Genomic DNA, 54958 nt, shown 5'->3' on the forward strand with positions numbered 1-54958 from the left:
CGGATCGCAATGATGCGCGCGGCATCGCACAGATGATGCGCGTCAACCTGTTCCGCCCGGTGCATGTCAAGACGCTGACGAGCCAAAAGCGCCGCGCGCTGCTGACGGCGCGCAAGAGCTGTCACTGGTGGCGTCTGCACACACGTGCGGCAAAGTCCGCCTCAACGTAAGCATCAAATCCAAAGGCGGGCACGGGCAAGCCGACGCTCGGCAAAACCAGCAGGAGCCGTGAGCAATCCCGCCCCTGTGCTTTCGATCAGCTCAGAAGATCGAGTTTGTGATCGATTTTATCGGGCCGAGCAGGATCGATCCTTCCGGCACGCCGGCGTCGATCGGAATGGCTTTGCGGTTTGCTGTCGCCACCATCGGCTGACCGATGTCGGCCGTCACCACGACCGGGGTCTTGTTCGGCACTCGGTCGTAGAGATCGATAATGTCCTGGTTCATCAGGCGCACACAGCCCGACGACACCGACTTGCCGATCGACCGCCATTCCGGCGAACCGTGCAAGCGGTAGAGCGTGTCCTGGTTGCCCTGGAAGAGATAAAGCGCCCGCGCGCCAAGCGGGTTCTTGAGCCCGCCGGGCATGCCGCCATTGTCGGCGCTGTACGGTCTTAGTTCGGGCTGGCGGGTGATCATTTCGTCCGGCGGCGTCCATTTCGGCCATTTCTGCTTCCATTGGACCACGGCATCGCCCGACCATTCGAAGCCGGCGCGGCCGAGGCCGACGCCGTAGCGGATCGCCTGGCCCCCCGGGCGCACCAGATAGAGGAAGTGATTGGTGGTGTCGACGACGATGGTGCCCGGCTGCTGCCCGGTCGGATCGTCCACGATCTGCCGCAGGAACTGCGGGTCGATCTTGTCGACCGGTATGGCCGGCAGCTCGAAGCCGCCATCCGACATCGGCCCATACATCGTCACATAGTCGCCGAGCGCCGGCTCGACATAGGTCGGCGGCGGTGGCTCGACCGGTTGTTGCGACAGCGTGGTGCAACTGGAGACCGCGACCGAGGCGGCGCCAAGCGCTGCTGCGTTGAGAAAACCGCGACGGCTCAGGCGCAGAGAGGACGATGGGGGTGTGAACATGATTGCCTTTTTTAAGTCTCAAATCGCAACAAAGCATGAATACGCCCGGTTGCGCGCGGTTGCCCGAGCAATGCCCGGCGCGATAGGCGGTTCCAATTCTGGCCGCAGGGTGGACAAACAAAGGCAAAGCTGTGACTGGATCGTCACTGTTGCGCCGAGGCAACATGTCCGGCCGTCAAACCCCGGCGACCAGACCTTCAAGGGACGGCAGGATCAGGGCCGGTGGAAAATCCCGGTATTCCTCTGGCTGATTGGCGCGGTTGATCCACACCGTCCTGAAGCCGAATTTGGTGGCGCCGGCGACGTCCCAGCGGTTGGATGACTGGAAAGAGACAGCGCCCGGATAGAGGCGCCAGCCCGTGGTGACCATGTCGTAGACCGACGGATCGGTCTTGAAGCGCCTGACGCTGTCGACGGAAAAGACGTCGTCCAGGACCTGGTCGAGCGCGGCGGATTTGACGGCCGCTTCCAGCATCTCAGGCGAACCGTTGGACAGGATCGCCAGCCTTGCTCCCGATGCCTTGAGCGCCTTGAGCACGGCCGGCACCTCCGGATAGCAGTCCAGCCGCCAATAAGCCTCGAGCAGCTTCGCCCTCAGCCCGGCATCCGCGGATGGAACCTTGCGCAGGGCGAAGTCGAGCGCCTGCTCGGTGAGCTGCCAGAAATCGGCGTAGGCCCCCATCAGCGTCCTGACCCAGGAATATTCCAGCTGCTTGGCGCGCCAGATATCGGACAGCAACTGGCCGTCCGGCCCGATCTGGTCGGCGTGACGGCGCACGGCCGCATGCACGTCGAACAGCGTGCCATAGGCGTCGAAAACGTAAGCCGCGAACTGCATTCGACAGTTTTGAGGCCGCGTAAGGCAAGGCGCAAGCGCTGATTGCAGTCCGCCAGCCCGCTGGCCTCAACAAATCTCAGCCAAGCCGGTTGACGGCGGCCGCCAAAGCATCTTCCAATGCGCCGCAACAAGCATCGAACGGAACCTGGCAATGACACTGGCGACTGCGGCGCAATCCGCGACATGGACCTTCGTCGACGGCGACTGGTACGAGGGCAATGTTGCCATTCTAGGGCCGCGCAGCCACGCCATGTGGCTCGGCACCAGCGTGTTCGACGGCGCCCGCTGGTTCGAGGGCGTCGCTCCCGATCTCGATCGCCATGCAGCGCGGGTAAATGCCTCGGCGATCGCGCTCGGCCTGAAGCCGACGATGAGCACCGACAGGATCGTCGGGCTGACCTGGGACGGGCTGAAGAAGTTCGACGGCAAGACGGCGGTCTACATCAGGCCGATGTATTGGGCCGAGCATGGCGGCTATATGGGCGTGCCGGCCGACCCGGCCTCGACGCGTTTTTGCCTTTGCCTCTATGAATCGCCGATGATCTCGCCGGCGGGTTTTTCGGTGACGGTGTCGCCGTTCCGGCGCCCGACCATCGAAACCATGCCGACCAATGCCAAGGCCGGCTGCCTTTATCCCAACAACGGCCGGGCCATCCTCGAAGCCAAGTTGCGCGGCTTCGACAATGCGCTCGTGCTCGACATGCTGGGCAATGTCGCCGAGACCGGCACGTCGAATATTTTTCTGGTCAAGGACGGCCATGTCCTGACGCCGGCGCCGAACGGCACCTTCCTTTCCGGCATCACCCGCGCGCGCACCATGGCCCTGCTTGGCGAATACGGGTTCACGACGACGGAAAAGACGCTGTCGATCCGCGATTTCCTCGAGGCGGACGAAATCTTCTCGACCGGAAACCACTCGAAAGTCGTGCCGGTCACCCGTATCGAGGATCGCAATCTACAGCCGGGACCGGTGGCCAAGAAGGCGCGCGAACTCTATTGGGAATGGGCGCATTCGACTTCGCCCGGCTGACCCGCTAAAAAGCGGCCGGCGCTTCGTTTCCGGAGTTGTTCCAGACCAATCCAGTCCTATGTTAGTCCGGTATCGACACCGGATTTTTCCACGAGGGAGTACGACCGATGGCTTTTGAATTGCCCGCCTTGCCCTATGATTACGAGGCTTTGCAGCCTTATATGTCCAAGGAAACGCTGGAATATCATCACGACAAGCACCACAAGGCCTATGTCGACAACGGCAACAAGCTGGCCGCCGAGGCGGGCATGGGCGATTTGTCGGTCGAAGAGGCCGTCAAACAGTCCTTCGGCAAGAATGCGGGCCTCTTCAACAATGCCGCCCAGCACTACAATCACATCCATTTCTGGAAATGGATGAAGAAGGGCGGCGGTGGCAACAAGCTGCCGGGCGCATTGCAAAAGGCGGTCGACAGCGATCTTGGTGGCTATGACAAGTTCAAGGCCGACTTCATCGCCGCCGGCACCACCCAGTTCGGTTCGGGCTGGGCCTGGGTCTCGGTCAAGGACGGCAAGCTGGCGATCTCGAAGACGCCGAATGGCGAGAACCCGCTCGTCCATGGCGCGACGCCGATCCTCGGCGTCGATGTCTGGGAACATTCCTATTACATCGATTATCGCAACGCCCGGCCGAAATATCTCGAAGCCTTCGTCGACAGTCTCATCAACTGGGACTATGTGCTCGAGCTCTACGAAAAGGCCTGATCCGTTCCAGAAAAGCCCCGGCAGAACCGGGGCTTTTCTTTTTCAGCATCAGAACGACAGCTGCAAAAATTTCACGCAAGCGTGAGGCGAAGCGTCGGAATTTTTAAGCCATCCTTGCCGTTTGTCATCGGGGTGGGACCGCATCCTGAACTGCCTTCAACATGGAGCCAAGTGAATGAGAAAGCTTATCCTCGCCATCTCGATGCTCGCCTTCGCTGGTTCGGCGGCATTTGCCGACCCGGTAGCCGACCGGCAGGCCCTGATGAAGGAACGTGGCAAGATCGCCGCCGGCTTGTCGAAAGTGGTCAAGGGCGAGACGCCCTACGACGCAGCTTCGGTGCTGACGGCGTTGCAGGCACTGCAGGTCAATGCCGAGAAATTCCATGCCGGCGTCGACACGCTTTTCCCGGCCGGCAGCGACACCGGCGACACCACGGCGTCCCCAAAAATCTGGCAGGACATGGCCGGCTTCAAGACGGCTGAAGGCAAGTACCTCGCCGACGTCAAGGCGGCGGTCGCCGCAGCACCTGCGGATGCCGACGCGTTGAAGGCGCAGTTCAACACCATTGGCGGCGGCTGCGGCAACTGCCATCAAAACTACCGGGTAAAAAAAGGCTGATAGCGGGCAATGCGCTTGCTGAAGAAATTTGTCGGCGCCGCCCTCGTTCTGGGCGGCGCGGCCGCGATTGCCGGCTGGTTGCTGTCGGCTCCGGTCAGGCTCGATGCCGCAACGCTGGCTGAGCTTGGTCCCGGCGACGCCGCCAGGGGCAAGCGCATCTTCTACGCCGGCGGCTGCACATCCTGTCATGCCAAGCCCGGCTCGCAAGGCGACGCCCGCCTTCGGCTGGTCGGCGGCCTTGAGCTCAAGACGCCGTTCGGCAGCTTCGTGCCGCCGAACATATCGCAGGATACCAGGGACGGCATCGGCGCCTGGTCGGTCGAGGATCTTGCCAACGCCATGCTGAAGGGCGTGTCGCCGTCGGGCGAGCATCTCTATCCGGCATTTCCCTATGCTTCCTACGCGCGCATGAAGCCGGCCGACATTGCCGATCTCTATGCATTCCTGAAGACGTTACCCGCGGTCGCCGGCAAGGCGCCCGCCAATTCGCTGGCATTTCCCTTCAACGTCCGACGCGGTCTTGGCTTGTGGAAGCTGCTCTATTTGAGTGACCAGCCGGTCGTTTCCTTTCCCGACGGCACACCGGATCCGGTGTTGACAGGCCGCTATCTGGTCGAAGGCCCCGGCCATTGCGGCGAATGCCACACGCCGCGGGATCTTGCCGGCGGCACCAGCAAGAGCCAATGGCTGGCAGGTGCGGCCGCCGCCGAAGGCAGCGGCATCGTGCCGAACATCACGTCGGGCGAGGGCGGCATCGCCGACTGGTCCGAAGCCGACATCGCCAACTATCTCGAAACCGGCTTTACGCCGGATTTCGATACGGTCGGCGGCGCTATGGTCGACGTGCAGCGGAACATGGCCGTGCTGACCCCGGAGGACCGCTCGGCGATCGCCGCCTACCTGAAAGCCGTGCCGCCGCATCCCAACGGCTATCCGGCGCGCAAGAAGCCGGCGAGCTGACAGCTGTTGCGTCAGCGGTCGCCGAGAAAGTCGAAGCCGGTTTCGAAGAAGTGATTGTAGTCGCAGGTCATTTCCTCGCCGGGCGCAATGTCGCGCAAGGCATAGGTCTCCTCCGGTTGGGAGACGTCGCAATTCGGGTCGTCGGCATGGTTCATGTAGCGCGCATCGTCGGCCTCGAAGACGATGTAGTTCGGGTCGCGCCGGTCCGGATAGGCGTAGCGGTCGAGATAGGCTTTGACCGGCCCGGTTTCCCGCTCATAGGTCTCCACCTCGATGCGCCGGTCGTATTTAGGGTCGAGCTTCCAGACCAGCGTGCCGCGGGCAATGTGGTTCTTGGCAAAGACGCCGATGCCCTGGATGGGCGATTTGTCGAGATAGACATCGACGAGCAACATGGCAGATCCCTGCGTGATTGAGTGTTGGCGGCGACCGTGAAAAGGCCGCGCACTGGGTAGCGCGCGGCCTTTGCAATTGCGAGCGGAAAATCAACTGTGCCTGCCTAGTATCCGAAGCCTCATACGGCGTCGCTTGTCGAGACCCTAGCGCTGTTGCAGCGCCAGCCGGATGCCCAAGGCGCAATAGATGCCGCCGACAGCCTTGCCTTGCCATCTCAGCACCGTCGGGTTTCGGCGCAGGAATGCACCGAGGCCGCCCGCACGCACGGCGAAAACCACCGTGCTGGCGAGGCCCAACAGAACAAAGATGACGCCCAATATCGCCAGTTGAAGCATCACCGATCCGTTTTCAGGCCGCACGAACTGCGGAAGAAATGCGAGGAAGAAAAGCGCGGTCTTGGGATTGAGAACCTCGGTCAAAACAGCCTGCCGAAATGCTTTGGCAGCGGGGATCGCGAGTGCGCCGGCGGCCGGATAGGCCGGCGTTTTCTCGATGATCGCGCGAATGCCGAGATAAATGAGGTAGGCTGCGCCGATGTACTTCACGATGCTGAAAAGCGCCGCCGACGTGGCAATGATCGCCGAAATGCCGACGATCGCCATGAAGGTGTGAACCACGTCGCCGGCCGCGATCCCCGCGCCGGTCGCGATGCCAACCCTGGTTCCGGAACTAGTAGCCCGCGCCACGGTCAGAAGGGTGGCCGGACCCGGGATGAAGACAAAGCCAAGCACAACCGCGACATAAGCTATCAACGTGGCGAGATCGATCATTGGTGGGCTCCGCAACTCTCACCGCCAATGAAGCCACGTCGCGGAACGGAAGGCAATAACCGCTCATCCGCCGATGTTCACGCCGCAAGCTCGGCCTTGCCTGTCACCTTGAGCGCGAAGGCGTAGGTGAAGGCGATTTCCTCCAGTCTTGAAAACCGGCCGGAGGCGCCGGCATGGCCTGAATCCAGGTTGATCTTGAACAGCACCGGATTTTCACCCGTCTTGCGGTCGCGCAGCCGCGCCACCCATTTGGCCGGCTCCCAATAGGTTACGCGCGGGTCGGTCAGGCCGGCCAGTGCCAGGATCGGCGGATAGTCGAGTGCGGCGACATTGTCGTAGGGCGAGTAGGCGGCGATCGTCCGGTAATCCTCCGCCGACGCGATCGGATTGCCCCATTCCGGCCATTCCGGCGGCGTCAGCGGCAAGCTGGCGTCGAGCATGGTGGAGAGCACGTCGACGAAGGGAACCTCGGCGACGATTCCGCCGAAGCATTGCGGCGCCATGTTGGCGACCGCGCCCATCAGCATGCCGCCGGCCGAACCGCCTTGCGCAACGATGCGGTCATGCTGCGTATAGCGTTCGGCGACGAGGTGGTGGGCGGCAGCGACAAAATCGGTGAACGTGTTCATCTTGTTCACCCGCTTGCCGTCGTCGTACCAGCCATAGCCCTTGTCCTTGCCGCCGCGAACATGGGCTATCGCGTAGACAAAGCCGCGGTCGACCAGCGAAAACAGATTGGTGTTGAACGCGGCCGGCACGGTGATGCCATACGAGCCGTAGCCGTAAAGCAGGCAAGGGGCGGACCCGTCGAGCGGTGTGTCGCGGTGATGGAGGAGCGAGATCGGCACCAGTTCGCCGTCGGCGGCAGGCGCCATCAGCCGGCGCGTGACGTAGTGCTCCGGGTCGTGGCCGGACGGCACTTCCTGGGTCTTGAGCAGCACCCGCTCGCGGGTGCGCATGTTGTAATCGAAGACCTGCGCCGGGGTCGTCATCGACGAATAGGAAAAGCGCATGATCTCGGTGTCGTATTCGTAGGAGCCGGACAGGCCGAGCGAGAAGGCTTCCTCGTCGAAGGAGATCAGGTGCTCCTCGCCGCTCTTGCGGTCGCGTACGACGATGCGCGGCAGGCCTTCCTTGCGCTCGAGCCGGACCATGTGGTCCTTGAAGCCGATCACCGAAAGGATCAGCCGGCCCGCTTCGTGCGGCACCAGTTCCTGCCAGTTGGCGCGCACCGGATCGTGGGCCGGCGCCGTCATGATCTTGAAGTCCTTGGCGCCGTCGGCATTGGTGAGGATGAAGAAGATGTCGCCGCCTTCCTCGAGTTCGTACTGCAGGCCGGTCTGGCGCGCCGCAACCAGCTTCGGCTCTGCGAACGGATCGTTGGCGCTCATGATGCGGTATTCCGAGGTCTCATGATCGTTGATGCCGATCATGATCCACTCGTTGGAGCGCGTGCCGCCGACATCCATGAAAAAGCCGGGATCGGTCTCCTCGTAGATCAGCCGGTCGTTTTCAGGACCGTCGCCAAGCGCATGGAACAGCACTTTGGAAGGACGGTGGTTGGGGTCGAGGCGGGTGTAGAAAAAACCGTCATTGCCGGCATCCCACACACCGCCACCGCCGGTGTCCGGGACCCTGTCCGCCAGATCGTTGCCGCCGGCCAGATCGCGGACGCGCAGCGTGTAGAATTCGGAACCCTTGTCGTCGAAGGCCCAGAGCAGCTTGCTGTGGTCGTGCGAATGATCGACGCCGCCCAGGCGGAAATAGGGCTTGCCCTCGGCCTCGGCATCGCCGTCGAGCAATATCTGCTTGTCGCCGCCGTCACGCGCCGTGCGGAAATAACGCGGCTGCTGGCCGCCAAGCTTGAAGGAGGAGCCGTAGGCGTAAGGTCCGTCCTTCATCGGCACGGAAGAATCGTCTTCCTTGATGCGTCCCTTCATTTCCGCGAAAAGCTGCTTCTGCAGTTGGACGGTATCGGCCATCAGCGCCGTCTGGTAAGCATTCTCGGCTTCGAGGTGGGCGCGGATTTGGCCGTCGAGCAGGGACGGATCCCTGAACATCTCTTGCCAATTGGCGGCCCTCAGCCAGGCATAATCGTCCGTCCGCGTTATGCCGTGATGCGTGTCGAAGATCGGCCGCTTCTCCGGCTGCGGCGGCGTGGCGGTCGGAAACACTGGGGTTCTGGTCATTGCGTCTCGCTGTGGAAGCTACTTGAATGGCGAATGAACACGCCGAGCGCGGGTTCAAGGGCTATGATCTATCGTCGTGGTGGCTCGAGAGGACGGCTGGAGGAGCGGATAACGAATATTTCTTCTCGGACTGCCGCGGTTCTCGCCGTCGCTGCGATGACCCTGCCAGTGCCGGTCAATCTCATGCAACTGCCTTCGCGGCTTGGCAAGTGGCCGATATGGCTGGGTCTACGGAAATACATTACCCCATTTCAATGACACAGCGCACCGCTCCGGCGACGGCTCGCGAGCAACAGTAACGCTTCGCAACCTATGATTTTACTGAATCCGCCGATCACCCTGGCTGTAATGCCGCCGGCAGGGTCAAGCATCGAACTCTATTTACGTGCTGCCGTTTGTGTAATGGCTGCTTGCCGCCGCGTCAGTCGATACTGGTCTGACCAGAAAAAACGGCAAAGTTACACTTTGCACGAAAGAGTGAAGCTGAATGAGGAATATTTGACTTGTATCGCTGAATAGACCGCAAGAAGCGAATTGACTTACTTGACGCCCAGGCTCATTAAGATGCCGCGACGCGAATCGCGGAGGCTTTTTCCTGCACAAGTTCGCGCGATGCCCTGCCTGCCAAAAATAGGGCGTAGACAGAAACAATTCTCGTTGGGACCTGAACGCCATGGATATTACCGAAACACCTTCCAGAAACAGTGACGCGCTGATCGAGCTCACCGCCGATGTGGTGGCTGCCTATGTCAGCAACAATCCCGTACCGGTCGGCGAACTGCCGAACCTTATCGCCGATGTTCATGCCGCTCTCGGGCGTGTCGGCGGGGCCGCCGAGCAGCCGCCTGCCGACAAGCAGAAGCCGGCGGTAAATCCGAAGCGGTCGGTGCATGACGACTACATCATCTGTCTCGAAGACGGCAAGAAGTTCAAGTCGCTCAAGCGTCACTTGATGACCCACTATGATCTGACGCCCGACCAGTATCGTGAAAAGTGGAACCTGGACCCAAGCTATCCGATGGTTGCGCCCAATTACGCGGCCGCCCGTTCGCAGCTCGCCAAGAAGATGGGTCTCGGCCGCAAGCGCAAGGGACGCTGACAAGCGGCTCTTCCGGTTTGATACTCAAACGGCGCCTACAGGCGCCGTTTTGTATTATGGGGTCAAGGTCGAACCCGCCATGCTGCCGGCAACTGCCGTGCGGTCAGGCGGTCTGCTTCAACGCTGCCTCGGCGTCACGCTTGATGCGCTTGACCATCGAGCGAAGACCATTGGCGCGCTGCGGCGACAGGTGCTCGTCAAGTCCGAGCGCCTTCAATGTGGCCTCTGCGTCGGTCCTCTGGATTTCGCTGGCCGGCCGTCCCGAAAATAGCGCCAGCATGATGGCGACCAGGCCGCGCACGATATGGGCGTCGGAATCGCCCTTGAAGGTGATAACGGGGTCGACACCCCCGCCTTGCTCGGTGGTCAGCCAGACCTGGCTGACGCAGCCGGGCACCTTGTTGGCTTGTATGCGTTGCTCGTCGGGAAACGGCGGCAGCGCTTCACCCAGTTCAATCACATAGCGATAGCGGTCTTCCCACTCGTCGAGCAGGGAAAAGTCGTCGCGGATGGTCTGGATCGTCGTCGTCATGCCCCTGGATATAATCATCCGGCGCTGCCACGTCACGGAAAAAGAGGAGAAACGCCGCAGGCGCCGGGCATGGGGAGCCTTGCGGTCTGGCGATGAATTCGGCCGAAACAGTCTCAGTTCTTCGCCGGCAAGTGCAGTTTCGCCGGCAGATCGACTTTCGCCGGCAAGACGATTTCCCCCGGCACGCTGCCGGTAGTCGTCACTGTATCGGGTTCGGCGGCCTTGTCGTCCAGCATGGCAGCCGCGATCTTGGCGGTCTCCCGGGCCCGGGCGGTGATGGTGTGCATTGCCGATTTGCCGGTCTCGCACACGTCCGGCTTGCGCTCGCAGATGCCGGCGATATCGCCGACGGCTTCGCGCGCCGCAAACAGCGCCTGGAGCGGTCCGACGCTTTCGCGGCCCGCATCATCGGCGCCGACACCCAGCGGTAGCGCCAGAAGCACCAGCGAAAACCAGAAAGCAGCTCTTATCAGAAAGCCCATCTGTCTGTCCTTTATGACGGTCATGCCTCCGAACCGCACGACCTGTACCGCGATACTGACACAGACGCGCAAAGGACGGCTTGTCCCGAAAGCAACAGTTTTCCTCAAATTTTAGGCAGATTCGAAACGAAGCGTTTTGAAGTTCATTTGCCTCGAATGGTTCAGATTTCATTCAGCAAATGATAACCATCCAACCGATTGTTTTTCATGATCATTTTCTTTAATCGGCGACAGTTTGATGCCATCGGCCGCAACGTCAGGCGCGGGCGTGCGGATAACGCTCCGTTTACTATGGCGGCAATTGCCCCGGTTTTTCCCCGCCGGTATCCCGATATTTGCAGCCTGCCGGGGGACGATCAGCCCAGCCTTATCCATTCCTTAAACGCTGGATGCGAGTTTCGGATCGACAAAAGCCGCCTGCAAAGCAGGGCCGTTCACGACCGGGTGCGTTGAGTTGAGTGCGATCAAGGCCAGATACGCCGAGTTGCCGGGCGCGATAGCCGCCGGTTGCGAACGGATGGTTCATCCGTCCGTGCTCGGCCAGAGCGATCGTCGCCGCCACAGCCGGTTCATTGGCGTCATGCTGGCGGCGCCTTTCTTCAGCGCGGGTGCAGCGGTGACGCTGGTGACGTCGGGAATGGGCGCGGCCGTGACTGTGGCTGCGATCTTTGCGGCGTTCGGCCTTTGCTGGTTCGCCGCCCTGCTGGTGGCTGCATCGGGCAAGATGGCCCTGGCCGGCCGACTCGCCTTGGTCGTCGGCAGCGTTGCCCTCGGTGCCCTTATCGCTGCCGCTGGCGGTGTGGCCTCGCCGGTTGCCTTGCTCGCGGTGGCGCTGCCGTTTGAAGCGTGGTGGATCGGCCAGTCGCGCCGTGCCGTGATCTGGGGCGCCATATCGGCCTTTGTCGCAGTCTTGCTGCAGCCTTTAGCCGGTTCCGTCTTGCCGCTCGACCACCAGACCGAAATCGCCGCATGGCACTGGCTGGTACCACTGGCCTGGGCACTCACGCTCATTCCGCGTATCGCTCCGCTTCGCGGCGCCGCCAACGCACAGCTCGATCCGGCCGGCAGCCACCGGCTCGAAGACCTCATCGACGCCGTCGTGCTGCGAATCGCGGCGCATGGCGAGGTTCTGGACGTCTCGGCTAAGGCACGCACTATGCTGCGGCTGCCGCCGGAGCTGCTTTTCGGCACCGGACTTTTCGATCGCATCCATCTGTCCGACCGCGTCCCGTATCTCAGTGCGCTGGCCGATATGCGCGATGGCGACCTGTCGACCCGGCTCGACCTTCGCGTAAGGTTGCCGCAGAGCAGCGGCGTGACGGCCGACAATTACCGGCCGTTCTCGCTCGAGATGATGCGCGCGCCGGGGCAGGAGACTGTCTTCACGCTTCTTCTGCGCGAGAACGACGAACTGGCCGGACTGCGCCAGGAGCTTGCCGCTGCCAATGAGGCGGCTGCCTCCGCCGAGGTGGCGAAAGGACGCTTCCTTGCCGTCGTCAGCCATGAGTTGCGCACCCCGCTCAATGCCATCATCGGCTTTTCCGACATGTTGCTGCACGAGATGTTCGGCAGCTTCAAGGATCCGCGCCAGAAGGAATATGTCGGGCTGGTCAGGGATTCTGGCCAGCACCTGCTTGCCGTCGTCACCTCGATACTCGACGTATCACGGATCGAATCGGGCGCTTACGCGACCGAACCGGAACCGTTCCGCTTCCGCGAAGCGGTCGAGATGTGCCAATCGATGATGCGGCTGCAAGCCGAGGCAAAGGCCATCGATCTGCAGGCCCAGATCGCGCCGGACGCAGGCGAAATAAATGCCGACCGTCGCGCCGTGCAGCAGATCCTGATCAATCTCGTCTCTAACGCGATCAAGTTCACGCCCGAAGGCGGCAATGTCGTCATCGGCGCCAAGCGCATCGGCTCGCGGCTGCATTTCTGGGTGCGGGACACCGGCATCGGCATCGCCGAGGAAGACTTCGTCAATCTCGGCAAGCCGTTCATGCAGATCCAGAACGACTATACCCGCCGTTTCGAAGGTACAGGCCTCGGGCTTTCGCTGGTGAAGGGGCTGGTGGCGCTGCACGAGGGCACAATGTCGATCGAAAGCATGCCGGGCGAGGGCACCACGGTGACGATCAGCCTTCCCGTGAGTGGGCCGACAGGGCGTTCGACGGAGAAAACCGGCGTGGTGCCGATGTCCGCAGCCAAAGCCAGAGCGGACGGTGGCAAAGGGGAGAGCAATGGGTCGCTCCGCAAAACAGCCTAAGGCGGTCAAACGCCGCGGCAATGCCTTCGAGCACGGAGCGATGGCGCTGGGCAGCCTGATCTCGCGCAATCCTATTGTGGTCGGCGGCTCGACCGCGTTCCTGGTGACGCTGTTCTACGTCTCGGCGAACGCGCTTTGGTACCAGCCCTTTCCGCATGCCGGCGCGTTTTTCGCCACCAGGAGCATCGAGCGCTTTCCCCGGGCGGACAGCGACGAGCCCGAAACCACCATCAATATCGTGCGTCCGGCCGCTGCGCCGATCAAGAGCGACCCGGTCGTCGAGCAGGTCCAGGGCATATTGAAGGATCTCGATTTCTATTCCGGCACTGTCGACGGCATTCCCGGACCGAATACGCGCAAGGCCATCCAGGCCTATCAGCAGAAGGTCGGATTGAATGCCTCCGGCGAGATCGACAGCGTCCTGCTGGATCAACTGGGCGCCACGCCAAAGACCGCGGCCGTGGTGCCGCATCCGGTGCCGCGGCCGGTCGAAACGGCCGCTGCTCCGGCCGCCATTCCGGTGTCCGCACCGGCAAATGCGACGGCGCCGGATCCCCGCATCGTCAAGATCCAGGCCGGACTGAAAGCGTTCGGCAATGACGACATGCAATTGGATGGCGTCGTAGGCGCGCGCACCAAGGCCGCGATCAAGGAATTCCAAGCGCTGTTCGGCTTGCCGGAGACCGGCGAGCCCGACGAGATCGTCTACGTCAAGATGCGCGAGATCGGCCTGACCAACTGAGGGTCGTGACGGCCGCTCGCCGGTCGCTCGGCAAAGACCGGTTACGGTTTTCCGGCCAATGCTGTAAGGACCGCCGCATGTCCAGGAATACTCCATGCGGGTAACCACCGATCTGTGGGTGTCGGCGCTGTTGCGCCGGGTTTTCAGCGCCGGCGGCTTTGCCGCCGTGGTCAAGCGCGGCGCGACGGAAGCCGGCGCGGTTTTCGTGCTGGCGCGGGGCAGGCAAGGGGAGATGGCGCTGTTCGGGCCGGCGCCGCAGACGAGTTACGATTCAGCCAGGCCGGACGACCGTTTTTTCAGCCTGCTTGGCGAAGGCGACGATGCCGCCATCTTCGACGCGCGGCTGGAGCGCGAGAAGAGATTCGATCCGGATATCTGGGTGGTCGAGATCGAGGCGGGCGCCATTCCCGTCGAGCAGCTTATCTCGGTCAAGGCGTCTTAACGGCAAGCCCTTCAGACGCGACGCGCCTTTGGGGTGGCGGTCATATCGGCGCTGTTCGGCTTGCGCAGGTCGGCATTTGCGGCGACGCGCCCAGGCTTGCGAACGATTTTCGACACGGTCTCGGCCTTCCAGCCGCGGAGCCTGTCCAACGCCGCGTCGCGGTGCAGCAGGCGGTAGCGGTCGAGGAAGATGCGGATCGCCTGCGGGTGCGGAAACTCGGTCGGATAGATGGCGGCCGTGATCAGGAACGCCTTGTCTTCGCTGAGGTCGAGCGCCCGCAAGGCGGCCAGCAGCGGTGTGTAATTGTGGCTCGCGGTGAGCGTCCGCGCCGTTGAAAAATCGACTTCGAGCGCATCGGCGAGCGCTGTCTGGAAGAATGCCGCATTGCCGGTCAGCGCGGTCTCGCGCAGCTTGACATAGGTTTGTGGCTCGACGAACGGACTGATGGAGGCGCCGCTCTCGGCCCGCATCATGGATCGCAACCGGCGGCGTACAGTTTCAGCGGCATCGGAAGCCTCTTGCCTGTTGACCTCGCCCGCAACCACTTCGGCGTTTTCGGACGCGGCTTTGGCGGTTGGTTCCGGCTGCTGCTGCGACCGCACCAGCGTCGGCCTTTCGAGCACTTTGATGAGATCCGCGATCGTTTGATTGAGATCCTTGCGGCGGGCAATGGCACGGGCATGCGGCAGGCCGTGACGTCCGATCAGCGCGATCAGGTCGACGTCGCTAAGGGCGCGCGAGCGGATGAGCAGCGGAGCGGCGATGTCGACCCGCTCCTGGCAAAGCCGCCGCACCAGCGCGGCGGGTGCATATTCGCATTCGGAAAGGGCTGCCGCGACGTAGCGGCGCGATTCGACCGAGACATTCTCGAACAGCGGCAGCGTCAGGTCTTCGAGCTGCGCGATTTCCCGGCGCGAAGGCCGGGTGAGCGAGCAGAACGCCGATACCGCGGCGCGAAACAGCCTTTCGGCCTTTCCCGATTCAGCTCCTGCTGCGATTTGCCTGAAATCCGAAGCTGACACGAAGGATACGCCCGACACTCGACACGATCTGGACAGCGCTCCGCCGGGCTGTACCGGTTTCGCGTTTCCCAAGAACAAAGATCAATTTAGCGGCGATCCGTTAGCGCTCCGTTAACCTACTGCCTTCTTAATCGACTATGGAGGCGTTGCGTTGTGCTCCGGGGCAACCGAGAGGAATACGCGAACCATGGGCATGGTACTGTCTTTCGTGCCGCGAACGGCGGCAACCAATCGAGCACAACAAACCGCGCCGGCGGCAGTGATCATCTTTCCCGGGGTGCGCTACGAACAGCGGCCGCTGACCGGCGAAACGCGGCCGGCCGGCCCCGACAAGCCGGGACCTTCGGGAACATTGCCGGTACCGCATCACTGAGCATCGGAACCGGCTTAAAAATCCTGCAGTTCGCAGGAACTCTGTTCGAGAAACCGCGAGACGATCGGCTTCCAGCTGTCGTCGGGCACGAACGAACGGATGACGAATACGCCTTCCTCTATCGGCGCCTCGACGAAGATGGCCCCTTGCAGTTCCTCGGGAAGATCCTTGCGGACCTCGATCATCTGGGCCGGCGTCAGCACAACGGTGTCGAGCATGCCTGCGGTCGCGCTGTGGTCGTTGAACGAGTAGATATTGTGGCCGCCGCGGTCATAGACCGATATCGACCAGAACGGCACCTTGCCCGGCGCCTTGACCCGCACCATCCCCTCGGCAAGATCGAAACGGCATGCCGCCGCATAAAATAGCGGATCGACCGATTTCACCACCGGCGCGCCGCCGGCTTCCGCGTCGAGCCTGGTCATCTTGTAGAGATCCGAAGCCATGGCCAATCGCGACCAGGCGTCGCGTTCGGAGAACTCGGGGACGAGCAGCAGCACGATGATGTGCACGATGCCGGCGCCGAGCAGGCCGAGCAGCACGGCATGCAGCAGGCTACGCATTGCAGCCGACCTTCTGGATTTGTGGCAGCGTGACGTCCGAGAGACCGGTGCTGCTGGCGATCGGCGTGTCGTAGAACGTAAGCACCAAGTACATCTTGCCGGTGCCGCTGGTCAGCAGCCAGTTGCCGGGCGCTGGGCGGCTGCCGACGGAAATGACCACCGAATTGTCGGCCTGGCGCAGCACTTGATAGGACTGCAGCGCAGCCGGCCTCGGCTTGCCGGTCTCGACCACGCCAAGCGACTGGTCGGCGGCATAAAGCGTCCAGAACCGGGCGGTGGGAAAGCCGCCCGCGATCTTGTAGGCACATTGCCGCTGGAGCTGTTCGCCGCCGGAATCGCGCTCGGCTATGAAGGACAGTCCTTCCGCCTGTCCGAGCGCCAGCACGCCTTCGCGAGCCACGCGGGCCTTCGAATAGGGATCTGCCGTCGGCGTGCCGATATCGGGGAAGGCGGTCCATTGGCCGATCCTGATGGCGCCGACGCCATCCTGCAGCTTCAGTGCATACCAGACGCTGCCGCCACCGCCGACGACGGCGATGGCAAGCGAAAGCAGTGTCAGGAAGGCGTTCTTGAGCATGAGGAGGCAGGGAACCGAAGGCCGGGACTGAAAGATTGCCGCTCGGGGATATCGCGGCGCAGGGCCTTGTGGCAAGCGGCCCCGCGCAATTGGGCGTCACAGCGCCGAGAGGGTTTCCGGTGCAGCGGGCGCGTCGAGCACGGGTGCCGCCTGGAACAGCCTGGTCAGTTCCTTCAGGGTCTGGGTGGTCCGGCTGGACAGCACCGGCGGACGCTCGGCGGCGGCATCGGCAGCTGCCTGTTCGGCGTTCTTCTTTTCCGCTTCCTCGGCCTTGGCGGCAATTTCGGCATCGACGAAGGGGTGATCGAGGCCGGGAATCGGTCTGAGGTCGATATTCTGGTGCGCATAGACCATCAGCCGCTGCCACACCATGGCCGGCAGCGTGCCGCCGGTCATCTTGTTGGTCGCGGTGAAGTCGTCATTGCCGAGCCAGACGGCGGCCGTGTAGTTGCCGGTAAAGCCGACAAACCAGGCATCGCGGTAGGACTGGGTCGTGCCGGTCTTGCCGGCGACGACGATGTTTGGAAGGGCCGCGCGCCGGGCAGTGCCGATCACCGGCACCGCCGCCAGCATGGTGTTCATGTATTTGAGCGCCTGCTCCGACAGCACCCGATGCGGCGGCGGCGCATCCTTGGCGAAGTCGTAGACCACCTCGCCGGTACGGGTGAAGAGTTGGCTGACGCCGTGCCGGGTTCCGGCAAGGCCGTTCTGGGCAAATACGCTGTAACCCGTCGCCTGGTCCATCACGGTCATGCCCGACGTGCCGAGCACCATGGTCTTGTGCGATTCCAGCGGCGACTCGACGCCCATCGCCTCGGCCATGGCCTTGATCGGCTTGATGCCGAGATAATCCTTGGCCAGCCGCACCGGCACCGTGTTGATCGATTTGGCCATCGCCGTGATCAGCGTGACGTTGCCGGCCGACCCGCCATTGTAATTGTGGGGCGACCAGCTGCCCCAGGAGATGGGTCCGCCGGAAACCACCGAATCCGGCGTGAAGCCATGCTCCATCGCCGTCGCATAGACATAGGGCTTGAACGAGGAGCCGGTCTGGCGAAGCGCTTTGGTGGCGCGGTTGAACTGGCTGGCGCCGTAGTCGCGGCCGCCGACGATCGCCCTGACCGCGCCATTGGTCTCGATGACGACGATGGCGCCCTCGGTGACGTTGTATTCCTTGCCGAACTGGCGGAGGTGGAACTCCATCGATTCTTCGGCCGCCTTCTGGATGTTGGCGTCGAAGGTGGTGTGGGCGACAAGCGAGTGCGGGCCGCCTTTGGCGGCGATCTTCTTGACCTCGTCGAAGGCCCAGTCGAGGTAGTAGTCGGGGCTCTTCTGCTCGCCGCGGTCGACGATTTCGGCCGGGTGTAATCTTGCCTGCAGCACCTGGCCTTCGGTCATGAAGCCGGAATCGACCAGGTTGGACAGCACCACATTGGCCCGCGCCCGGGCGGCGGGCAGGTTTATGTGCGGCGCATATTTGGTCGGCGCCTTGAACAGGCCGGCCAGCATCGCCGCCTCGGCAAGGTTCAGGTCCTTGACGCTCTTGCCGAAATAGAAATCGGCTGCCGCCTCGATGCCGAAGGTGCCGCCGCCCATATAGGCGCGGTCGAGGTAAAGTTGCAGGATTTCCTTCTTCGACAGATTGGCTTCGAGCCACAGCGACAGGAAGGCTTCCTTGATCTTGCGCTCGAATGTCCGCTCATTGGTCAGGAACAGGTTCTTGGCCAGCTGCTGGGTGATGCTCGAGCCGCCCTGGACGACGGAATTTGCCCGCACATTCTCGAATATGGCGCGCGACAGGCCGAGCACATCGATGCCGTAATGGTCGAAGAAACGGCGGTCTTCGGTCGCCAGCACCGCCTTGATGACATGGTCGGGCATCTCGTCGACCGGCACCGAATCGCGCTGGATGATGCCGCGCTGGCCGATCTCGTTGCCGTAGCGGTCGAGGAAGGTGACGGCGAAGTCGCCTTGCGTGCGCCAGTCGCCGGCGGTTATCTGGAAGGCCGGCAAGGCCAGCGCCAAAAGGACGACGATGCCGCCGGCACCGAGCGTAAAGCCTTCACTCAACAGTTCGATCAGGCCGCGGCGCCAGCCGTCGACACGGAAACGCCGCGAGAAGATGGTCGCCGCTTCCCAGAACTGGCGCGCCCTGAAGCCGATTTCGTAGACCGAGGAATCAATCCACGCATCCACCGCCAGCAGCCTTGCGGCGATCGGACCTCTTCTCTTGCGTGGTTCCAAAGGACTGGCCATTCCAGGATCCGGCTGCGGCGATGCCGCCAACTGAGAAACCGCATGCCGGCAATTTCACGGCGGCGCGCCGCTATGACTATTCGTCCATTTTGGCGCTGCCTACAAGGGCGATGAAGGTTCCGCGCTTGCGCGAGGTGCCGAGCATTGGCAGTCGTCACATGGGACGCTTGTCCGCGATCTTTTTCGGGTCGCGGCCTATCATGCCGGCGTTGGCTTTCCTGTGCTTGTCGGCAAGCCTGCGAATGCGATCGAAGCGGCTTTCCTCGGCCACTTCGATTTTCGCCGCTGCCTTTGGCTTCGGGACGAATGCGATCATTGATCGATCTCCTTGCCGATGGTGCGCGCCGGGGAAGATACCCCGGCGGCTGTCTTTCAGGCTTGTTTCCGGCAGTGGCTGGTCAATAGCCGATGCCGCCGGGCGAAGCAGCGGCTTCCTTCGCCGGAACGTCGGTGATCATGGCTTCCGCCGTGATCAGAAGCGCCGCAATGGAGCCCGCGTCCTGCAGCGCCGTCCGTACCACCTTCGCCGGGTCGACGATGCCGGCCTTGATCATGTCGACATAGACCTCGTTCTGGGCATCGAAGCCCTGATTGTGATCCTTGCCCTCGGCGAGCTTGCCGACGACGATCGAACCTTCGACGCCGGAATTCTCGGCGATCTGCCGGATTGGCGCTTCAAGGGCCCTGAGCACGATCGAGATGCCTGCCGTCACATCGGCATTGGCTCCGGTCAGCCCCTTCAGCACAGCCTTGGCGCGCAGCAACGCGACGCCGCCGCCGGGAACGATGCCTTCTTCGACGGCCGCGCGCGTGGCGTTCAGCGCATCGTCGATGCGGTCCTTCTTTTCCTTGACCTCGGATTCGGTCGCGCCGCCGACGCGGATGACGGCAACGCCGCCCGCCAGCTTGGCGAGACGTTCCTGCAGCTTCTCCTTGTCATAGTCGGACGTGGTTTCCTCGATCTGCCCCTTGATCTGCTGGACGCGCGCCTGGATGGTGGTCTTCTCGCCGGCGCCGTCGATGATCGTGGTGGTGTCCTTCTCGATCAGCACGCGCTTGGCGCGGCCGAGCATGTCTATGGTGATGTTCTCCAGCTTGATGCCGAGATCCTCGGAAATCATCTGTCCGGCGGTGAGCACGGCGATGTCTTCCAGCATCGCCTTGCGGCGGTCACCGAAGCCAGGCGCCTTGACGGCCGCTACCTTGAGTCCGCCGCGCAGCTTGTTGACGACCAGCGTTGCCAGCGCTTCGCCCTCGACGTCCTCGGAGATGATCAGCAGCGGCCTGCCGCTTTGCACCACGGCTTCGAGGATGGGCAGCAGTGCCTGCAGATTGCCGAGCTTCTTTTCGTGGATGAGGACGTAAGGGTCTTCCAGCTCGGCACGCATCTTCTCGGCATTGGTGACGAAATAGGGCGAGAGATAGCCGCGGTCGAACTGCATGCCTTCGACGACGTCGAGCTCCGTTTCGGCGGTCTTGGCCTCCTCGACTGTGATGACGCCGTCATTGCCGACCTTGTCCATCGCCTTGGCGATCATGGCGCCGACGCTGGTGTCGCCATTGGCGGCAATGGTGCCGACCTGCGCGATCTCTGCTGAGGACTTGACCTTCTTGGCGCGCGCCTGGATTTCCTTGACGACGGCGCTGACGGCAAGATCGATGCCGCGCTTGAGGTCCATCGGGTTCATGCCGGCGGCAACGAATTTGGCGCCCTCGCGCAGGATGGAAGCGGCAAGCACCGTGGCGGTGGTGGTGCCGTCGCCGGCAAGGTCGTTGGTCTTCGAGGCCACTTCGCGCACCATCTGCGCGCCCATGTTTTCGAACTTGTCGGAAAGCTCGATCTCCTTTGCCACGGCCACCCCGTCCTTGGTGACGCGCGGCGCGCCGTAGGCCTTGTCGATAATGACGTTGCGGCCTTTGGGGCCGAGCGTCACCTTGACGGCGTTGTTGAGGATTTCGACGCCGCGCAGCATGCGGTCACGCGCGTCGGTGGAGAATTTGATTTCCTTGGCAGACATGATCTTTTCCAGTTCGGTTGTCGTGGCAAGGCGCTTGCAGCGCCTGAATCAAAGCTCGGAGCGTCCTTTGCGCGCGCGCGGGAGGGCGCGCGGCCTTCCAATCAGGCGGCCTTCTTGGCAGCCACGGTCTTGTCGATGATGCCCGTCTCGCTTTTTTCGATGATGCCCATGATATCGGCCTCCTTCATGATCAGAAGGTCCTCGCCGTCTATCTTGACCTCGGTGCCGGACCATTTGCCGAACAGAATGAGGTCGCCGGCCTTGACGTCGAGCGGGATCAGCGCGCCGCTTTCGTCCCGCGCGCCCGGCCCGACAGCGATCACTTCGCCTTCCTGCGGTTTTTCTTTGGCATTGTCGGGGATGATGATGCCGCCCTTGGATTTGGTGTCGCTTTCGGCGCGCCGAATGACGACGCGATCGTGGAGTGGCCGGAATTTCATGGGGACTCTTTCTGGGGCCAGCTTAGGCGGCCGCCCCTCTCTATAGGCGCCCTGGCACTCGATTGATAGGAGCGCCAAAAAATATTCATAGGGCACATGAAATATTGAACGTATCATCTTGCCTGGTTATCCCCTGGTGTTCGGGCCTTGCCGAATATTAATGAAATTGAATTTCTATCTTTGAACACCTATTTTATGGTGAATTCACATTCACGACTTTCGCTGCAAGGGAGATTTTACCGATGGCCGAAGGCAATCAGAACATCATGGAAAAAGCTCAGGCCCGCTTCATGGAAAATCAAAAGAAGACGGCGGAGCGGAACAAAGCAACTGCCGAATATCTCTCGGAAGCCAAGGCGAGGAGCATCAAAACGGCAAGGCTGAGGGAATTGCGACTGGCCAAGGAAGAGGCGGACCGCGCGGCGGAAGCTCTGAATCCGGTCGCACCAAAGAAGAAGCGGGCGTCACGGGCAGTCAAGAAGGCCGTATCTGCATCGACGGAGGCGAAATCATGAGCCTGACATTTCCCAATCCCAGCCGCAGCTACGACGAGGCAAGCAAACGCATCCGCTTCGTCGGCCATGACGGGATGTTCCAGATTTCCTTCTCTGTCGCAACCGATGCCATCTCCAAGATGCAGCCGGGAACGGCGGCCTCAGAAGCTACCTACCTGGCAGCCTTCGACACGGCTTCCAACTCGATCCACGATGTCGCCAGGAATGCCTATGCCCGCACCCGCAGGAGCATATATGTGCTGACTGCGGCCGATTTTCGCTAGTCCGTCGCGATCCGTCCACAAGACGCTTTGTCAGGGCTTCCGGTCCGCCTTCGCTCGCCGCTTGACGTCGCGACCGTTCAGCCGGTCGACCATCGCGTCCGCATCGCGCGTGTTCAAACTGGCCGTGAGTTGCTGCTTGAGCTCGACCGGCTGGCCGGTGAAGACGTCGAAGACGGTCCAGCTGTGAGGATGTTCCATACGGAGCGCGTAGCGCTTTGCCATCTTGGGTCCTTTCGTTTCCGCCCAATCAATGAATGTCGCTCGATCAGGCCTGGGCGATGAAGAATACTGCCGCCACGACAAGCACCGTCCACAAAACGACGGACAGCTTCAGGGCCAGGCTACCGTACGCCGAGAGCACCTCCCGAGTGTGGTTGACCAGACTCTTGACGGTCATCGACATGGTCGACGCCGCAATCGCGACCGGCGGCGCCTTGGCCCCAAGCTTTCCGAAGACAGGCAGCAGCGACGGCTCGCGCACGAAAAACGACCTCGAATGTCTGGAAACCAGACATCGTCATAGCATCCTTTTTTCGAACTCCTGCATGCCAAATGACTTCGCGCAGGTTGGCATCACCCTCAAGGGTCCGTGGCGCGGACGGCCGGGGCGTCGCGCATTCCAGGAGCAGGGCTTATTGCCGAGATCATGAAGGTTCATAATCCGCATGAGACGCGCTGATTCGCGCTTTGGCGGGATGCCTTCATGCAACGCAGCTACGCAGCCGGGAGGTCGACGCGACGGACGAAGGGAAAGACGATGACCGCGCCGGCCGTCGAATTGCAGAAGGCCATATTCGAGGCAGTGAATGACGATCCCGATTTATCGGCGGCACTGGGCGACGCACGATTGTTCGACCGTGCGCCGGAAAATGTTGCGTTCCCCCACATGACCTTCGGCCGCACCAGCGTCTACGATTGGGCAACGGGAATGGAGAACGACGCAGAACAGTTGCTGACGTTGCATGTCTGGTCGAAATCAGAGGCCAGCAAGGAAACCAATGACATCATGGACCTTGTTAGCACCCGCCTGCGCGATACGGCTCTCTCGCTCGGCGAACATCGCCGCGCCTACCTCAAGCTCGAATTCGCCGAAGCCCGCTACGACGAGGACCTTTCGGCCCATCACGGGCTGCTGCGCTTCCGCGCCGTGATCAAGGACGAGGGCTGACCACCGGGCATTTTTTTACAATCCGGCAATTTTGTTCTTGCTTTGTGCCGGCAGCTATGCTACTACTTCGCCTATGGTGCTGATGGCGCCAGCGACCCGCCGCAGAGGCGGGTTTTTATTTCCGGTCGGTTCGCCTGAATCTGCCTTCGGTTGCCGGATCGATTATCGAAGTCGGGGCAAACCTGAAGCGATTGCCTTTCACTGCCAAACGATGCCCGGTTGTCGGCGAAGGATCGGAGGGCTAGGTTAAACTTGGCAATTTCGCGGGATGGGCGGCGAAATGGCAATCCGGTAATCTCGCGCTTCAGGGGTGTGGCGGGCATGCATTCGAGCGTTCACCGTTCATATCACGTTCAGCACCGGCGCGTTAGAACGCTGACCATGAAAACCCTTCGCTCCCACTTCCGGACCGCGGCACTGGCGCTGTCAGCCGCCGGTCTGCTTGCGTCGCAGGCGATGGCGATCCCCGTTGTCGTGCCCGAGCAGCCCCAACCGGTCGTCCTCGCCGCCTCCGACTGCTATGCGATCGGCCAGCAGGTGGCCGAGCAGAATGGCGGCACCTTGGCCAAGGCCTCGCAGTCGACACGCGGCGGCCAGCCCGTCTGCGTCATCGTCGTGCTGGTTCCGGGCAAGGAAGGGCAGCGTCCGCGTCGCTCGGAGATCGTCGTTCCGCTGAACTGAACCGTGCCGTTTCCCAGACTGCCGGAATCGGCCTATATCTGAACAGCTTCAACAGGCCTTCCGCATGCGCGTACTCGTCGTCGAAGATGACAAGGATCTCAACCGGCAGATCGGCGACGCGCTGGTCGATGCCGGCTATGTCGTCGACCGCGCTTTCGACGGCGAGGAAGGGCACTTTCTCGGCGACACCGAGCCCTACGATGCCGTGGTGCTCGACATCGGCCTGCCGCAGATGGACGGCATCAGCGTGGTCGAGCGATGGCGGCGCGGCGGCCGCAAGATGCCGGTGCTGATCCTGACGGCACGCGACCGCTGGAGCGACAAGGTTGCCGGCATCGACGCCGGCGCCGACGACTACGTCACCAAACCCTTCCACATCGAGGAAATCCTGGCCAGGGTGCGGGCCTTGATCCGGCGTGCTGCCGGGCACGCTTCGTCCGAACTGACCTGCGGGCCGCTCCGCCTCGACACCAAGGCCTCCAAGGCCGACGTCGACGGCGTGCCGCTGAAGCTGACCTCGCACGAATTTCGCTTGCTTGCCTATTTGATGCACCACATGGGCGAGGTGGTGTCCCGGACCGAGCTGGTCGAGCATCTCTACGACCAGGATTTCGACCGCGATTCCAACACGATCGAGGTCTTTGTCGGACGGCTTCGCAAGAAGATGGGCATCGACATGATCGAAACTGTTCGCGGCATGGGCTACCGCATGCGTAAGCCGGAGGCGTAACGCGGAACCGCTGCCTACAAAACCCGCCGTCTCGAACACGCCGTCGCTGCGGTCATGGCCGCGTTCGGTGGCGTTTCGCGTCATCGCCTTTTCCACGGTCTGGGCGATCCTCACTCTGGTCGTCATCTTCACCTTGATCACCACGCTCTATCGCCAGGCCAGCGAGCGCGGTTTCGACAGCCTGCTTTCGGCGCATCTGTTCAACCTGATCGGCTCGGTCGGCGTTTCTGAAAGCGGCCAATTGACCGGCGCCCCCGACCTTGGTGATTTGAGGTTCTCGGAACCGAATTCCGGCTGGTACTGGTCGGTCGAGCCTGCCTCGGAAGGCGTGCACGGCGATCTCCATTCGTCGTCGATGACCAAGGCGATCCCGTCGCCAAGCGTTGCCGAGGTGCCCTTCAATGCCAGCTTCCAGCGCAGCTATTCAGCGGACGGCATCGAAGGCGAGCAGTTGGAGGTGTTCGAGAGCGAGTTCGTGCTCGATGCGAAAAACCGCGCCGCGCGCTTCCGCGTCATGGGCAACCAGACCGAGCTCGAGCAGGAAATCGCCACCTTCCAGCGGCGCCTTTTGACCTATCTGTCGCTGTTCGGCGTCGGCATGATCGCCATCAATGCGATTGCCATCCTGCTCGGCCTGCAGCCGCTGCGCCGGGTCAGGAATGCGCTTGCCATGGTGCGCGAAGGAACCGCGCAGCGCCTAGATGGCCGTTTCCCGGCCGAGATCGAGCCGCTCGCCAACGAGACCAATGCGCTGATCGAGAACAACAGGCGTATCGTCGAGCGGTCGCGCACGCAGGTCGGCAACCTCGCGCACTCGCTGAAGACGCCGCTTGCCGTGCTGCTCAACGAGGGACGGGCGCTGGGTGGCGCCAAGGGCCAGCTGATCGCCGAGCAGGCCGCTTCCATGCAAAAGCAAGTGGACCATTATCTGCAACGTGCTCGCGTCGCCGCGCAGCGCGACAGCGTCGTCTACCGTACGCCGGTGGCGCCGCTGGTCCAGCGCATGGTTCGGGTGCTGCAAAAGCTCAACCCGCAGACGGCGCTGTCGCTGTCGCTGCCGGCCACCGACATCGTCTTTGCCGGCGAACGCGAGGACCTGGAGGAGCTGCTCGGCAATCTGCTCGACAATGCGATGAAATGGGCAAGGAGCGCGGTCGCCGTTTCGGTCAAGCCAATCTCCAGCAAAGGTGGCGCTGGCACGGAAGGCGCAGCCAACCTGTTCGAGATCAGCATCGAGGATGACGGCCCCGGCATTCCCGACGACAAGGCGCGCGAGGTGTTGCAGCGCGGCCGGCGGCTCGACGAGACAAAACCGGGCAGCGGGCTCGGACTTGCCATTGTCGCCGACCTTGTCAACGAGTATGGAGGCTCTCTGGCGCTGGAACGATCCATCATGGGTGGATTGAAGGCGATGGTTCGATTGCGGAGCCTTCAGTAATGCTTTTCCAGATTGCTTTTCCAGGTGGCTGGCTGCGGCCAAATTTCCGACAAACATCGACATTATGGCCGCGCCAGCTGCTGACAGCGCGGCGGTCCAGCTCAAGAAAGCCGGTATTGGCATGAAGATTCGCGTCGCGCTCGTTTCCGCCCTGCTCGCCGTCTCCGGCTGCACGACGCTCGGCAAGGGCCCGGCCGTTACGGTGACGCCGGCCTTGACGCCCCCCAGCGGCGCCAAGGTGGCGACGACGATCATCTCCGCCATGGGCGGCGGCCTCGTCGGCGGCTCTATCGGCGCCGGCCTGAGCGAGACCGAGAAGCGCAGCGCGCTCGAGGCGGAATACAAGGCGCTTGAATACACGGCGAGCGGCCAGAAAGTGGCTTGGAAGAGCGACAGTTCGGCCCATCGCGGCGAAGTGGTCGCCGCCCAGCCCTATCGCGTCGGCTCGCAGGACTGCCGGCAATACACCCATACGGTGTTTACCGGCACCGCCGGCGCCACCGCGCGCGGAACCGCCTGCCGCAATGCCGACGGCAGCTGGACGCCGCTGACGTAGAGCAATTCCAGGAAAAGTGTGAAACGGTTTTCCGTCCGGAATTGCGCAACAAAGACGCCCGGCCGTCGATCCGCCGATACCGATCCGGCACTAAAGCGCGTCGCGTTCGACCGTCGTCATGCGACGCGCTATAGGTTCTTGTTTTGATGCATGGTCGTTATCGCAAAACCGCTGCACACTTTTGCGCGACATGCATTATCGATCGGAGCGGCCCCGCCAAAGCGTCGCAGCACGCTTGTGTTGGCAGGGCAAGGGTCTCGTTCTATTGGAAGAGCCATGCTGTTTTGGGTCATAGCCGCACTCCTGACGCTGGGCGCAAGCTTGGCGGTGCTGCTGCCGTTGGCCGGCGGATCGAAGAACGCGTCCGCTGCCGGAGATCACGACCTTGAAGTCTATCGCGACCAGCTGGCCGAGCTTGACCGCGATATGGCGCGTGGCCTGATCCGGCCAATGGAGGCCGAAGAGGCACGCGCCGAAATCGCCCGCCGCATCCTTCGCCTGAGCAATGCCGGCCACGCCGACGAGACGGCGACGCAGCCGTCGCGGTCGACAAGGCTGGTGGCGACGGCGGCCGTGCTGCTGGTTCCGCTGGTCAGCTGGGGCCTCTATGGCCAGCTCGGCTCACCCGACCTGCCGTCGCAGCCGCTCAGCGAACGCCTGGCCAAGAACCCCGCCGACAGCTCGGTCGACGAGCTGATAGCCCGCGCCGAGGCGCACCTGGCGGCCAACCCATCCGATGGCCGCGGCTGGGACGTGCTGGCGCCGGTCTATCTGCGCATGCAGCGATACGCCGATGCGGTGACCGCCTATCGCAACGCCATCCGCCTCGACGGCGACAGCGCCGCCCGCCAGGCGGGTCTTGGCGAGGCGATCGCCAATGCGGCCGGCGGCATTGTCTCCGCCGAAGCGCAGGCGGCTTTCGAGGCGGCGTTGAAGCTCGATCCGGCCAATCCGAAGGCCTCGTTCTATCTCGCCATGGGCATGGCACAGGAAGGCCGCATAGCTGAAGCCACGGCGGCCTGGCAAAAGATGCTTGCCGCCTTGCCGCAGGGCTCGCCGTGGCGCGGCGCCGTCGAGCAGGCGCTGGCCGAATCCGCCGCCCGCAGCGTCGCTTCTGAGGCGCCCGCGAAAGGGCCGAGCGCCGAGGATATCGATGCTGCCTCCTCGATGTCGCCGCAGGACCGGCAAGCCATGATCAGCACCATGGTTGCCGGCCTCGACGAAAGGCTTCGGCAAAATCCGCGCGACGAGGAAGGGTGGATGCAGCTCGTTCGTTCCTATGCCGTGCTGGGCAAGACAGATCAGGCGCGTGACGCGCTCAATCGCGGTATCGCCGTCTTTGGCGCGGACAGTGACCAGGCCAGGAAATTCACCGCCTTTGCCGCCTCGCTTGGCGTGACGGCGACGGAGTAGACGATGACGCGCAAGCAGAAACGACTGTCGGTGATCGCAGCGGGGCTGGGGTTTCTCGGTGTTGCCACGGGGCTGACCTTCTATGCGCTTGGCCAGAAGGCCTCCTATTTCTACATGCCGGCCGATCTGGCCACCGCCAGCCTTCAGCCGGGCCAGCGCATAAGGCTCGGCGGTCTTGTCGAAAAAGGCACGGTCGAGCGTGGCCAAGGCGCCACCGTCGCCTTTTCGGTGACCGACAACCAGAAGGACGTCAAGGTCACCTATACCGGCATTCTTCCCGACCTCTTCCGGGAAGGACAGGGCGTGATCACCGAAGGCTCGTTTGGCCCTGACGGAATCTTTGTCGCCGACAGCGTGCTGGCCAAGCATGACGAGACCTATATGCCCAAGGAAGTGGCCGACGGCCTCAAGGCCAAGGGCGTATGGCAGGAGAGCAAGAGTGACTAGCGGGTGCGGTGACAATGGTTGAAACCGGACATTTCGCCCTGGTCCTGGCGTTTGCGCTGGCCCTGGTGCAGACGATGGTGCCGCTGTTCGGTGCGCGCACCGGCAACCATAAGATGATGGCCGTCGGCGCACCGGCCGCGCTGACCGGCTTTGCCTTGACGGCGCTGTCTTTCGTGGCGCTGGCAACCGCCTACGCCGGCTCCGACTTCTCGGTTGAGAGCGTCTGGGAGAACTCGCATTCGCTGCAGCCGCTGATCTACAAGATCACCGGAACCTGGGGCAATCACGAAGGTTCGATGCTGCTCTGGGTGCTGATCCTGACCTTCTTCGGCGCGCTCGTCGCCGTCTTCGGCGGCAATCTTCCGGCGACGCTCCGGGCCAATGTGCTTGCCGTGCAGGGAGCGATCGGCGCCACTTTCTTCCTGTTCATCCTGACGACGTCGAACCCGTTCGTCAGGCTCAATCCGGCGCCTATCGAGGGCCGCGATCTCAACCCGATCCTGCAGGACCTCGGCCTCGCCATCCATCCGCCGCTGCTTTATCTCGGCTATGTCGGTTTCTCGATCTGCTTTTCCTTCTCTGTCGCTGCCCTCATCGAGGGCCGCATTGACGCTTCGTGGGCGCGCTGGGTAAGGCCGTGGACATTGGTTGCCTGGATGTTCCTCACCGGCGGCATCGCCATGGGCTCCTACTGGGCCTATTACGAGCTCGGCTGGGGCGGCTTCTGGTTCTGGGATCCGGTCGAGAACGCATCCTTCATGCCGTGGCTGGCGGGCACGGCGCTGCTGCATTCGGCGATCGTCATGGAAAAGCGCTCGGCGCTGAAGATCTGGACGCTGCTTCTGGCGATCCTGACCTTCTCGCTGTCGCTGCTCGGCACCTTCCTGGTGCGTTCCGGCGTGCTGACCTCGGTGCACGCATTCGCCACCGATCCGACGCGTGGCGTGTTCATTCTCTGCATCCTGACGCTGTTCATCGGCGGCTCGCTGGCGCTGTTTGCCTTGCGCGCCTCCCGGCTGACGGCCGGCGGCCTGTTTCACCCGATCTCGCGCGAAGGCGCGCTGGTCCTGAACAATCTGTTCCTGACCACCGCCACCGCCACCGTGCTGGTCGGCACGCTCTACCCGCTCGTCGTCGAAGCCCTATCTGCCGACAAGATTTCGGTCGGCGCGCCGTTCTTCAACCTGACATTCGGCCCGCTGATGGTGCCGCTCTTGGTCGTCGTGCCGTTCGGGCCGCTACTCGCCTGGAAGCGCGGCGACATTTTCGCGGTCGCCCAGCGCCTGATGGCGGCTTTCGCGGCGGCGCTGCTCGCGGTGCTGGTGACGGCCCTGTTCATCGATGGCGCTTCGGTGTTGGCGGCACTCGGTGTCGGCCTTGCCTTCTGGCTGATCTGCGGCGCGCTCACCGATCTCGCCGTCAAATCCGGCTTCGGCACCGTCGCGCCCGCCACCATGCTCAGGCGCTTCGCCGGCCTGCCGCGCTCGGTCTTCGGCACAGCGCTTGCGCATCTCGGCCTCGGGCTGACAACGCTCGGCATTGTCGGCACGCTTTGCTTCGGGACCGAAAAAATCCTGTCGATGCATGCCGGCGAGACCGTCGAACTGTCCGGCCACAAGCTGCGCTTCGAGGGGCTCTACCCGGCCCAGGGGCCGAACTACAGTGAGGATCGCGGCCGCTTCGCCCTGCTTGGCGCCGACGGTAGCGTCGCAGGCGAGATCACCTCGGCCAAGCGCTCATATCCGGTGCGCCAGATGACCACAACCGAATCCGGCATCAGGACGATCGGCTTCAGCCAGCTCTATCTTTCGCTTGGCGACGAGGGCAGCGATGGCTCTGTGGTCGTTCGTCTGTGGTGGAAGCCGCTGGTGACGCTGATCTGGGGCGGCGCACTGGTGATGATGGCGGGCGCGGCGATGTCGCTGCTCGACCGCCGCCTGCGCGTCGGCGCACCGTCGCGCCGCAAGGCTGCGGCCGGCATGCCATCGGCGAGCCCGCAATGAAAAGGGTCACGCTGGCCTCGCTGGTCCTGCTGCTGGCGCTGTTGTTCGCCGGCGCCGCGCAGGCGGTCAAGCCCGACGAGGTGCTCGCCGACCCGGCACTCGAGGCGAGGGCGCGCGCTTTGTCGGAAGGCCTGCGCTGCATGGTCTGCCAGAACCAGTCGATCGACGAGTCCGATGCCGACCTCGCCCGCGACCTGCGCATCCTTGTGCGCCAGCGCCTCGTCGCCGGCGATACCGACCGGCAGGTGATGGACTATGTCGTTTCGCGCTACGGCGAATTCGTGCTGCTGAAGCCACGCTTCAATCTGCGCAATGTTTTGCTCTGGGGGACGCCAGTTCTTCTGCTGCTCGTTGGCGGGACATTCATCCTGCTGGCCGCCCGCTCGCGCCGTTCGACGGTGACCGCTGAATTAACTGCCGAGGAACAGGCGGCGCTGGACAAGATGCTCCGCCGCGATTGATCGATACATTACGAAAGTTTCATGTACCGGAAATGGCGCCGTAATGTGCGGCTCTCTATTTCCTTTGTCGAGGATGCCAATCAAGGGGCGTCCCTTGAAAAGAGGATACGAGAACCATGAATGTTGCCCCCAATTCATATCTGCGCACCCGCAAACGCCTGCTGGCCGCAGCCGCATCCCTGGCCATTGCCGGCGCGATCGGCTTTGGTGCTGTTGCCACCGGGACAGCCCCGGTGCTGGCCGACGCCGTGCGTGTCGAGGCACCGCAGGTCCCGAGCTTCGCCGATGTGGTCGAGCGCGTTTCGCCGGCGGTCGTCAGCGTGCGCGTCAAGGCCAAGATCCAGTCGACGGCCGATGACGGTTCCGGCCAGATGGACGACGAGGACGGCTTAGGCAATCTTCCCGACAACCCGCAGCTGCGCCGGTTCTTCCGCGAATTCCGCGGCTTTGGCGATCAAGGCGGCGATCAAGGCCCGAACGGAATGCGCCGTTTTGGACACCGTGACCGCAACAACGACCAGCCGCGGCCGGTGGCGCAGGGATCCGGTTTCTTCATCTCCGATGACGGCTATCTCGTCACCAACAACCATGTCGTCGAGGAGGGCACCGCCTTCACCGTGGTGACCAATGACGGCAAGGAACTCGACGCCAAGCTGATCGGCACGGACCCGCGCACCGATCTTGCCGTGCTCAAGGTCGATGACGGCAGCAAGTTCACCTATGTCGACTTCGCCGACGATTCCAAGGTTCGCGTCGGCGACTGGGTGGTGGCTGTCGGCAATCCGTTCGGCCTCGGCGGCACGGTTACCGCAGGCATCGTTTCGGCCCGCGGCCGCGATATCGGCGCCGGTCCCTATGACGACTTCATCCAGATCGACGCCTCGGTGAACCGCGGCAATTCGGGCGGCCCGACCTTTAACCTCAACGGCCAGGTTGTCGGCATCAACACCGCGATCTTCTCGCCCTCGGGCGGCAGCGTCGGCATTGCCTTCGACATTCCCGCTTCGACCGCCAAGCAGGTCGTGCAGGATCTGATGAAGAACGGCACCGTGCAGCGCGGCTGGCTCGGTGTCGAGATCCAGCCGGTCACCCCCGAAATCGCCGAGTCGCTTGGCCTTGGGTCCGGCAAGGGCGCGCTCGTTGCCAGCGCGCAGGACACCGGTCCCGGCAAGAAGGCCGGCATCACCGCCGGTGACGTGATCACCCAGGTGGACGGCAAGGACGTTGCTTCGCCGAAGGAACTCGCCCGCCTGATCGGCGCTTACCCGCCCGGCAAATCTGTCGATGTCACGGTGTGGCGCAACGGCAAGAGCGAGGCGGTCAAGGTCGATCTCGGCAAGCTGCCGTCGAGCGACAAGCAGGCCTTGGCCGACCAGCAGCCTGCCCCAGCGCCGAAGACCGACACGCTCGCCGATCTCGGCCTGACCGTCACCAAGTCTGACAATGGCAAGGGCCTTGTGGTGACCGATGTCGACCCCGACAGCGATGCCGCCGATCGCGGCATCCAGCCCGGCGACGTCATCACCTCCGTCAATTCGGCGGAAGTGAACGGCGCCGGCGACGTCGACAAGGCGATGGCCGACGCGGTGAAGTCCGGCCGCAAGGCGGTGCTGATGCAGATCACCCGCGACGACAGCAACCGCTTCGTCGCACTGCCTGTCGCCAAGGGCTGAGCGCATGACCCCGAACACGTATTCCGTTTTCGGAAAGGCTCATGCGCCGATTCAAGGTGCTAGAGCGCCCTTTGCGCGTTCAAGAGGACGCGCGGCGCTCTAGTGGTCGACTTTTCCGGTGCGGCGGTTTTCAACACCCCCGAGCCGCCGCACGGGAAAGCACGGGGCCTGAATACGTTCGTCAGTCATCGTGTTCCGCCCCAGCGGCAGCGGGCTTCCCATCGCCCGCTGCCGCTCGAACATGCCGCTCAAGGCGTGAAGCGGTTTTAGGCTACGACATGCTAAAACAAAGACTTACCGCGTATCCCTGAATCAATTTGTTCGCGATACGCCATGGAGAAGGCCACGATGCATATGCCGGCCACTCAATCTTCCAGCGAAATCGCGTATAACGGTTCTATGAAGATTCTCGTCATAGAAGACGATCGCGAGGCAGCCGACTACCTGCAGAAGGCGTTCGCCGAGGCCGGCCATACCGCCCATGTCGCCGGCGACGGCGAAACCGGCTTCGCGCTCGCCGATTCCGGCGACTATGACGTCATGGTCGTTGATCGCATGATGCCGCGCCGCGACGGCCTGTCCGTCATTGCCGGGCTCAGGTCCCGGGGCAATACGACACCCGTGCTGATCCTGTCGGCGCTCGGCGAAGTCGACGACCGGGTCACCGGTCTGCGCGCCGGCGGCGACGACTATCTGACCAAACCCTACGCCTTTTCGGAACTGCTCGCCCGCGTCGAGGTGCTGAACCGCCGCGCCAGCGCCAGGGAAGCCGAAACCGTCTACCGGGTCGGTGATCTCGAACTCGACCGGCTGTCGCACTCGGTGCGCCGCGCCGGGCGCGAGATAACGCTGCAGCCGCGCGAGTTCCGCCTGCTCGAATATCTGATGCGCCATGCCGGCCAGGTGGTGACGCGCACCATGCTGCTCGAGAATGTCTGGGATTACCATTTCGATCCGCAGACCAATGTCATCGACGTTCATATCTCGCGGCTGCGGGGCAAGATCGAGAAGGGCTTCGACAAGCCGATCCTGCACACGGTTCGCGGCGCCGGCTATATGCTGAAAAGCGGCTAGAACCCCATGGCTCTTTCCGTGCCGGCCATCATGAAGACGACGGCAGCGCGGCTTTCGGCGCTCTACCTCCTGCTGTTCGCCATCTGCGCGGTGCTGCTCGTGTTCTACATGACCTCGCTGTCGGCGCGCATGCTGACCGGCCAGACCCAGGACACGATCAACGACGAGGTGCTCGGCCTCGCCCGCGCCTATCAGCGCGGCGGCCTCCCGTTGCTGGTCCGCGTCGTCGAGCAGCGCTCCCGCCAGCCCGGCGCCAATCTCTATCTGATCGCCGATGCCAACGGCCAGATCCTGACCGGCAACGTGCAGAGTCTGGAGCCGGGCGTGATCGAGGCCGAGGGCTGGACCACCGAGCCGTTCTCCTACCGCCGCTTCGGCGAGGGCGAGCTCGAGCGGCAGCGCAACCCGGTCTCCGACCCGAACGAGCCCGCCCAGAGCGAAGTACAGGCCGAAGGCGAGAAGGGCCATAACGCCATTGCCCTGGTGCTGCGCCTGCCCAACCAGATGATCATGCTGGTCGGCCGCGACCTCGGCGAGCCGGAGCGCTTCCGCGCCGTCATTCGCCGCGCTCTGATGCTGGCGCTCGGTATGATGGGCGTCGGCGGGCTGCTGATCTGGTTCTTCGTCGGGCGCGCGGCGCTGAAGCGCATCGACAGCGTGTCGGAGGCGAGCCGCCGCATCATGGGCGGCGATCTTTCCGGCCGGCTGCCGGTCACCGGCGCCGGCGACGAGTTCGACCGGCTGTCGGAAAACCTCAATTCCATGCTGGCCAGGATCGCCACGCTGAACGAGGGCCTGAAGCAGGTCTCCGACAACATCGCCCACGACCTGAAAACGCCGCTCACCAGGCTGCGCAATCGCGCCGAGGCGACGATTTCCGGCAAGCACAACACCAGCGACTACCGGCAGGCGCTGGAAGGAACGATCGCCGAATCCGATCAGCTGATAAAGACCTTCAACGCCATCCTGATGATCTCGCGACTGGAAGCCGGCTATTCCTCGGAAAGCACCACCAGGGTTGATCTGGCCGCTGCCGTGCACGACGTCGTCGAACTCTACGAGCCGGTAGCGGAGGAGGCGGGCGTGACGCTCGAAACTTCGGTGCAAGGTTCCTTCGCCGTCAACGGCAATCGCGAGCTGATTGGCCAGGCGCTGTCCAACATCGTCGACAACGCGATCAAATATTCGACCGACTCGACCTCCAGGCCTACGGTTCGCGTGACGCTGGAGCGTGTCGGTAGCGAGATCAGACTCGCCGTCTCCGACAACGGCCAGGGCATTCCCGACGATGTCGACCGCGCCAGGGTGACCGAGCGTTTCGTGCGGCTGGAAAAGAGCCGCTCGCAGCCGGGTTCCGGCCTTGGCTTGAGCCTCGCCAAGGCGATCATGACATTCCACAATGGACGGCTTGAGCTTCTGCCCGGCAATCCCGGATTGTCGGTCGTCATGAGTTTTCCCGGGCGGGACGATCGCTGATGGTTGCAAGGATAGCAGTGCGACGCCTCGAAACGGACTGGCTGTTGAAGCCAGCGGTAGAGCTCGTTCCGCTGGATGCAAGCCGCGCCAGGCAGGAATTGTCGGAGATCGCCGACGCCGCGCGGCAAAAGGAACTGCCGCGACTGGCGAAATTTCTCGCCGGCAAGGGGGTCGTCCAGGATTTCCTCGCCGCCGTGTTCAACCTGTCGCCGTTCCTGCGCGATACCGCGCGCCGCCGGCCACGGATACTCGATGCGCTTTTCGACGGGAGCGTCGAGGCGCGGCTGTCATCGATCGGCGCCGCGGTCGACAAGGCAGCACGCGTAGAGGCCGTCTCCGAAAGCAGCCTGATGATGGAGCTGCGCCAATGTAAGGCGGAGGCGCATTTCCTGATCGCCTTGGCCGATCTCGCCGGCGAGGCCGAGACCTCGCTGACGGTGCGGCGACTGAGCGACCTTGCCGACGCCTGCACGCGTGCGGCTGTCGATTTCCTGCTCCGCGACGCGCATGAGCAAGGCAAGCTCCGATTGCCGGATGCCAAAAATCCGGCGCGACACTCGGGCTGGATCCTGCTCGGCATGGGCAAGCTCGGCGCGCATGAGCTGAACTTCTCCTCCGACATCGACCTCGTCGTCTTCTTCGACCCCGATGCGCCTGCCGTCGTCGATCCGCTCGATGCCACAGAGCTGTTTTCGCGCCTGACCCGCCGGCTTGTCCGTATTCTCCAGGACCGCACCGAGCACGGTTACGTCTTCCGCACCGATCTCAGGCTTCGTCCCGACCCCGGCTCGACGCCGCTGGCGATCCCGGTCGAGGCGGCGCTGCGCTACTATGAGGCGCGCGGCCAGAACTGGGAGCGCGCCGCCATGATCAAGGCCCGCCCGGTGGCCGGCGATTTTGCCGCGGGCGCCGCGTTCCTGAAGGAACTGCAGCCCTATATCTGGCGCAAATACATGGACTATGCGGCGATTGCCGACGTCCATTCGATCAAGCGCCAGATCCACGCCCACAAAGGCCATGGCGAGGTCGCGGTCAAAGGCCACAATGTCAAGCTCGGTCGCGGCGGTATCCGCGAGATCGAGTTCTTCGTCCAGACCCAGCAGCTTATCGCCGGCGGCCGCTTTCCCGAACGGCGCGGCCGCGAGACCGTGCCGATGCTGGGCGAGCTCGCCGCGCGCGGCTGGATCACCGCCGACGCGCGCGATGCGCTCACCAGGCAATACTGGTTCCTGCGCCGCGTCGAACATGCCATCCAGATGGTTGCCGACCAGCAGACGCATATCCTGCCGGAGGACGAAGAGGGGCTGGAGCGCGTCGCCCGCATGCTGGGCTTTGCCGATGCGGCAGGCTTTGCCGAAACGTTCCGCGCGGCGCTGCACCAGGTCGAGCGCCACTATGCAGCGCTGTTCGAAACCGCGCCGGAGCTTTCGGCCGGCATCGGCAATCTGGTCTTTACCGGCGACGTCGACGATCCCGATACCTTGCAGACCTTGCAGCGGCTCGGCTTCCAGCGGCCGAGCGACATCTGCCGGGTTATCCGCGGCTGGCACTTCGGCCGCTACCGCGTCACCAGGTCGGCGGAAGCGCGCGAGCGGCTGACCGAACTGACGCCGGCGCTGCTGCAAGCCTTCGGCCAGACGCGGCGGGCGGACGAGGCAGTGATCCGCTTCGACGAATTCCTTGCCGGCCTGCCTGCCGGCATCCAGCTGTTTTCGCTGCTGCAGTCGAATCCGGCTTTGCTGAAGCTGATGGCGACTATCATGGGCGCGGCACCGCGGCTGGCCGCCATCATCACGCGCCGGCCGCATGTCTTCGATGGGCTGCTCGATCCGGCGCTGCTGAGCGAACTGCCAAACCGCGCCTATCTGTCGGCGCGCCTTGCCGCCTTCCTCGAAGGCGACAGAGCCTATGAAGACGTGCTCGACCGGCTGCGCATCTTTGCTTCGGAGCAAAAATTCCTGATCGGCGTCAGGCTGCTTGCCGGGTCGATCGACCCGTCGCGCGCCGGCCGCGCTTTTTCCGATCTCGCCGACCTGACCATCGAGGCGGCATTGCAGGCGGTGATGGCGGAATTCGCTTTGCGTCATGGCTATATTGCCGGCGGCCGGGTCGCGCTGCTCGGCATGGGCAAGCTCGGCAGCCGCGAACTGACGGCGGGCTCCGACGTCGACCTCATCCTGCTCTACGATCACGACGCCGATGCGGAGGAGTCCGACGGCGACAAGCCGCTTGCCCCGTCGCATTACTACAGCCGGCTGACACAGCGGCTGATCGCCGCCGTTTCCGCGCCGACCGCCGAGGGCGTGCTCTACGAGCTCGACCTTCGCCTGCGGCCGTCCGGCAACAAGGGGCCGGTGGCCACTCATGTCGACGCCTTCAAGAAGTATCAGCGCCAGGACGCCTGGACATGGGAGCACATGGCGCTGGCGCGGGCCCGCACGATCGGCGGCGATGCCGAGCTCTGCCGCGAGATCGAAGGGGACGTTGCCGCAGTACTCGCTCTGCCGCGCGATCCAGCCAAGGTGATGGCCGAGGCATCCGAGATGCGCGCCATGGTCGACAAGGAGAAGCCGCCGCGCGATCCCTGGGACATCAAGCTGATCCCGGGCGGCCTCATCGATCTCGAATTCATTGCCCAGGTTGCGCTGATCACCGGAAAGATCGAGGCAGGCCGCAGGGCCACCGGCACGGCTGAGGTCCTGTCGCGCCTGGCGCCGGATTTCGCCAAGGCCCGGGTCAGGCAGGAACTGGTGGATGCCTATTCGCTCTATCTGGCGCTGACCCAGATGATACGGCTTTGCCTCACCGGCGCGTTCGAACGCGACGACGTTCCGCCAGGGCTTTCCGATCTGCTTCTTGCGGTCACCGACCTGCCGGATTTCGGGGTGCTTGAAGCGCACCTCAAGGAGACGTCGCAGAAGGTCAGAAAGGATTTCGACCTTCTGCTTCGTGCGAAACAACCGTGACGGCAACCAGCCGTACGGGCGAGAGCATCGGGCCCAAAATTGCGACCTGCTTTGGGAGGTTCCGATGTTCAATCAAAGAGATAGAGCGGGGGATTGAAGGTCCGCCGCTCTAGCATCGGGGGTGACGATGCAACAGGAGAAGACCATGAGAAAGACAACCAGACTTGCACTCGTTTTCGCAGCCCTGGCCGGCGCCGTCGGCACCGCTGCCTATGCAGACGAGCACTCCGTGGCCGGGCCGCGCGACGGCATGATGATGCGCCTCGGCAAGGTCATGAAGGACAATGACGGCACCATCACCTTCGACCAGTTCTCCGACGCCATGAACGCGCGGCTGAAGAAGATGGTCGCCGACAATGGCGGCAAGCTGACCGTGGCACAGCTCGCCGACGCGCTCGAGAAAGCACGCTTCGAGCAGATGGCCAGGCGCATCATCGCCCGTTACGACACCAAGGGCGACGGCACGCTGACCGCCGACGACATCACCAGCCGCCAGAAGAAGGTCTTCGCCGTGCTCGACCGTGACAATGACGGCAAGATCGAGAAGAACGAACTGCCGAAGGGTCCCGGCGGTCACCGCCAATGGGACGGCGAGGGCAATGACGGCGCTGACGGAATGCAGTGAGAATTGACAACCGCTCCGGCGGCGCGAGCCGCCGGAGACTTATTTTGTCATTCAGGCAGCCGCCCTGACCGCCTGCGCGGCTTTCTTGATCGGGATGCGTACCGAGACGATCGTGCCGACGCTTTCGGTCGAGCGGATCTTCAACGCGCCACCCTGAAGCTCGGCCAGCGAGCGCGAGATGGCGAGGCCGAGGCCGGAGCCGGCATGGCTCTTGGAGAACTGGTTTTGCACCTGTTCGAATGGCCGCCCGAGCTTGCTCAGCGCCGCCTTCGGGATGCCGCAGCCATTGTCCTCGATCGTCAGGATCAGCGCGCTGGAAATGCTGCGGGCTCTGACCGAGATGTGGCCGCCTTGCCCGGTGAACTTCACCGCATTGGACAGAAGGTTGATGAGGATCTGCTTGATCGCCCTGCGGTCGGCGAACAGCGTCAGCGAATCGGCGATGCGGGTTTCGACGGTGATCGACTTTTCCGCCGCCTGCAGAGAAACGACGCGAACCGTCTCCCTGATGAGCGGGCAGAGATCGATTTCTTCCTGATCCAAGGCGAACTGGCCGGCCTCGATCTTCGACATGTCGAGGATGTCATTGATCACACCGAGAAGATATTTGCCGCTGCCGTTGATGTCGGTGGCATACTCTTCGTAGCGCGGCGAGCCCAGCGGCCCGAACAGCCGCCGCTCCATCAGTTCCGAGAAGCCGATGATCGCGTTGAGCGGGGTGCGCAACTCGTGCGACATGTTGGCCAGGAATTCGGATTTGGCCCGGTTTGCCGCTTCGGCGCGCTCGGTTTCCTTCATGTATTTGCGATTGAGTTCGACGAGCTCGCGCGCCCGTTCTTCTTCCGCGCGGCGGGCAAGGCTGAGGTCATGGATTGTCGCCATCAGCCGGCGCTCGCTGTCGACCAGCTTCTCCTGGTGCAGCTTGATCTGGGTGATGTCGGAGCCGACAGAGACGGTACCGCCGTCCCTTGTCCGCAACTCGTTCACCTGCAGCCAGCGGCCGTCGGCAAGCTGGCGCTCGAAGGTAACGCCTCCCTGCGGTCCGTTGGTGTTGGCAAGCCGCCGCTCCGAGGCGAAGGCCAGCATGCGTTCCTCCAGAACGGCGCGCGGAGCGCCCGGCATCACGTCGCGATCCAACAGGCCGTTGTCCTGCTGGTATTTGGAATTGCACATGATCAGGCGCTCGGACGAATCCCACAGCACGAAAGATTCGTTGATGTTTTCGATGGCCGTCCTCAGGCGCAGGTCCGCCGCTTCGGAGCGCAGCGCCAGATGCCGCTGCTCGGTGACGTCGACGGCGATGCCGATCAGCTGGATCTCCGGCGCTTCCGGGTCGATAACGTGTGCTCTTGCGCGCATCCAAACCCATTGCCCGTCGGCATGGCGCATCCGGAACACCTGGTCGATATGGTCGATCTCGCGTGCGACGATCCTGTTGGCGAGTTCGAACAAATCGCCGTCCTCGGGATGAATGATTTCATCGACTTCGCCGAACGACAGCATCGTGTCACAAGGCTCGTAGCCCAGCATGTCGTACATCGAGCGCGACCAGTACATCTTGCCGCGCACCATGTCCCAATCCCACAGGCCGCAGCGGCCGCGCACCAGCGCCATGTCGATGCGCTGGTGGGCTTCGAGATAGATGCGATCGGCGGCCTGGGCGCGCGCCGCCTGGCCGAAATAGGCGTAGAGGATGATGATCAGCACACCGGCCGTCAGCACGAACAGCGTGACGTTGAGTGAGACCGTCTTGCGCCAGGCGTCAAAAACTGCCTCCCGCGGCACGAACGCTGCCGCGGCACCCTTTCGGCCGTTCGCCAGGCTCACTGCCGCGTACCAGTCCTGTCCGCCGATGCTGACCTCCATCACCCCGGCGCGGTCGCCGAACATGAACAGCGGCTGCCCGCCCTGTACGACGCCATCGAGCGACCGGCCCTCCCAGTGCATCGACTGCGGCGATACGGCAATGATCTTGAAGGCGCTATCGGTGATCGCCAGTACGTGGCTTCGGCCCATCGCGCCCTGACGACCGGTGCTCTCCAGCAGGTCCTGGATCGCGCCGGGCGTGGAACCCATGGTCGCATCGGCAGCGATCGAACTGGCCAGTTGGCCGGCGGCCAGCGCAAGGATCGCCTTGGCGTCGCGCTCGATCTCGTCGCGCTCGTTCATCAGTGACAGAAAGCGCAGTACTGCGATGATCAACAGAAACATGATAATGAGGGCCGGTATCGATCGCCGCAACAGCGGCTCGGCTGCCAGCAGCCGTCGGTAGGCAGGTTCGGCGATGAGCCGCGTATTGCCCGCGAGACCGTCGCTTCGCGCCTCGCGCCGCCCAAAAGCCGTCCCACCGGGCGCGCCCCACGCGTCCGCCTTCGCCATAAATGGCACTCCCCGATTTTCTGTCCCGCTTGACGATCCGGCAACGCCGCACTTCCGAATCGTCACTAAAGAATCAAAGGTGATTCGCCTTGTCCAGAGGCGCGGCGAAAAAAGATTAAAAATCGACTAAAATAACTGGGTTTTCGGGGGGTCTTCCCTTTTTCCCACAAGGGGACAACGGAGGTCGCTTACGCCAGGGTGCGCTCGACGATGTCTCGCAAATCGGCCGACAGCTTCTCGGTATTGGCGATCGAAAGCAACGCCTCCCTTGCCTTGGCCTGCCGCACCGGTTCGAGCGAGCGCCACGACCTGAGCGCCGTCGCCAGCCTGGCGGCCACCTGCGGGTTGCGTTTTTCGACCTGCAGCACCGTTTCGACGAAAAGCCGGTAGCCTTGGCCGTCGGTGCGATGGAAGCCGGTCTGGTTGGCGCTGGAAAACGTGCCGATGAGTGCCCGTACCCGGTTCGGGTTGGCCATCGAGAACGCAGGGTGGCCTGTCAAGGCGCGCACCGCGTCGACGGTTTGCGGGCCGGGCACGCTGGCCTGGATCTGGAACCATTTGTCCATGACCAGCGGATCGGTTGCATATTTCGCCTCGAAATCCGCCAGCGCCTTGGTCGCCTCCGGTGAGCCATGGTGACGGTGCGCAAGCACGGTCAACGCCGCGGCCCGGTCGGTCATGTTGGTCGCCGATTGGAAGTGCCCGGCAGCGAGTTCCGCACCTCCCGGCAGCAAGGAGAGATAGTCCAGCAGGACATTGCGCAGCGCCCGCCGCCCGGCACTGGCCGCGTCCGGGCTGAACGGACCAGTGTCGGCAAGCCGATCGTAAAATTTGGAGAATATCTCGCGGTTGGCCTCGGCGATTGCAACCGCCAGCGCCTCGCGCGCCGCGAAAATGGCGTCGGGGTCGATGTTCTTGCCGATGTCGCGGGCGATATCGGCCTCGCCGGGCAGCGCCAGCGCCAGTGCCCGATAGGCGGGTTCGAGCGCTTCGTCGCCGGCTGTCTTGCCGGCAAGCCCGGTCAGCCGGGCGCTGAACTCGGGTTGCTTGTGGTCCAGGATATGGCGGAAGGCTGCAATCAGCGCATCGGTCAAAAGCGAGTTGAACGACTGCCAGCGCGAGAAGGCGTCGCTGTCGTGGCCAGCCAGAAAAAACTGGTCGTCGGGCCGCTGCTCGACCGAAAGTGTCACCGGCGCCGAAAAGCCGCGGTTGAGCGACATGGCTGGACGCTCGGCAATCCCGGAAAACCTGACGACATGGCGGCGTTTGCGGATATGGATGACACCGTCCTCGACGTTCGCCCCTTCGGCGCCGCTGTGGGCTATCGCCTCGCCACCGGCGCCAACCAGGCCGAAGGCAAGCGGAATGTGCATCAGCCGCTTGCGGCTTTCCGACGGCGTTGGCGGCACCGACTGCTCGATTTCGAGCGTGAATTCCCGCGCTGCCGGATTATACGCCGAACTGACGGTCAGGTTCGGCGTACCGGCCTGATGATACCACAGCGAAAACTGCGACAGGTCGCGACCCGAGACGTCTTCGAACACTTTGATGAAGTCTTCGATCGTCGCCGCCTGGCCGTCGTGACGTTCGAAGTAGAGGTCCATGCCGGCGCGGAACGTCTCGGCGCCGAGGATGGTATGGATCATGCGCACGACTTCCGAGCCTTTTTCGTAGACCGTCGCCGTGTAGAAATTGTTGATCTCGCGGTAGCGGCGAGGCCGGACCGGATGCGCCAGTGGCCCTTGGTCCTCGGGAAACTGATGGGCGCGCAGCGTACGAACCTCGGCGATGCGCTTGACGGCGCGCGAGCGCTGATCGGCGGAGAATTCGTGGTCGCGGAAAACCGTCAGGCCTTCCTTCAGGCAAAGCTGGAACCAGTCGCGGCAAGTGATTCTGTTACCTGTCCAATTGTGGAAATACTCATGGGCAATGATGGCCTCGATATTGGCGAAATCGGCGTCGGTCGCGGTTTCCTGGTCGGCCAGCACATATTTGTCGTTGAAGATGTTGAGACCCTTGTTCTCCATTGCGCCCATATTGAAGTCGGACACGGCGACGATGTTGAAGACATCGAGGTCGTATTCGCGGCCGAATGCCTCCTCGTCCCATTTCATCGACCGTTTCAAAGCGTCCATGGCGTAGCCGGCGAGCCTCTCCTTGCCCGGTTCGACATAGATTCCGAGCTCGACCCTGCGGCCAGACAGGGTGACAAAACTGTCCGAGATCTTGCCGAGGTCGCCCGCCACCAGCGCAAACAAATAGGACGGCTTGGGGAAGGGGTCGTGCCAGACCGCATAGTGCCAGCCGCCGGCAAGCTCGCCGCTGCCGGCCGGGTTGCCGTTGGACAAAAGCAGCGGCGCCTCATTGCGCTCAGCTTCGATACGCACCGTATAGACCGACAGGATGTCGGGACGGTCGAGGAAATAAGTGATGCGGCGAAAGCCTTCGGCCTCGCATTGCGTGCAATAGACGTCGCTCGAGCGATAGAGGCCCATCAGCGCTTCGTTCTGCGCCGGCGCCAACACGGTTTCAATTCTCAGCTGGAAGCGCCTTGTCGCAGGGGGGCTGATGATTGTCAGTTGATCGGGCGTGACGAGAAAATCCGCAGGGCTCGGCTCCTGGCCGTCGATGGCGATGCCGCGGAGCGTCAGCCCGTCGCCATCCAGCACCAGTGGCACCGACGCCGCAATCCCGTCGCGGCGTTCGACCGTCAGCACGGCGGTCACATGCGTTGCTTCAGGCGAAAGGCGGAAAGTCAGGCTGGTTTCCGGAATGAGATAATCACTGGGGCGATAGTCTTCGAGCTTGAAGACCTGGCCGGTATCTGTGCGCATTCCTTGATTTTTCCTGTCGATCCGGGTGCGGCGGGCGGGTCCGCTGGTCCAAATAATTTGAAGTCTGCGCTCTTTACACGAAACGCTCCCTCGACAAAACTGCAGCGACGTCTATTTCAGGCGATCATTTCCCAAGCATCATCGCGAGGCTTCCATGACCGTCGTCACGCCGAAATTCGGAACGAGCGCCTCTGTGTTGCGTCGCGAGGATGTGGCCTTCATCAAGGGCGCGCGGGAGGCGGGTACGATCGGGTCGACGCCTGCCGCGCTCAATGCGGTGACCGACGCGCACTACCGCACCTACGGCATCACGCATATCGACATGCCGGGAACGCCGGCGTGCATCTGGGCGGCGATCGAGGAAGCAAGAGGGGCGTGACAGCCAGACCGGATTTGCCAGTGCTTGCAGTTGGCGACCTTGCCGGCGAGCACAGCACGCTGACCGGGATCTTGCTCAAGATCGTATCGGTGGCGGTCTTCGTCGGCATGTCGTCCTGCATCAAGGCGGCAGGCACCGTCCCGGCGGGCCAGATCGTCTTCTTCCGCTCCTTCTTTGCCATTTTTCCGATCATCGCCTTCCTCGCCTTCCAGGGAAAACTCGGAACCGCCTTTTCGACAAAGCGCCCGCTCAACCACATTGCGCGCGGCGTCGTCGGTGTCTGTGCCATGGGGCTCGGCTTCTTCGCGCTGACGCGGCTGCCGCTGCCGGAGGCGATCACACTGAACTACGCGCAGCCGCTGCTGGTCGTGGTGTTCAGTTCGATCTTCCTCGGCGAAGCCATCCGCATCTATCGCTGGAGTGCGGTTGCCGTCGGCCTGGTCGGGGTGCTGATCATCTCGTGGCCGGAACTGACGCTGCTCAGTTCGGGCGCTGCCCTTGGCGATCAGGAGGTGCTTGGCGTCATCGCCGCCCTGATAGCCGCGGCGATCTCGGCCATCGCCATGCTCCTGGTTCGCAACCTCGTCCAGAGCGAGCGGACGGCGACCATCGTGCTGTGGTTTTCGGTAACCGCGAGCGTCATGGCGCTGCTTTCGCTGCCATTCGGCTGGCAGGCGCTGACGCCAGCACAGGCGGGGCTTCTGATTGCCGCGGGTTTTTGCGGCGGGCTTGGCCAGATTCTGATGACCTCGGCCTATCGCCATGCCGAGGCTTCCGTCGTAGCACCTTTCGAATACACTTCGATGATCCTCGGCGTCGTCGTCGGCTATCTGGTCTTTGGCGATATCGCCACGATCAACATGCTGGTCGGCGGCATGATCGTGGTTGCGGCGGGGATTTTCATCATCTGGCGCGAGCGCCAGCTGGGTCTCGAACGCACCCGCACCCGCAAGGCCGTCGCGCCGGAAGGGTGATCAGCCCGCTGCGTCGGTCCGCTCTTTCGCCAGCCGCATCAGCACCGCCCGCGTCTGCTCGTCGGCGGGGAAAAAAGATTCGATCGCCAGCTCCGCCAGCGTCACGTCGAGCGGCGTGCCGAACACGGTGATGGTGCTGATGAACGACAGCACCGCGTCGCCATGGGCAAGCTTGAGCGGATGGACAATCGCGTTCGGTTCGACCGGCGCCGGCCGGCTGCTTTTAAGGCCGGACGGATAGGCCCGAAGCTCGCGCTCGAGCTCGACCAGAACCGGATCGGCGGCAGCGTCGTTCTGCCGCTTCAGCCGCTCCAGAAGATGCGTCCGCCATTCCGCAAGGTTGACGATGCGCGGCGCGATGCCGCCGGGATGCAGGCTGAGGCGCAAAACGTTGACCGGCGGCTTCAGCAGGGAGGCGTCGGCGACATTGGCGAGGAACGGGCCGATGGCGGCGTTCGCCGACACCAGGTTCCAATGCCGGTCGACGGCAAGCGCCGGGAACGGCTCGTGCGCCTTGAGCACGGTCTCGACCGCCGCCATCGCCGGTGCCATCGAGGCATCGTCAAGTGGTCGTTCGCTGAAGCTCGGGGCAAAGCCGGCGGCCAGCAGCAGCTGGTTGCGCTGCCTGAGCGGGATCGAAAGCTGCTCCGCCAGATGCAGCACCATGTCACGCGAGGGTGCGGCGCGGCCGCTTTCAACGAAACTCAGATGCCGCTGCGAGATCTCGGCCTCCATGGCGAGGTCGAGCTGGCTCATGCGCCGGCGTGTACGCCATTCGCGAATGAGACTGCCGGCGGAAATCTGGGCTGCTGTCATAACGAGATGACTAGGCCGGCAGTGGGCGCATTTCAATTACCTGCGAGATCATGATGCCGCCCTTCCTTCCTCGCAAGGGGAGGACGGAAGACGCGTTCTGCACCGTTACCCAAGTGCCCGCAACTTCGCCTTCACTTCGAGGAAATCCCGCCACGCCAGCTTCTTGTGCGCAGGCGTTCTCAACAAATAGGCCGGATGCAGGGTCGGCATGGCGGGAATGGCGACGCCAGACGGGGTCGTGTGGACGCGCCAGTTGCCGCGCAGCCGCAATATGCCTTCGGAGGTGTTGAGCAGGGTCTTTGCCGACGGGCCGCCGAGATTGACTAGCACCTTCGGATTGACCAGTTCGATCTGCCGCTCGATGAACGGCCGGCAGATCTCGGTCTCGTGCGGCGTCGGCGTGCGGTTGCCCGGCGGCCGCCAGGGAATCACGTTGGCGATGTAGGCAGATGTCCGGTCAAGACCGATCGCGGCCAGCATGCGGTCGAGCAGCCGGCCCGAGCGGCCGACGAACGGCAAGCCCTCTATGTCCTCGTCGCGGCCCGGCGCTTCGCCGACCAGCATCACCGCGGCAGTCGGATTGCCGTCGGCGAACACCAGGTTCTTGGCGGTGAATTTAAGATTGCAGCCGTCGAATGCCGCCATGTGCTGGCGAAGCTCGTCGAGGTTTGCCGCCGATCTCGCCAGTTGCCGCGCCAATGCCGCCTGCGCCTCGTCGGGCACCGTTGACATGGCCGGGGACGTTCGCACTGCCGGTGCCGTATTCGGTCTCTCGCCCATTTCGCCGCGCGACACGCTCGTCGAGCGATGAGGCGATGCATTTTCACCGGCCGGCAGAGCGGCCGCCGCAGGCACCCGCTCCGGCGGCCTGGCTTCTGCAAACCTGTTTACCGGCTGTTCTTCAAGTGCCTCGTCGACGCCGGCGCTGGCGTAGAAGGCCAGCAGCTCGGCGAGATCGGCTCGGCTAGTGTGGGGGGCGGCAGTCATGGTTTCACATTCGGCCGCGGAGCTTGAATTTGCAAGTTCAGCTCGACGGTATGCGCGGATCCTGCACCAGATAGAACGTCCAGCGCGGCGTGTAGTCGGTGATCAGGAAATAGAAGCTGGCGGTCTTCAGCGGGTCGATCTTGCCGTTCTTGAACAGCAGGCGGTCATACGGTTCGAAATTGCGGTCGAAATCGGCGTAGCTGCTCGACCAGATATTTTCGGGCGTTTTGTTGCGCTGGTCGAACGACAGGCCGTCGCCGAACACGCTCGGCTGGTCGAGGATCTCCTGGAGTTCGAACTGGAACTCGACCCAGGCTTGGCCGCTATTGTTGAGCACGTCGATGCGCATATACATCAGACCATTGGCGAAGTCTCCCGCCTTGCCGAACGGCTGGATCGGCCTTGTCGTGCGAATGGCCAGCGTTACCGGCGTCGCTGAATTCAGCTCTTCGGTGATGACCAGCGGATCCTCTTTCGTGCCGATGCCGGAAGCCCCGGTGATGCGGAAACCGCCGCGCTCGTCGGAAAAGGAATAGGCGCCGGTCGCCCAGACCAGTTGCTGCTCGGCACGGGCATCGAGGGCCGTCAGTGGCAGAAGCGCCAAGAGCGCCGCACGGCAAAACCGGCCGGGCGTGAAAAAAAAGCGCGTCGATGAAAAGCCAGCCGGCCCGAATATGCGCATGGCGGGAAGTATGGCCGATAAGCAAGCCGTCGAACAATTAAAAACATCAGTGCGACATATCTGTGCAAACGGAATAGGATTGAAGATTGATGCTCGTCACCGCGAATCTGTGCGGCAGGACGCGACTTTTTGATGAAATCGGTATTGTCACGTCCGCGCCGGTTTCCCGTCGCTATTTGATGCGCTATGCAGCGCGTGAGCCAGCAAGATGCCGGGAATAGCGAGCCAGTGAGGGATCGATGAGCGATATCGAACGCGAAAGCATGGAATTCGACGTGGTCATCGTCGGCGCCGGCCCGGCCGGCCTCGCCGCCGCGATCCGTCTCAAGCAGGTCAATCCCGAGCTTTCCGTCGTCGTGCTGGAAAAGGGCGGCGAAGTCGGCGCGCACATCCTGTCCGGCGCCGTCGTCGATCCGATCGGCATCGACCGGCTGCTGCCCGGCTGGCGCGAAGAGGAGGGTCATCCCTTCAGGACACCGGTCACCGACGACCATTTCCTGGTTCTCGGCCCCGCCGGTTCGTTCCGTCTGCCCAATATCCTGATGCCGCCGCTGATGAACAATCACGGCAATTATATCGTCTCGCTCGGCAATGTCTGCCGCTGGCTGGCGACCAAGGCCGAGGCGCTGGGCGTCGAGATCTATCCGGGCTTTGCCGCGGTCGGCCTGCTCTACAACGAGGCCGGTGCGGTCACCGGCGTCGTCACCGGCGACATGGGCGTCGAGAAGGACGGCACGCACGGTCCGGGCTTTGCGCCGGGCATGGCGCTGATGGGCAAATATGTCTTGATCGGCGAGGGCGCGCGCGGCTCGCTGGCCAAGCAACTGATCGCCAAATACCACCTTTCCGACGGTCGTGAGCCCGGAAAATACGGCATCGGCCTCAAGGAACTCTGGCAGATCAAACCGGAAAACCACCGGCCGGGCCTTGTCCAGCATTCCTTCGGCTGGCCGCTCGATTTGAAGACCGGCGGCGGCTCCTTCCTCTACCATCTCGAGGACAACCAGGTGGCAGTCGGCTTCGTCGTTCACCTGAACTACAAGAATCCCTATCTGTCGCCCTTTGACGAGTTTCAGCGCTTCAAGACCCATCCGGCGATCCGCGGCACCTTCGAGGGTGCCAAGCGGCTGGGCTATGGTGCCCGCGCCATCACCGAAGGCGGCTGGCAATCGGTGCCGAAACTGTCCTTCCCTGGCGGTGCGCTGATCGGCTGCGCAGCCGGCTTCGTCAACGTGCCGCGCATCAAGGGCTCGCACAACGCCGTGCTCTCCGGAATGCTGGCGGCCGAGCATGTCTGTGATGCGATAGCCGCCGGCCGCACCAATGACGAGCTGGCCTCCTACGAGGCCGCCTGGCGCGCCACCGATATCGGCAAGGACCTGAAGAAAGTGCGCAACGTCAAGCCGCTATGGTCGCGCTTCGGCACCATTGTCGGCGTCGGCCTTGGCGGCCTCGACATGTGGCTGAACACGCTGTTCGGCTTCTCGCCCTTCGGCACGATGAAGCACGGCAGGGCCGACTATGCGACGCTGGAACCGGCCGCCGCGCACCAGAAGATCGCCTACCCGAAGCCGGACGGGGTGCTGACCTTCGACCGGCTGTCGTCGGTGTTCCTGTCCAACACCAACCACGAGGAGAACGAGCCGGTGCATCTGCTCGTCGCCGACATGGACCTGCAGAAGCGCTCTGAGCATGACGTCTATGCGGGACCCTCGACGCGTTACTGCCCGGCCAGCGTCTACGAATGGGTCGACAAGGATGGCAATGCCGCCGCCGATCCTGCGGCCAAGGATGTGCGCTTCGTCATCAACGCGCAGAACTGCGTGCACTGCAAGACTTGCGATATCAAGGACCCGAACCAGAACATAAATTGGGTGCCGCCACAGGGCGGCGAGGGCCCGGTCTACCAGAACATGTAAGTCACAAGGTTTGCTCCGGACTAAACAAGATGAGGAGCAGCGCAACCGTAGGATTGTTGAATAAACCGCCTGCCTGTGTTTCCTTTCTGCGGCGACAGGGAGGAAGGAAAAATGCGCCTGGCAGTTCTGACGAGCGTTGTGGCGATCGGGGCATTGTGCGCCCCTGCAGCCTTGGCCGGCACTAAGGTGCTGGTCAAGACACGAACTTACAACATTGCCGGAACCACCGGCGCGGCCCTGATCGAGGCCATGGATCGCAGTGGGCCGAAGCACGGCTTCATGACCCACGCCATCGCGCAGACCGGCTACAGCGTCGATGAGTGGACCTTCGATGCCCAACGGGAAAACGGCGTCTGCCGCCTGCGCCAGGCCAACGGGACGCTCAATCTCTTCTATACCTATCCCAAACTAGTCTCAGCCACGTCGCCTGCGCTGCAGAAGCGCTGGAAGCGGTTCTTCGCTGGCGTTCGCGCCCATGAAGAGACCCATGGCCGCATCGCCAGACAGATGATGCGGGCCACCGAAAAGTCGGTTCGAGGGCTGACAGTCGGTGATGACCCGCACTGTTTCGAGGCACGTCGCGAGGCAAAGCGCCGGATCAATGCCATCTATGCCGAATACGAGGCAAAGCAGATCGCCTTCGATGCGCACGAGCATCGCGACGGCGGCCCTGTCGAGCACCTCATCCGCGCTTTTGTGGGCCAGTAATAAGCCAGGTCGAGATTGGACTGCGGATTTTCAGCTTCGCGTCCCGCCAGGCAGCGCCGCAAGCGCGGTCGCCGTCTGGTGCTCGTCGAGCGGCTTTTGTTCATCCGACCGAAGCGAAAACTCCACCAGCACCGGCAGATGGTCTGAGCCGGTGTCCTCAAGGGTCGACGCCGAATGGATAACAATGGCGCCCTTGCTGAAGACCTGGTCGATCGGCAGTCCGGCGAAGCGCAGGAAATCCGGCAGCCTTCTGTAGAGCCAGGTCGGCCCGACCGACGGCATTACAGTCAGCTTGCCAAGCGATGCGACGCGCCGGACGGCGGCGCTCCATGGCGCTGCGTTGCAGTCGCCTGCCAGGATCGACGTCTCGCCAAGCGAGGCGATTTCGTCAGACAACCCTCCAATCTGCCGTGATTGGTTGTGCGGCCATGGCCAGGTGAGGTGGATGGCGGCGACATCGACGTCGGTTCCGCCGAAATCGACCGTGGCGATCGCCATCGCGCCGCGGCTGTCGCAGTGCGGCTCCGTGCCTATGCCAAACGGTCGTCTGGACAGCAGCGCAACGCCGAACACGCCATTGGGATATGGGCAGAGGATCCGGTAGGGATAGCCGCCGGATAGCAGCCCAAGCTTTGCCTTCCACGTTTCGGACACCTCGTCGAGGGTGATAACATCAGGCTGGGTCCGGCCGATCAGCGACAGCACCTTCTCAGGCGTTGGATTGTTGAACCTGAGGTTCATCTGCAGCAGGCGGTAGACTGGCTCGTCACCGAGTTTGGCTTCGTAGGCGGCCTGCACCTGCCATAGCCGCGAAAGCGGCAAGGCATTCTGCGTGGTGGCAAAGGAGGCTATCGCAAACAGCAATGCGACCGCGGCCTGCAGGCGAAACGAGGTGGCGAGCAGCGGCAGCGCGCAAAGCGCCATCAGCACCGAAAAATGGACGCGGAAATGAGCAAAGGAATCGAGGGCCGGATGCAGCGATCCGAAGAACCCGGCCACCAGCGCGGCCGAGAGTGCAAGCATTGCGACGAATGCCAGCGCAACCGTCATGTCCCGAACACGTGCCATCGCTTTGTCTATCGGCAGAAGTGCGGCTCAATCAAGATGACGAAATGTCCTGACCTGGACCGACACATGCGATTCGGCATTTACTGGAAGGCAGTTTCCGAAAAGCTCCTGAGTTTGCGCGAATGCAGTCGGTCCATCGGCATTTCAGCCAGCTTCTCCATCGCCCTGATGCCGATGGTCAGGTGCTGCGCTACTTGCCGCTTGTAGAACTCGGTCGCCATGCCCGGCAACTTCAATTCGCCATGCAGCGGCTTGTCGGATACGCAAAGCAGCGTGCCATAGGGCACCCGGAAGCGGAAGCCGTTGGCGGCGATCGTCGCCGATTCCATGTCGAGCGCGATCGCCCGCGACTGCGACAGCCGCTGGACCGGCCCGCGCTGGTCGCGCAGCTCCCAATTGCGGTTGTCGATAGTGGCGACGGTGCCAGTGCGCATGATGCGCTTGAGATCATATCCGGAAAGCCCGGTGACCTCGGCGACCGCTTCCTGCAGAGCCACCTGGATTTCGGCTAGCGGCGGGATCGGCACCCAGACCGGAAGATCGTCGTCGAGGACATGGTCTTCTCGTACATAGGCATGGGCCAGCACATAATCCCCGAGCGCCTGCGTGTTGCGCAGGCCGGCGCAATGGCCGAGCATCACCCAGGCATGCGGCCGGAGCACCGCAATATGGTCGGTGATCGTCTTGGCGTTGGAAGGCCCAACGCCGATATTGACCATGGTGATGCCGCCATGATTCGGCTTCTTCAGATGATAGGCCGGCATCTGCGGCAGGCGAGGCGGCGCAGCACCCTCACCGGGCGCGCCGTCCCCTGCTTTGGTCACGATGTTGCCCGGCTCGACGAACTCGACATATCCATCACCGCCATTGGCCATCAATTCGCGTGCACGGGCGACGAATTCGTCGATGTAGAATTGGTAGTTGGTGAACAGCACGAAGTTCTGGAAATGCTGGGGACTGGTCGCCGTATAATGCGACATCCGGTGCAGCGAATAGTCGATGCGTTGCGCGGTGAACGGCGCCAGCGGCCGTGCCTCGCCCAATGCCACTTCGAACGTGCCGTTGGCGATCTGGTCGTCGGTGCCGTCGAGATCCGGCACGTCGAACAGGTCACGGATCGGCCGTTTGATGCGCTCGGCAGCAGTCCCGTCGACATGCGTGCCTTCGAGGAAGGCGAAATGCAGCGGGATGGGAGTGGTCGATTCCGAAACCGTGACGGGAACGCCGTGGTTGCGCATGATCAGCCGAAGCTGTTCGGTGAGGTAGCTTTCGAAAAGAGCAGGCTGGGTGACGGTGGTTGAGAAATGCCCCGGCGTCGGCATGTGGCCATAGGCCTGCCGCGAGTCGATTTGCGTGAAGGAACTCGTGGTGACGCCGATCTCCGGATAGAAAGCCCGGTAGCGTTTGTTGTTGTCGCCGCCCGCGGCGAGCGCGGTAAATGAATCGCGCAGGAACTTGGTGTTGCGGTCGTAAAGCACCTGTAGGGCGGCGACCGCCTTCTTGGCGTCGTTGAAGCTCTGCCGGCCAAACGGCTCCGGCATGACCACCGATTCAATGGCTTGGGGATAGATTCGCTTTTCCATGACCCAATATAGAGAGTTGGACGCGCGGTTGGGAGGGGGTAAGGCGGCCTCAATACGCGCTGTCGGCGTTTTTCGGTCTGCTAACCGCGCTGCAGGCTAACCAGCAGCACAAAGCCGAGGCCTGACTTCCTCAACGCAGGCGCCTCGATCGTTGAGCCGGCATTGGTGCGCATCGTCGGCACGGCCAGTACCGGTACCGAAAGAACAGTCAGGATGAGCGCCGCGCGCGGCAGCAGCCGAAGCGTCTTGAGGGTGTTGGCGGCGAGGCGGTTCATTGGCGTTTTGCTTTTCTCTAAAGGTTCAGCTCTTTGTCGTTTCAGTGGTGAAGATGGTTCAAGCAACCGAGTCGGCAGGAACTGGCGACGTCCCAGGAGCGGGACGGCCGGCCGGCTTCGGCGACAAGGACGGCGAACAACATGCCGAACAGACTCATCAGCAGGCAGACGATGGTGAAGCGGCGGGCAAGCATTGCGCGGTGTCTCCTTCAACACGCATGACAATGCCTTGCCCCGGCTGAACCGGCTCTGATCCCGGCGTTCATCTGCGGTTCAAAAATGGTTGATGATCTCTGAGAGGGTCCGCTGTGAGTGCAGCGACCCATGGCGACACCATGGCTGCGAGACCGATAACATGAAAACGGGGCCGACTGGCCCCGCTCACCCCGGCAGGAAGGGCACGATCAGAGCTTGTGCCAGGTCTGGCTCTTGCAGATCAGCCCGCCGAGCACGCAGCCGCTCATCTTGAGAGAACTGCCGGAAAGCGAAGCCTTGCCCGAATAGGTCTTGTCGGTTTCCGGGTCGGTTATCGTGCCGGCATATTTGTTGTCGCCGGCAACCTTCAGTGAACCGATGTTCTTGCCGGCAAATTTGCCGGATTTGAGCGTAATCGAAAATGCCCCGCCGCCACCCGAAATGGCGGCAGTCGATCCGGCTTGCGTTTTCCAATTGCCTTCGATCGGATCGGCCCATGCCGCGCCGGTCATCATTATTGCGGCCGCGAGGGCCAGGCTCACTTGTCGAAACATGTCTTTCCTCCCTCAGGTAAGTCCAATCGGGCTCCGTCCCGGGTGTCTGCCCCTTACGCAAACGTAAGCTAGTCCAGCTCCCGGAAAAACAAAAGCGGTGCCGCCACGGAAGGGTTGCGGGTTTTTGCCCGCTCCCGAACGGCCGCGCCGGCGAAAAATGAAACGGGCCGCACACGTCTTTGTCTTCTGTGGTTAGCGGAGTCTTGATCCGCGCCTCGCAAGTTTTCTTCAAATCTTGTGCAAACCGGCGCGATTGCTGGCTTTGTATCCTTAACGAATTTTCGTGTTTACCTCTTGTTTTAGCTTTGTTTTCCTCAAATTAAGCACGCCATTTAACGACGGATTCAAGCCTCCGGGGCATTCTCGAAAGCATCGAAAGAGCGGCCGCCCCCGACGGTAATCAAGGACACCGAGGGACATACGGAGACAGCTCTCGGGAGCCAGAACAGGGGATTTGAAATGGCACGTTTTGAAATGCTTGAAGCCGGCTTCGGCGCCATGGGGGCAACCGCCCAGGCCGATATTCTTTTCGAGTTGGGCATGATGTATGCGACTGGCCGCGATTGCGAGACCGACGTCGTCGCCGCCCACAAATGGTTCAACATCGCCGCGATCAAGGGTTCGGCCCGCGCCGCGGAACTGCGCTCCGAATTGTCTGCCGCCATGTCGAAGGTCGAGATCGCCAAGGCGCTGCGCGAAGCTCGCGAATGGA

Annotated in this window: 58 protein-coding genes and 1 pseudogene (1 of these 59 cut by a window edge); 33 read left to right on the top strand and 26 right to left on the bottom strand. The window is 62.9% G+C overall.

What is annotated here, in order from left to right:
• Positions 1-116: pseudogene (locus NKI39_RS16995) on the top strand (IS110 family RNA-guided transposase); the annotation flags it as partial.
• A gap of 145 nt (positions 117-261) precedes the next feature.
• On the opposite strand, the gene NKI39_RS17000 reads toward NKI39_RS16995, so the two are convergent.
• Both NKI39_RS17000 and NKI39_RS17005 read right to left on the bottom strand, forming a co-directional pair.
• Positions 262-1086, bottom strand: coding sequence for a L,D-transpeptidase (locus NKI39_RS17000; RefSeq protein WP_352743189.1), 825 nt, complete (start codon positions 1084-1086; stop codon positions 262-264).
• A 175-nt stretch (positions 1087-1261) separates the two neighbouring features.
• Positions 1262-1924, bottom strand: coding sequence for a haloacid dehalogenase type II (locus NKI39_RS17005; RefSeq protein ID WP_352507472.1), 663 nt, complete (start codon positions 1922-1924; stop codon positions 1262-1264).
• 151 nt (positions 1925-2075) lie between these two features.
• Between NKI39_RS17005 and NKI39_RS17010 the strand changes: the two genes are divergently transcribed.
• The 4 genes from NKI39_RS17010 (at position 2076) to NKI39_RS17025 (ending at position 5237) form a co-directional block, all read left to right on the top strand.
• Positions 2076-2954 (top strand): branched-chain amino acid aminotransferase, encoded by an 879-nt coding sequence (locus NKI39_RS17010; RefSeq protein WP_352833132.1) that lies wholly within the window; start codon positions 2076-2078, stop codon positions 2952-2954.
• A 107-nt stretch (positions 2955-3061) separates the two neighbouring features.
• A complete protein-coding gene (locus tag NKI39_RS17015; RefSeq protein ID WP_023677850.1) occupies positions 3062-3658 on the top strand; it encodes a superoxide dismutase in 597 nt (198 codons plus the stop codon).
• 175 nt (positions 3659-3833) lie between these two features.
• Positions 3834-4277 carry a c-type cytochrome gene (locus NKI39_RS17020; protein WP_352449059.1) on the top strand — a complete coding sequence of 148 codons (444 nt, stop codon included), beginning with the start codon at positions 3834-3836 and terminating at the stop codon, positions 4275-4277.
• A 9-nt stretch (positions 4278-4286) separates the two neighbouring features.
• Positions 4287-5237: a cytochrome c gene (locus NKI39_RS17025; RefSeq protein WP_352833135.1), complete on the top strand. Its 951-nt coding sequence runs from the start codon at positions 4287-4289 to the stop codon at positions 5235-5237.
• 11 nt (positions 5238-5248) lie between these two features.
• Here the strand turns inward: NKI39_RS17025 and NKI39_RS17030 are convergent, their stop codons facing one another.
• From NKI39_RS17030 to NKI39_RS17040, 3 genes are all read right to left on the bottom strand, one after another.
• Entirely contained in the window at positions 5249-5632 is a 384-nt protein-coding gene (locus NKI39_RS17030) for an SET domain-containing protein (protein WP_352683839.1), read from the bottom strand.
• Positions 5633-5776: 144 nt separating this feature from the next.
• On the bottom strand, positions 5777-6403 hold the full coding sequence (locus NKI39_RS17035; RefSeq protein WP_352833138.1) for a LysE family translocator: 627 nt from the start codon (positions 6401-6403) through the stop codon (positions 5777-5779).
• Positions 6404-6480: 77 nt separating this feature from the next.
• The gene (locus NKI39_RS17040; RefSeq protein WP_352833140.1) at positions 6481-8592 is read right to left on the bottom strand and encodes a S9 family peptidase; all 2112 of its coding nucleotides are present in this window, start codon (positions 8590-8592) and stop codon (positions 6481-6483) included.
• A 673-nt stretch (positions 8593-9265) separates the two neighbouring features.
• Between NKI39_RS17040 and NKI39_RS17045 the strand changes: the two genes are divergently transcribed.
• Positions 9266-9691, top strand: coding sequence for a Ros/MucR family transcriptional regulator (locus tag NKI39_RS17045; protein ID WP_023677844.1), 426 nt, complete (start codon positions 9266-9268; stop codon positions 9689-9691).
• 103 nt (positions 9692-9794) lie between these two features.
• On the opposite strand, the gene NKI39_RS17050 is transcribed toward NKI39_RS17045, so the two are convergent.
• Both NKI39_RS17050 and NKI39_RS17055 read right to left on the bottom strand, forming a co-directional pair.
• Positions 9795-10223 (bottom strand): SufE family protein, encoded by a 429-nt coding sequence (locus NKI39_RS17050; RefSeq protein ID WP_023677843.1) that lies wholly within the window; start codon positions 10221-10223, stop codon positions 9795-9797.
• A 113-nt stretch (positions 10224-10336) separates the two neighbouring features.
• Positions 10337-10705, bottom strand: a complete 369-nt coding sequence (locus NKI39_RS17055; RefSeq protein WP_352771680.1) for a DUF5330 domain-containing protein — start codon at positions 10703-10705, stop codon at positions 10337-10339.
• A gap of 207 nt (positions 10706-10912) precedes the next feature.
• Between NKI39_RS17055 and NKI39_RS17060 the strand changes: the two genes are divergently transcribed.
• The 4 genes from NKI39_RS17060 to NKI39_RS17075 all read left to right on the top strand — a co-directional run bounded on the left by NKI39_RS17060 (position 10913) and on the right by NKI39_RS17075 (position 14155).
• Positions 10913-11158 carry a hypothetical protein gene (locus tag NKI39_RS17060; RefSeq protein ID WP_352833143.1) on the top strand — a complete coding sequence of 82 codons (246 nt, stop codon included), beginning with the start codon at positions 10913-10915 and terminating at the stop codon, positions 11156-11158.
• A 64-nt stretch (positions 11159-11222) separates the two neighbouring features.
• The gene (locus tag NKI39_RS17065) at positions 11223-12971 is read left to right on the top strand and encodes a sensor histidine kinase (RefSeq protein WP_352833247.1); all 1749 of its coding nucleotides are present in this window, start codon (positions 11223-11225) and stop codon (positions 12969-12971) included.
• Positions 12946-13713 (top strand): peptidoglycan-binding domain-containing protein, encoded by a 768-nt coding sequence (locus NKI39_RS17070; protein ID WP_352833144.1) that lies wholly within the window; start codon positions 12946-12948, stop codon positions 13711-13713. The genes NKI39_RS17065 and NKI39_RS17070 overlap by 26 nt, the downstream gene beginning before the upstream one ends.
• 94 nt (positions 13714-13807) lie before the next feature.
• Entirely contained in the window at positions 13808-14155 is a 348-nt protein-coding gene (locus NKI39_RS17075; RefSeq protein WP_352833147.1) for a DUF1491 family protein, read from the top strand.
• An 11-nt stretch (positions 14156-14166) separates the two neighbouring features.
• On the opposite strand, the gene NKI39_RS17080 is transcribed toward NKI39_RS17075, so the two are convergent.
• Positions 14167-15177: a DUF2336 domain-containing protein gene (locus tag NKI39_RS17080; RefSeq protein WP_352833150.1), complete on the bottom strand. Its 1011-nt coding sequence runs from the start codon at positions 15175-15177 to the stop codon at positions 14167-14169.
• Between the two features lie 187 nt (positions 15178-15364).
• Here NKI39_RS17080 and NKI39_RS17085 point away from each other — a divergent pair, with 187 nt between their 5' ends.
• Entirely contained in the window at positions 15365-15550 is a 186-nt protein-coding gene (locus NKI39_RS17085) for a hypothetical protein (protein ID WP_292658434.1), read from the top strand.
• A 14-nt stretch (positions 15551-15564) separates the two neighbouring features.
• Here NKI39_RS17085 and NKI39_RS17090 read toward each other — a convergent pair whose 3' ends face one another.
• From NKI39_RS17090 to NKI39_RS17115, 6 genes are all read right to left on the bottom strand, one after another.
• Positions 15565-16113 carry a DUF1254 domain-containing protein gene (locus NKI39_RS17090; protein ID WP_352471000.1) on the bottom strand — a complete coding sequence of 183 codons (549 nt, stop codon included), beginning with the start codon at positions 16111-16113 and terminating at the stop codon, positions 15565-15567.
• Entirely contained in the window at positions 16106-16690 is a 585-nt protein-coding gene (locus NKI39_RS17095; RefSeq protein WP_352833153.1) for a DUF1214 domain-containing protein, read from the bottom strand. The genes NKI39_RS17090 and NKI39_RS17095 overlap by 8 nt, the downstream gene beginning before the upstream one ends.
• A gap of 96 nt (positions 16691-16786) precedes the next feature.
• Positions 16787-18946 (bottom strand): transglycosylase domain-containing protein, encoded by a 2160-nt coding sequence (locus NKI39_RS17100; protein ID WP_352471002.1) that lies wholly within the window; start codon positions 18944-18946, stop codon positions 16787-16789.
• A gap of 154 nt (positions 18947-19100) precedes the next feature.
• The gene (locus NKI39_RS17105; protein ID WP_352501782.1) at positions 19101-19262 is read right to left on the bottom strand and encodes a hypothetical protein; all 162 of its coding nucleotides are present in this window, start codon (positions 19260-19262) and stop codon (positions 19101-19103) included.
• An 82-nt stretch (positions 19263-19344) separates the two neighbouring features.
• Positions 19345-20964: a chaperonin GroEL gene (gene groL, locus NKI39_RS17110; RefSeq protein ID WP_352471003.1), complete on the bottom strand. Its 1620-nt coding sequence runs from the start codon at positions 20962-20964 to the stop codon at positions 19345-19347.
• A 101-nt stretch (positions 20965-21065) separates the two neighbouring features.
• Positions 21066-21404 (bottom strand): co-chaperone GroES, encoded by a 339-nt coding sequence (locus tag NKI39_RS17115; protein ID WP_352471004.1) that lies wholly within the window; start codon positions 21402-21404, stop codon positions 21066-21068.
• Positions 21405-21646: 242 nt separating this feature from the next.
• Between NKI39_RS17115 and NKI39_RS17120 the strand changes: the two genes are divergently transcribed.
• Positions 21647-21919 carry a hypothetical protein gene (locus tag NKI39_RS17120; protein WP_352471005.1) on the top strand — a complete coding sequence of 91 codons (273 nt, stop codon included), beginning with the start codon at positions 21647-21649 and terminating at the stop codon, positions 21917-21919.
• Entirely contained in the window at positions 21916-22182 is a 267-nt protein-coding gene (locus NKI39_RS17125; RefSeq protein ID WP_254819951.1) for a DUF1488 family protein, read from the top strand. Before NKI39_RS17120 ends, NKI39_RS17125 begins: the two co-directional genes overlap by 4 nt.
• Positions 22183-22212: 30 nt before the next feature.
• Here the strand turns inward: NKI39_RS17125 and NKI39_RS17130 are convergent, their stop codons facing one another.
• Together NKI39_RS17130 and NKI39_RS17135 are read right to left on the bottom strand one after the other, a co-directional pair.
• Positions 22213-22404, bottom strand: a complete 192-nt coding sequence (locus tag NKI39_RS17130; RefSeq protein ID WP_352501784.1) for a hypothetical protein — start codon at positions 22402-22404, stop codon at positions 22213-22215.
• Positions 22405-22447: 43 nt separating this feature from the next.
• A complete protein-coding gene (locus tag NKI39_RS17135; RefSeq protein ID WP_352471007.1) occupies positions 22448-22663 on the bottom strand; it encodes a hypothetical protein in 216 nt (71 codons plus the stop codon).
• Positions 22664-22939: 276 nt separating this feature from the next.
• Between NKI39_RS17135 and NKI39_RS17140 the strand changes: the two genes are divergently transcribed.
• The 14 genes from NKI39_RS17140 (at position 22940) to NKI39_RS17205 (ending at position 38893) form a co-directional block, all read left to right on the top strand.
• The gene (locus NKI39_RS17140) at positions 22940-23350 is read left to right on the top strand and encodes a DUF3168 domain-containing protein (protein ID WP_352471008.1); all 411 of its coding nucleotides are present in this window, start codon (positions 22940-22942) and stop codon (positions 23348-23350) included.
• A gap of 381 nt (positions 23351-23731) precedes the next feature.
• On the top strand, positions 23732-24031 hold the full coding sequence (locus NKI39_RS17145) for a hypothetical protein (protein ID WP_352471009.1): 300 nt from the start codon (positions 23732-23734) through the stop codon (positions 24029-24031).
• 64 nt (positions 24032-24095) lie between these two features.
• The gene (locus tag NKI39_RS17150; protein ID WP_023718390.1) at positions 24096-24761 is read left to right on the top strand and encodes a response regulator transcription factor; all 666 of its coding nucleotides are present in this window, start codon (positions 24096-24098) and stop codon (positions 24759-24761) included.
• Positions 24762-24771: 10 nt separating this feature from the next.
• Entirely contained in the window at positions 24772-26199 is a 1428-nt protein-coding gene (locus tag NKI39_RS17155; protein WP_352471109.1) for an ATP-binding protein, read from the top strand.
• 121 nt (positions 26200-26320) lie between these two features.
• Entirely contained in the window at positions 26321-26755 is a 435-nt protein-coding gene (locus NKI39_RS17160) for an RT0821/Lpp0805 family surface protein (protein WP_352471010.1), read from the top strand.
• A 276-nt stretch (positions 26756-27031) separates the two neighbouring features.
• Positions 27032-28168, top strand: a complete 1137-nt coding sequence (gene ccmI, locus NKI39_RS17165; RefSeq protein ID WP_352471011.1) for a c-type cytochrome biogenesis protein CcmI — start codon at positions 27032-27034, stop codon at positions 28166-28168.
• A gap of 3 nt (positions 28169-28171) precedes the next feature.
• Positions 28172-28615: a cytochrome c maturation protein CcmE gene (ccmE, locus tag NKI39_RS17170; RefSeq protein WP_352471012.1), complete on the top strand. Its 444-nt coding sequence runs from the start codon at positions 28172-28174 to the stop codon at positions 28613-28615.
• Between the two features lie 14 nt (positions 28616-28629).
• Positions 28630-30618 (top strand): heme lyase CcmF/NrfE family subunit, encoded by a 1989-nt coding sequence (locus NKI39_RS17175; protein WP_352833155.1) that lies wholly within the window; start codon positions 28630-28632, stop codon positions 30616-30618.
• Positions 30615-31079: a cytochrome c-type biogenesis protein gene (locus tag NKI39_RS17180; RefSeq protein ID WP_352833158.1), complete on the top strand. Its 465-nt coding sequence runs from the start codon at positions 30615-30617 to the stop codon at positions 31077-31079. Before NKI39_RS17175 ends, NKI39_RS17180 begins: the two co-directional genes overlap by 4 nt.
• A 116-nt stretch (positions 31080-31195) precedes the next feature.
• Entirely contained in the window at positions 31196-32752 is a 1557-nt protein-coding gene (locus tag NKI39_RS17185) for a Do family serine endopeptidase (protein WP_352833161.1), read from the top strand.
• Positions 32753-33151: 399 nt separating this feature from the next.
• Positions 33152-33826, top strand: coding sequence for a response regulator transcription factor (locus tag NKI39_RS17190; RefSeq protein WP_254819962.1), 675 nt, complete (start codon positions 33152-33154; stop codon positions 33824-33826).
• 6 nt (positions 33827-33832) lie between these two features.
• A complete protein-coding gene (locus NKI39_RS17195) occupies positions 33833-35302 on the top strand; it encodes a sensor histidine kinase (protein WP_352833163.1) in 1470 nt (489 codons plus the stop codon).
• Complete coding sequence (locus NKI39_RS17200) at positions 35302-38268, top strand: bifunctional [glutamine synthetase] adenylyltransferase/[glutamine synthetase]-adenylyl-L-tyrosine phosphorylase (protein WP_352833166.1); 2967 nt, start codon at positions 35302-35304, stop codon at positions 38266-38268. The genes NKI39_RS17195 and NKI39_RS17200 overlap by 1 nt, the downstream gene beginning before the upstream one ends.
• 145 nt (positions 38269-38413) lie before the next feature.
• On the top strand, positions 38414-38893 hold the full coding sequence (locus NKI39_RS17205; protein ID WP_352833169.1) for an EF-hand domain-containing protein: 480 nt from the start codon (positions 38414-38416) through the stop codon (positions 38891-38893).
• Between the two features lie 51 nt (positions 38894-38944).
• Here NKI39_RS17205 and NKI39_RS17210 read toward each other — a convergent pair whose 3' ends face one another.
• Together NKI39_RS17210 and pepN are read right to left on the bottom strand one after the other, a co-directional pair.
• Entirely contained in the window at positions 38945-41272 is a 2328-nt protein-coding gene (locus tag NKI39_RS17210; RefSeq protein WP_352833172.1) for a PAS domain-containing sensor histidine kinase, read from the bottom strand.
• 188 nt (positions 41273-41460) lie between these two features.
• Positions 41461-44106, bottom strand: coding sequence for an aminopeptidase N (gene pepN / locus NKI39_RS17215; protein WP_352833175.1), 2646 nt, complete (start codon positions 44104-44106; stop codon positions 41461-41463).
• 154 nt (positions 44107-44260) lie between these two features.
• Between pepN and NKI39_RS17220 the strand changes: the two genes are divergently transcribed.
• Both NKI39_RS17220 and NKI39_RS17225 read left to right on the top strand, forming a co-directional pair.
• Entirely contained in the window at positions 44261-44485 is a 225-nt protein-coding gene (locus tag NKI39_RS17220) for a hypothetical protein (RefSeq protein WP_352833253.1), read from the top strand.
• Positions 44482-45459: a DMT family transporter gene (locus NKI39_RS17225; protein ID WP_502897762.1), complete on the top strand. Its 978-nt coding sequence runs from the start codon at positions 44482-44484 to the stop codon at positions 45457-45459. The genes NKI39_RS17220 and NKI39_RS17225 overlap by 4 nt, the downstream gene beginning before the upstream one ends.
• Here the strand turns inward: NKI39_RS17225 and NKI39_RS17230 are convergent, their stop codons facing one another.
• The 3 genes from NKI39_RS17230 to NKI39_RS17240 form a co-directional block, all read right to left on the bottom strand.
• On the bottom strand, positions 45460-46275 hold the full coding sequence (locus tag NKI39_RS17230) for a helix-turn-helix domain-containing protein (RefSeq protein ID WP_352471021.1): 816 nt from the start codon (positions 46273-46275) through the stop codon (positions 45460-45462).
• Positions 46276-46380: 105 nt separating this feature from the next.
• Complete coding sequence (locus NKI39_RS17235) at positions 46381-47262, bottom strand: uracil-DNA glycosylase (RefSeq protein WP_352501793.1); 882 nt, start codon at positions 47260-47262, stop codon at positions 46381-46383.
• A 37-nt stretch (positions 47263-47299) separates the two neighbouring features.
• Positions 47300-47944: a hypothetical protein gene (locus NKI39_RS17240; RefSeq protein WP_023677808.1), complete on the bottom strand. Its 645-nt coding sequence runs from the start codon at positions 47942-47944 to the stop codon at positions 47300-47302.
• On the opposite strand from NKI39_RS17240, the gene NKI39_RS17245 reads away from it, so the two are divergent.
• From NKI39_RS17245 to NKI39_RS17255, 3 genes are all read left to right on the top strand, one after another.
• On the top strand, positions 47895-48077 hold the full coding sequence (locus NKI39_RS17245; RefSeq protein ID WP_198023574.1) for a hypothetical protein: 183 nt from the start codon (positions 47895-47897) through the stop codon (positions 48075-48077). The genes NKI39_RS17240 and NKI39_RS17245 overlap by 50 nt on opposite strands.
• Positions 48078-48183: 106 nt before the next feature.
• Positions 48184-49863, top strand: a complete 1680-nt coding sequence (locus tag NKI39_RS17250) for an electron transfer flavoprotein-ubiquinone oxidoreductase (protein ID WP_352471023.1) — start codon at positions 48184-48186, stop codon at positions 49861-49863.
• 111 nt (positions 49864-49974) lie between these two features.
• Positions 49975-50571, top strand: a complete 597-nt coding sequence (locus NKI39_RS17255) for a DUF922 domain-containing protein (RefSeq protein WP_352833178.1) — start codon at positions 49975-49977, stop codon at positions 50569-50571.
• A gap of 30 nt (positions 50572-50601) precedes the next feature.
• On the opposite strand, the gene NKI39_RS17260 is transcribed toward NKI39_RS17255, so the two are convergent.
• The 5 genes from NKI39_RS17260 to NKI39_RS17280 form a co-directional block, all read right to left on the bottom strand.
• The gene (locus NKI39_RS17260; RefSeq protein WP_352616882.1) at positions 50602-51639 is read right to left on the bottom strand and encodes an endonuclease/exonuclease/phosphatase family protein; all 1038 of its coding nucleotides are present in this window, start codon (positions 51637-51639) and stop codon (positions 50602-50604) included.
• 80 nt (positions 51640-51719) lie between these two features.
• Entirely contained in the window at positions 51720-53180 is a 1461-nt protein-coding gene (locus tag NKI39_RS17265) for an AMP nucleosidase (protein ID WP_502898577.1), read from the bottom strand.
• A 122-nt stretch (positions 53181-53302) separates the two neighbouring features.
• On the bottom strand, positions 53303-53497 hold the full coding sequence (locus NKI39_RS17270; protein WP_352454349.1) for a hypothetical protein: 195 nt from the start codon (positions 53495-53497) through the stop codon (positions 53303-53305).
• 41 nt (positions 53498-53538) lie between these two features.
• Positions 53539-53691, bottom strand: coding sequence for a hypothetical protein (locus NKI39_RS17275; protein WP_023677802.1), 153 nt, complete (start codon positions 53689-53691; stop codon positions 53539-53541).
• Positions 53692-53901: 210 nt separating this feature from the next.
• Positions 53902-54246, bottom strand: a complete 345-nt coding sequence (locus NKI39_RS17280; RefSeq protein ID WP_023677801.1) for a DUF2147 domain-containing protein — start codon at positions 54244-54246, stop codon at positions 53902-53904.
• Between the two features lie 459 nt (positions 54247-54705).
• Here NKI39_RS17280 and NKI39_RS17285 point away from each other — a divergent pair, with 459 nt between their 5' ends.
• Positions 54706-54958, top strand: the 5' portion of a protein-coding gene (locus NKI39_RS17285; RefSeq protein ID WP_010915070.1) for an SEL1-like repeat protein. The gene runs 14 nt beyond the window's last position; the window shows 253 of its 267 coding nt (coding positions 1-253); its start codon is at positions 54706-54708; its stop codon lies off the right edge, out of view.

It is taken from the genome of Mesorhizobium sp. M0664, assembly GCF_040320565.1.
GTDB lineage: Bacteria > Pseudomonadota > Alphaproteobacteria > Rhizobiales > Rhizobiaceae > Mesorhizobium.

Coding starts and splice junctions, on each gene's coding strand:
- NKI39_RS17005 (WP_352507472.1), bottom strand. CDS start 1,924: ATGCAGTTCGCGGCTTACGTTTTCGACGCCTATGGCACGCTGTTCGAC.
- NKI39_RS17020 (WP_352449059.1), top strand. CDS start 3,834: ATGAGAAAGCTTATCCTCGCCATCTCGATGCTCGCCTTCGCTGGTTCG.
- NKI39_RS17220 (WP_352833253.1), top strand. CDS start 44,261: ATGACCGTCGTCACGCCGAAATTCGGAACGAGCGCCTCTGTGTTGCGT.
- NKI39_RS17275 (WP_023677802.1), bottom strand. CDS start 53,691: ATGCTTGCCCGCCGCTTCACCATCGTCTGCCTGCTGATGAGTCTGTTC.
- NKI39_RS17120 (WP_352471005.1), top strand. CDS start 21,647: ATGGCCGAAGGCAATCAGAACATCATGGAAAAAGCTCAGGCCCGCTTC.
- ccmE (WP_352471012.1), top strand. CDS start 28,172: ATGACGCGCAAGCAGAAACGACTGTCGGTGATCGCAGCGGGGCTGGGG.
- NKI39_RS17255 (WP_352833178.1), top strand. CDS start 49,975: ATGCGCCTGGCAGTTCTGACGAGCGTTGTGGCGATCGGGGCATTGTGC.
- NKI39_RS17075 (WP_352833147.1), top strand. CDS start 13,808: ATGCGGGTAACCACCGATCTGTGGGTGTCGGCGCTGTTGCGCCGGGTT.
- NKI39_RS17055 (WP_352771680.1), bottom strand. CDS start 10,705: ATGGGCTTTCTGATAAGAGCTGCTTTCTGGTTTTCGCTGGTGCTTCTG.
- NKI39_RS17045 (WP_023677844.1), top strand. CDS start 9,266: ATGGATATTACCGAAACACCTTCCAGAAACAGTGACGCGCTGATCGAG.
- NKI39_RS17105 (WP_352501782.1), bottom strand. CDS start 19,262: ATGATCGCATTCGTCCCGAAGCCAAAGGCAGCGGCGAAAATCGAAGTG.
- NKI39_RS17175 (WP_352833155.1), top strand. CDS start 28,630: ATGGTTGAAACCGGACATTTCGCCCTGGTCCTGGCGTTTGCGCTGGCC.
- NKI39_RS17150 (WP_023718390.1), top strand. CDS start 24,096: ATGCGCGTACTCGTCGTCGAAGATGACAAGGATCTCAACCGGCAGATC.
- NKI39_RS17270 (WP_352454349.1), bottom strand. CDS start 53,497: ATGAACCGCCTCGCCGCCAACACCCTCAAGACGCTTCGGCTGCTGCCG.
- NKI39_RS17240 (WP_023677808.1), bottom strand. CDS start 47,944: ATGCGCATATTCGGGCCGGCTGGCTTTTCATCGACGCGCTTTTTTTTC.
- NKI39_RS17250 (WP_352471023.1), top strand. CDS start 48,184: ATGAGCGATATCGAACGCGAAAGCATGGAATTCGACGTGGTCATCGTC.
- NKI39_RS17085 (WP_292658434.1), top strand. CDS start 15,365: ATGGGCATGGTACTGTCTTTCGTGCCGCGAACGGCGGCAACCAATCGA.
- NKI39_RS17280 (WP_023677801.1), bottom strand. CDS start 54,246: ATGTTTCGACAAGTGAGCCTGGCCCTCGCGGCCGCAATAATGATGACC.
- NKI39_RS17260 (WP_352616882.1), bottom strand. CDS start 51,639: ATGGCACGTGTTCGGGACATGACGGTTGCGCTGGCATTCGTCGCAATG.
- NKI39_RS17230 (WP_352471021.1), bottom strand. CDS start 46,275: ATGACAGCAGCCCAGATTTCCGCCGGCAGTCTCATTCGCGAATGGCGT.
- NKI39_RS17160 (WP_352471010.1), top strand. CDS start 26,321: ATGAAGATTCGCGTCGCGCTCGTTTCCGCCCTGCTCGCCGTCTCCGGC.
- NKI39_RS17030 (WP_352683839.1), bottom strand. CDS start 5,632: ATGTTGCTCGTCGATGTCTATCTCGACAAATCGCCCATCCAGGGCATC.
- NKI39_RS17035 (WP_352833138.1), bottom strand. CDS start 6,403: ATGATCGATCTCGCCACGTTGATAGCTTATGTCGCGGTTGTGCTTGGC.
- NKI39_RS17050 (WP_023677843.1), bottom strand. CDS start 10,223: ATGACGACGACGATCCAGACCATCCGCGACGACTTTTCCCTGCTCGAC.
- NKI39_RS17145 (WP_352471009.1), top strand. CDS start 23,732: ATGAAAACCCTTCGCTCCCACTTCCGGACCGCGGCACTGGCGCTGTCA.
- NKI39_RS17100 (WP_352471002.1), bottom strand. CDS start 18,946: ATGGCCAGTCCTTTGGAACCACGCAAGAGAAGAGGTCCGATCGCCGCA.
- NKI39_RS17000 (WP_352743189.1), bottom strand. CDS start 1,086: ATGTTCACACCCCCATCGTCCTCTCTGCGCCTGAGCCGTCGCGGTTTT.
- NKI39_RS17130 (WP_352501784.1), bottom strand. CDS start 22,404: ATGGCAAAGCGCTACGCGCTCCGTATGGAACATCCTCACAGCTGGACC.
- NKI39_RS17210 (WP_352833172.1), bottom strand. CDS start 41,272: ATGGCGAAGGCGGACGCGTGGGGCGCGCCCGGTGGGACGGCTTTTGGG.
- NKI39_RS17265 (WP_502898577.1), bottom strand. CDS start 53,180: ATGCCGGAGCCGTTTGGCCGGCAGAGCTTCAACGACGCCAAGAAGGCG.
- NKI39_RS17235 (WP_352501793.1), bottom strand. CDS start 47,262: ATGACTGCCGCCCCCCACACTAGCCGAGCCGATCTCGCCGAGCTGCTG.
- NKI39_RS17095 (WP_352833153.1), bottom strand. CDS start 16,690: ATGCTCAAGAACGCCTTCCTGACACTGCTTTCGCTTGCCATCGCCGTC.
- NKI39_RS17180 (WP_352833158.1), top strand. CDS start 30,615: ATGAAAAGGGTCACGCTGGCCTCGCTGGTCCTGCTGCTGGCGCTGTTG.
- NKI39_RS17125 (WP_254819951.1), top strand. CDS start 21,916: ATGAGCCTGACATTTCCCAATCCCAGCCGCAGCTACGACGAGGCAAGC.
- NKI39_RS17140 (WP_352471008.1), top strand. CDS start 22,940: ATGACCGCGCCGGCCGTCGAATTGCAGAAGGCCATATTCGAGGCAGTG.
- NKI39_RS17190 (WP_254819962.1), top strand. CDS start 33,152: ATGAAGATTCTCGTCATAGAAGACGATCGCGAGGCAGCCGACTACCTG.
- ccmI (WP_352471011.1), top strand. CDS start 27,032: ATGCTGTTTTGGGTCATAGCCGCACTCCTGACGCTGGGCGCAAGCTTG.
- pepN (WP_352833175.1), bottom strand. CDS start 44,106: ATGCGCACAGATACCGGCCAGGTCTTCAAGCTCGAAGACTATCGCCCC.
- NKI39_RS17090 (WP_352471000.1), bottom strand. CDS start 16,113: ATGCGTAGCCTGCTGCATGCCGTGCTGCTCGGCCTGCTCGGCGCCGGC.
- NKI39_RS17040 (WP_352833140.1), bottom strand. CDS start 8,592: ATGACCAGAACCCCAGTGTTTCCGACCGCCACGCCGCCGCAGCCGGAG.
- NKI39_RS17025 (WP_352833135.1), top strand. CDS start 4,287: ATGCGCTTGCTGAAGAAATTTGTCGGCGCCGCCCTCGTTCTGGGCGGC.
- NKI39_RS17015 (WP_023677850.1), top strand. CDS start 3,062: ATGGCTTTTGAATTGCCCGCCTTGCCCTATGATTACGAGGCTTTGCAG.
- NKI39_RS17010 (WP_352833132.1), top strand. CDS start 2,076: ATGACACTGGCGACTGCGGCGCAATCCGCGACATGGACCTTCGTCGAC.
- groL (WP_352471003.1), bottom strand. CDS start 20,964: ATGTCTGCCAAGGAAATCAAATTCTCCACCGACGCGCGTGACCGCATG.
- NKI39_RS17060 (WP_352833143.1), top strand. CDS start 10,913: ATGATCATTTTCTTTAATCGGCGACAGTTTGATGCCATCGGCCGCAAC.
- NKI39_RS17195 (WP_352833163.1), top strand. CDS start 33,833: ATGGCTCTTTCCGTGCCGGCCATCATGAAGACGACGGCAGCGCGGCTT.
- NKI39_RS17200 (WP_352833166.1), top strand. CDS start 35,302: ATGGTTGCAAGGATAGCAGTGCGACGCCTCGAAACGGACTGGCTGTTG.
- NKI39_RS17115 (WP_352471004.1), bottom strand. CDS start 21,404: ATGAAATTCCGGCCACTCCACGATCGCGTCGTCATTCGGCGCGCCGAA.
- NKI39_RS17185 (WP_352833161.1), top strand. CDS start 31,196: ATGAATGTTGCCCCCAATTCATATCTGCGCACCCGCAAACGCCTGCTG.
- NKI39_RS17065 (WP_352833247.1), top strand. CDS start 11,223: ATGGTTCATCCGTCCGTGCTCGGCCAGAGCGATCGTCGCCGCCACAGC.
- NKI39_RS17070 (WP_352833144.1), top strand. CDS start 12,946: ATGGGTCGCTCCGCAAAACAGCCTAAGGCGGTCAAACGCCGCGGCAAT.
- NKI39_RS17205 (WP_352833169.1), top strand. CDS start 38,414: ATGAGAAAGACAACCAGACTTGCACTCGTTTTCGCAGCCCTGGCCGGC.